Source organism: Streptomyces sp. DSM 40868, from assembly GCF_011820545.1.
GTDB classification, from domain to species: Bacteria; Actinomycetota; Actinomycetes; order Streptomycetales; family Streptomycetaceae; genus Streptomyces; species Streptomyces eurythermus.
Window position 1 is genome coordinate 2,438,796 of record NZ_CP050504.1, and the last position, 57,009, is coordinate 2,495,804.

Genomic DNA, 57,009 nt, shown 5'->3' on the forward strand with positions numbered 1-57,009 from the left:
GGACGAGTCGGCGGCGCGGGTCGCCGCCGCCCGCGGGGCCGGTACGGCCGGTCCGCCCGACGGCACGGTGGACCTCGCCGTGATCGCCGTACCGCCCGGCCTGGTCGCCCAGGTGCTGGAACAGCAGCAGCGCCGCGGGCTGGCCCGGGCCTACACCGATGTGGCGAGTGTCAAGTCCCCCACGGCGCTGGGCATCGGGTGCGGTCTGCCGCACCCGGACGTCTTCGTCGGCGGCCATCCCATGGCCGGCAGCGAGCGCTCCGGCCCGCTGGCCGCCCGCGCCGACCTCTTCGAGGGCCGTCCGTGGATCCTGACGCCCGGACCGGAGACCTCACCGGCCGCGCTCAACGGCGTGCTGGCCGCCGTGGCGCTGTGCGGTGCCGTTCCCCGGGTGATGGAACCGCACGCGCACGACCGTGCCGTCGCCCTGGTCTCGCACACGCCCCATCTGCTGGCGTCGCTGATGGCGGCGCGGCTGGCGGACGCGTCCGGGGACGCGCTGCGGCTCGCGGGCCGCGGGGTGCGGGACGTGATCCGGGTGGCGGGCGGCGACCCCGGACTGTGGACGGACATCATCCGTTCGAACGCGCCGGCGATCGCGGAGATCCTCGAAGCCCTGGCGAAGGACTTGGCGCAGCTCACCCGGGCCCTGCACGCGCTGGAGGTGGCCGGTTCCGGCGAGGACGCCGCCGAGGACGCCGTGGCCGTGCTCCGGGAGCTGCTGGTCCGGGGCCGGGACGGCTGGGCGGCCGTGCACGAGCCGGGCGGTGCCGCTTCCGCCGGGGAGGTGACGCTGACGGTCCCGCTGGCCGGCCGGCCCGGCGAGGTGGACCGGCTGCTGCACGCGGCGCAGGAATCCGGCATCGGCGAGCAGGACATCCGGCTGTCGTGGTCCCGTGCGGCCACGGGACTGTCGGCGAGTCTGGCCGCGTCACGGCTGTCCGCCGAGTCCGTCCGCCGCCGGCTCGCCGACGACGGCTGGCGGGTGTCGGTGGCCGCCGTTCCCTGAGGTGTGCCCGGCCCGCCCGGGGCGGCACCACACGTTCGTACGAAGGCCCTGGTCCGTGGGGACCAGGGCCTTCGGTGTGCCGTCAGCCGGTGGCCGGGGAGCCGTTCGGCAGCCCGTAGGCGTCGGATATCAGTTCGTAGGAGCGCACGCGGAAGTCCAGGCTGTGCGAGTTCATGGCCAGCATCAGCTCGTCCGCGCCGGTCCTCTTCTGCAGTTCGTCCAGGCCCGCGGCGACCTCGTCCGCCGTCCCGTACAGCGCGTTGTCCAGCCAGCCGCCGAGGGCGGCCGTCTCCCGCTCGGTGAAGACGTGGGCCTCGGCCTCCTCCGGGGTCGGGATGAGTCCGGGCCGCCCGCTGCGCAGCCGTACGGTGGCCAGGGCACCGGTGAGCGCCTGCCGCCGCGCCTCCCGGGCGTCGTCTCCCGCGAACGCGAAGACACCGAGGACGACGTACGGCTCGGCGAGGACGGCGGAGGGGCGGAAGCTGCTGCGGTACAGCTCCAGCGCGGGCAGGGTGTTCTGCGCGGCGAAGTGGTGGGCGAAAGCGAAGGGCAGCCCCAGCTGCCCGGCGAGGCGGGCGGAGAAGCCGGAGGACCCGAGCAGCCACACCTGCGGATGCCCGGTGTGTCCCTGGACCGGGCCGGGGACGGCGTGCACGGCGCGGTAGGGGTGCCGGTCGGGGAAGTCGCCCCGCAGGAAGCCGATGAGTTCCGTCACCTCGGCGGGGAAGTCGTCACCGGCGCCCGGCCCCCCGCCGGTGCGGCGCAGCGCCGCCGCCGTGGCACCGTCGGTGCCGGGCGCGCGGCCGAGACCGAGGTCGATACGCCCCGGGGCCAGGGCCTCGAGGGTGCCGAACTGCTCGGCGATGACCAGCGGGGCGTGGTTGGGCAGCATCACGCCGCCCGAACCGAGCCGGAGCCGTCGGGTATGGGCCGCCAGATGGGCGAGGATGACCGCGGGGCTGCTGCTGGAGATGCCGGGCATGGAGTGGTGCTCCGCCACCCAGTACCGCAGGAATCCGCGGGACTCGACCAGGCGGGCCAGACGCTGTGACGCCTGGAGCGCCTGGTGGGCGGTGTTGCCCTCGCCGAGGGCCACCAGGTCCAGGACGGACAACGGGACGGGGGCGGTTCCGTATGCACTGCCCCGGACGGGGTCACTGGTTGACTCAGTCATGTTGCGAAGGAACCGGGTGCGAACCGCGCCCTATTCCCGCCTGTCTCCGCCAAGTGGCTTGATTTGAGCGGCCGTTGCTCGGTCCGACGTTGATCGGTCCACCGAACGGGGGCCATGCGCCGGTGCGCAGGATGGCCGAAGATCGCCCCCGTCGGCCCGGCCCGCCGCCCCCTGGACGACGCGGGCGGCGGGCCGGGCCGGCGCGTTCCGGTTCAGCTCCGGCCGCGCAGCTCCCGGTACTGGGCGACCAGCGCCTTCGTGGACGCGTCCAGGCCGGGGACGTCGGCGCCCTCGGTGAGGGCGGGTTCGACGCGCTTGGCGAGAACCTTGCCGAGCTCCACGCCCCACTGGTCGAAGGAGTCGATGTTCCACACCGCGCCCTGGACGAACACCTTGTGCTCGTAGAGCGCGATGAGCTGGCCGAGCACGGACGGGGTCAGCGCACGGGCGAGGATCGTCGTGGTGGGCCGGTCGCCCTGGAAGGTCTTGTGCGGGACCAGTTCCTCGGGCACGCCCTCCGCGCGGACCTCCTCGGCGGTCTTGCCGAACGCGAGCGCCTGGGTCTGGGCGAAGAAGTTGGCCATCAACAGGTCGTGCTGGGCCTTGAGTTCACCGCTGAGTTCGGCGACCGGCTCGGCGAAGCCGATGAAGTCCGCCGGGATCAGCTTGGTGCCCTGGTGGATCAACTGGTAGTACGCGTGCTGCCCGTTGGTGCCGGGCGTGCCCCAGACCACCGGCCCGGTCTGCCAGTCGACCCGCTTGCCGTCGCGGGCGACGTACTTGCCGTTGGACTCCATGTCCAGCTGCTGGAGGTAGGCGGTGAACTTGGACAGGTAGTGCGAGTACGGCAGCACCGCGTGCGACTGGGCGTCGTGGAAGTTGCCGTACCAGATGCCCAGCAGGCCCAGCAGCAGCGGCGCGTTGGCCTCGGCGGGCGCCGTGCGGAAGTGCTCGTCCATCAGACGGAAGCCGTCGAGCATCTCCCGGAACCGCTCCGGGCCGATCGCGATCATCAGGGACAGGCCGATCGCGGAGTCGTACGAGTAGCGCCCGCCGACCCAGTCCCAGAACTCGAACATGTTGTCCGTGTCGATGCCGAACTCGGCGACCTTCCCGGCGTTCGTCGACAGCGCCACGAAGTGCTTGGCCACCGCGGCCTCGTCGCCCAGCGCGGCCAGCAGCCACTGGCGCGCGGAGGTGGCGTTGGTGATGGTCTCGATGGTGGTGAAGGTCTTGGAGGCGATGATGAACAGCGTCTCCGCCGGGTCCAGGTCCCGGGTGGCCTCGTGCAGGTCGGCGCCGTCCACATTGGAGACGAAGCGGACCGTGAGGTCGCGGTCGGTGAAGCCGCGCAGCACCTCGTAGGCCATCGCGGGGCCGAGGTCGGAGCCGCCGATACCGACGTTGATCACATTGCGGATGCGCTTGCCGGTGTACCCGGTCCACTCGCCGGAGCGGACCCGGTCGGCGAAGCCGGCCATCCTGTCCAGCACCGCGTGCACCTGGGGCACGACGTTCTCGCCGTCGACCTCGATCACGGCGTCCCGCGGGGCGCGCAGCGCGGTGTGCAGCACCGCCCGGTCCTCGGTGACGTTGATCTTCTCGCCGCGGAACATGGCGTCCCGCAGTCCGAAGACGTCCGTCGCCGCGGCCAGCTCGCGCAGCAGCCGCAGGGTGTCGTCGGTGACCAGGTGCTTCGAGTAGTCGATGTACAGGTCGCCGACCTTGAGCGTGTACCCGGTGCCGCGCCCGGGGTCGGCGGCGAACAGTTCCCTCAGCCGGGTGTCCGCCAGCTCCTCCCGGTGCTTGGCGAGGGCGGTCCACTCGGGCGTCTGGTGGAGCCTGGTACGGCCGTCTGCGTTCATGTCCGTCTTCAGCCTTCTTTCCTGCTGCCTGTCCCGCTGCCGGCTCCAACCTAATTGATCAGCGCCCGGTGCGAGTCGTCGTCCGGCGTCACCCCGCGTATGTCCTGCTTGCGCAGCGGTATCAGCGCGGCGACGGCCGCGGCGAACAGCACGGCCGCGAGCAGGGCGGGTCCGTTGAGGCCGTACAGCCCGGCCACGGCGCCGCCGAGGAAGGCGCCGAGCGGGGCGCCGGAGACGGAGGCGGTGCGGAAGGCGGCGGCGATGCGGCCCACCATCGCCCCGGGGCTGCGTTGCTGCATCAGCGTGACCTGGTTGACGTTCCACACCATGTTCATCGCGCCGAGCAGGACCATTCCGGCGACCAGCGCGGCCACGTGCCGGACGGAGCCGATGAGCAGCAGCGAGCCCGTCTGGATCGCGCAGCCGTACAGCAGGGCCCGCACCCGACCCGTACGGCCGGCGATCCGCTGGGCGGCCAATCCGCCGGCCAGGCTGCCGGCCGAGTACGCCGTCATGGCGGCGACATAGCCGCTGTCGCCCGCGTCCAGCCAGCGGGTGACGTGCAGCGCCAGCGTGGCGATCAGGGCGCCCATGCCGATGTTGCACAGCAGGGTCGCCAGGCACACCGCGCGCAGCACCCGGTCCCGGCCCAGGGCGCGCAGGCCCGCGCCGACCTCCGAGCGCAGGGTGCTGCCGGCCGCGCGCGGCTCCCGCTCCGGCGGCCGTACCCGCAGGGACGCCACGAGCGCGGCGGCCACCAGATAGGTGCCGGCGTCCGTCGCGAACGGCGTGAAGGCGCCGGCCGACAGCAGCAGGGGCACGAACGGGGCCGCCAGCAGCCCGCCGGCGAGTTGCTGACCGGTCATCAGCCGGGCGTTGGCGCTGCCCAGTGCCCCGCGCGCCACCAGGGAGGGCAGCAGGGCCGTGGCGGCGTTGTCGAAGAGCGTCTGGAGCGCGGTGAGCGAGAAGGCGAGGGCGATCAGCAGCGGGACGGAGGCGTGCCCCAGGGCCACGGCGAGGGCGAATCCGGCGACCAGCACGCCCCGCGCGGTGTCCACGAGCCACATCGCCCGCCGCTGGTCGACCCGGTCCGCCACGGCGCCGCCGAACAGCCCGAAGAGCAGCCAGGGCAGATAGCCGCAGGCGGTGACGGAGGCGACGACGAGGGGCTCGTCGGTGAGGCGCACGGCGAGCAACGGCAGCGCGGAGTTGCGCAGCGCGTCACCGAACCGGGACACCACGGCGGCCGTCCACAACCGCCCGAATCCCCCGCGCCAGGCGGGGCCGCCCCCGCTCTCCGTGCCGGCTCCGGCCACGCTCTCCCCCTCACGATGTCCGATGCACACACCGTAGGGGGCACCACTGACAATCGGTCGGCGCCGAGAGGGCGTCAGACGGCTCCGGCCGGGCGCCCTCGGGCACCCGGCCGGTGTGAAGTGCTAGATCTCGCCCCGCAGTTTGGCGAGCGCCTCGGCGAGGATCGCCTCGCCGTCCGCGTCGCTGCGCCGCTCGCGTACATACGCGAGGTGCGTCTTGTAGGGCTCGGTGCGCGGCGGGGCCGGCGGGTTGTCCCGGTCCTGGCCGGCCGGAAAGCCGCAGCGGGGGCAGTCCCAGGTCTCGGGAACCTGCGCGTCGCTGGCGAAGCTGGGCTGCGTCTCGTGCCCGTTGGAGCACCAGAAGGAGATGCGCAGACGCGGCGCGGACTCGCCGCGCTCGGCCTCGCCCATCGGCCCCGCCCCGACCCGGCTTCCTCGGATCGCGTTGCCACTTGCCACGGTCGTAACTCCCTGCGTGATGGTGCCGCGAAGCGAGTCGGCGTTTCGCTTCGCCGCGAGCGCCTCAGTCTACGTAAGGCCCAACGCGCGTCCAGTGATTGGAGTTACCGGCCCCCACACCAAGACGCAAGCCCCATGATAGGCCGCGCTCACAGGCGCGTACCCAACATGGGGCTTTGCGTGGGAAATCCGTGGCGCGCTCCGGAAGTACGGCCGGTTCGCGCTGGTCGGGCGTCAGCTGTTCGACTTCATCACGAGGCCGAGGACGATGATGCACGCGAACCACAGCAGGCCGATCACGATGGTGATCCGGTCGAGGTTGCGCTCGGCGACCGAGGAACCGCCGACGGAGGACTGCATGCCGCCGCCGAACATGTCGGACAGGCCGCCGCCCTTCCCCTTGTGCATCAGCACCAGCAGCATCAGCAGCAGGCTGAAGACGATCAGGGCGATCGAGAACCCCAAAACCACGGCTGGACCAACTTCCTCGGATTCGGATGGACGACGGGGGCACAGCGCTCGGCTGTGCCCCCGCAAGAGTACGACGTATCGCCGCTACCGCCTACTCACGGTCCGGCGTCACTGATCGCGGAAGCGCACGATCTTGACGAACTCGTCGGCGTCCAGCGAGGCACCGCCGACCAGGGCGCCGTCGATGTCGGGCTGGGCCATGATCTCGGCGCAGTTGCCCGACTTCACGGAGCCGCCGTACTGGATGCGGACCTTGTCGGCCACGTCCTGGGAGTACAGCTCGGCGACCTTGGCGCGGATGGCGGCGCAGACCTCCTGGGCGTCCTCGGCGCCGCAGACCTTGCCGGTGCCGATGGCCCACACGGGCTCGTAGGCGATCACGACGGTCTCGGCCTGCTCGGCCGGGAGGTCCTTCAGGCCGCCCTCGACCTGGGCGAGGGTGTGGGCGACGTGGTTGCCCGCCTCGCGGACGTCCAGTTCCTCGCCGACGCACAGGATCGGGGTGAGGCCGTGCTTGTAGGCGGCCTTGACCTTGGCGTTGACCACTTCGTCGGTCTCGTTGTGGTACTGGCGGCGCTCGGAGTGGCCGATCACCACGTAGGTGCACTTCAGCTTGGCCAGCATCGGCCCGGAGATCTCGCCGGTGTAGGCGCCGGAGTCGTGCCGGGAGATGTCCTGGGCACCGTACTTGATCTTGAGCTTGTCGCCGTCGACCAGGGTCTGCACGGAGCGCAGGTCGGTGAAGGGCGGCAGGACGGCGACCTCTACGGCCTCGTAGTCCTTGTCGGCCAGGGCGAAGGCGAGCTTCTGGACGTGCGCGATGGCCTCGAGGTGGTTGAGGTTCATCTTCCAGTTGCCCGCCATCAGCGGCGTGCGCGTGCTCATCGAGGTCAGTCCTCCAGTGCGGCGAGGCCGGGGAGCGTCTTGCCCTCGAGGTATTCGAGGGAGGCGCCGCCACCGGTCGAGATGTGGCCGAATGCCTTCTCGTCGAAGCCGAGCGTGCGCACGGCCGCGGCGGAGTCACCGCCGCCGACGACGGTGAAGCCGTCGGAGTCGACGAGGGCCTGGGCGACCGCCTTGGTGCCCTCGGCGTAGTCGGGGTGCTCGAAGACGCCCATGGGACCGTTCCAGAAGACGGTCGCGGCGTCGGCGAGCTTCGAAGCGTACAGCGTACGGGTCTCAGGGCCGATGTCCAGGCCCTCCTGGTCGGCCGGGATGGCGGTCGCGGCGACCGTGGTGGGGTTGGCCGGGGCCTTGGTCTTCAGGTCCGGGAAGTCGGGCGAGACGAGGACGTCGACGGGGAGGACGAACTCCACCCCGCGCTCCTCGGCGCGCTTCATGTACTCCTTGACCGCCGGGATCTGGTCCTCCTGGAGCAGGGAGATGCCGACCTCGTGCCCCTGGGCCTTGAGGAAGGTGTAGGCCATGCCGCCGCCGATGAGGATGCGGTCGGCCTTCTCCAGCAGGTGGTCGATGACGCCCAGCTTGTCGGACACCTTGGCGCCGCCGAGGACGACCGCGTACGGCCGCTTGACGTCGTCGGTGAGCTGCTTCAGCACACCGACCTCGGTGGCGATCAGGTGGCCGGCGTAGTGCGGCAGCCGGGCCGGGAGGTCGAAGACGGAGGCGTGCTTGCGGTGGACGGCGCCGAAGCCGTCGCCCACGTAGACGTCCGCGAGGGCGGCGAGCCGGTCGGCGAACTCCCCCCGCTCGGTGTCGTCCTTGGACGTCTCGCCGGGGTTGAAGCGCAGGTTCTCGATGACCGCGACCTGGCCCGGCTGGAGGCCGTCGACGGCGTCGTGGGCGGCGGGGCCGACGGTGTCCTCGGCGAAGGCGACCGGGGCGCCGAGCAGATCACCGAGGCGCTCGGCCGCGGGCAGCAGCGAGAAGGCGGGGTCCGGGGCACCCTTGGGGCGGCCCAGGTGCGAGGCGACGACCACCTTGGCGCCCGCGTCCGCGAGGGCCTTGACGGTGGGCAGGACGGCGCGGATGCGGCCGTCGTCGGTGATCGTGCCGTCGGCGAGCGGCACGTTGAGGTCGGCGCGGACGAAGACCCGCTTGCCGCTCACGCCGTCGGCGAGAAGTTCGTCGATCGTCTTCATGGGGTGGACTCCTGAGGAGGGCTCGTGTGCACCTGATCGTAAAAGGGCGTGGTCGCTACGTGGGACAGGGCCCGGTCAGCGCGACGGTGCGCTGCCCGAGCCCTGCTCTCACTTCGTGGTCCTGCTGTTTGCGATCAGAGCTGGTTGCCGACGAAGACCGTGAGGTCCACGAGGCGGTTGGAGTAGCCCCACTCGTTGTCGTACCAACCGATGACCTTCACGTTCTTGCCCTCCTGGACCATGGTCAGGGAGGAGTCGAAGGTGCAGGACGCCGGGGCGTTGACGATGTCGGAGGAGACGATCGGGTCCTCGGTGTAGTCGAGGAGGCCCTTCAGCTCGCCCTCGGCGGCCTTCTGGAAGGCGGCGTTGACCTCTTCCTTGGTGACCTCGCGGCTCAGCTCCACGACCAGGTCGGTGACCGAACCGGTCGGGACCGGGACGCGCATGGCCATGCCGTCCAGCTTGCCCTTGAGGTGCGGCAGGACCAGGGCGGTGGCCTTGGCGGCGCCGGTGGTGGTCGGGATGATGTTCTCGGCGGCGGCACGGGCGCGGCGCAGGTCCTTGTGCGGGAAGTCCAGGATGCGCTGGTCGTTCGTGTACGCGTGCACCGTCGTCATCAGGCCCTTGACGATGCCGAAGTTCTCGTCGAGGACCTTGGCCATCGGCGCCACACAGTTGGTGGTGCAGGAGGCGTTGGAGATGACGTTGTGGTTCGCCGGGTCGTACTTGTCCTGGTTGACGCCCATGACGATGGTGATGTCCTCGTCCTTGGCCGGAGCCGAGATGAGGACCTTCTTGGCGCCGCCGGCGAGGTGCTTGGCGGCGTCCTCGCGCTTGGTGAAGATGCCGGTGGACTCGATGACGATGTCGACGCCCAGCTCGCCCCACGGGATGTCCGCCGGGTTGCGCTCGGAGAGCACCTTGATGGTGTGACCGTCGACGGTGATCGTGTCGGCGGTGTGGGAGACCTCCTGCTTGAGGCGACCCAGGATCGTGTCGTACTTGAGCAGGTGGGCGGTGGTCGCGGTGTCACCCAGGTCGTTGACAGCCACAACCTCGATGTCCGCCCCCTGCTCCAGCAGGGCGCGGAAGTAGTTACGACCGATGCGGCCGAAGCCGTTGATGCCTACGCGGATCGTCACGAACCGATCTCCTCGTTGGTACGCCGGCTATGCGGTGCCGGCGAGCTCTGTTTGGGATGTCCCCGACCACCCCCGACCCTACCTCTCTGAGGCCCCCTGGGTGACATCGAGATGACCCATACACGGGCAGGCGGTCCGTACCCGCCAGTAGAGGTACGGACCGCCCCGGATCGACAGTGGATTCACCCGTATTTGTTACGGAATTCCGGGCGCCCACGACGTCATTTTCACTCGTTCGTGAGCGGGTCGGCTCACTTGATGAACTGCTCGTCCGCGCACCGTTGAGAGGGGTCTCCGCTCACCTGTCGAGCGCGGCGAACGCCTTCCTCAGCAGGGCCGTCCGGTCGGCCGCCGAGACCACCTGTTCCAGACCGAACCCGAGCAGCACGGTGTCGTCCGTGGTGACCGCCGCGTAGGTCCGGAACAGGGCCCCGGTGCGGGTCCAGTCCTTCTGGACCGGGGCGCTGCCCGCGGGCGGTCCGGCCGCCCGCCAGGCGCCCAGGGACGACTCGAAGCCCTCCGTCTGGCGCGCCGCGCCGCCGACGACCAGCGATGCCTCGTCGGCCAGGACGCCGTACCCGCCGGTGCCGGTGTCGGTGACGTACCCGATCGAGACCTCGACGGACTTCCCGGCGTACGCGCTCAGGTCGAAGCTCACCTGCTGCCAGCCGGCGGAGGTGCCGTTGAGGCTGTTCCAGGAACCGGTGGTCCCGGTCGCTGCGCAGCCGTTGCCGGCCGGCGTCAGATAGTGCCCGAGCCAGGGGTGCTCACCGACCAGGGAGCCGCACTCCGCCGGCACGGCCGTCCGCGTGGCACCCGAGGCCTCCGGCAGCGTGGTCCAGTCGTCGGCGCCCACGGTGCGCGCCTCGAGCACCACGTGGTCGTAGCCGGGTTCGGTGTCCCACAGCAGCCGGGCCTTCAGGGCCGGCTGGTCGGCGGCGGTGACACCGGTGAGGTCGATGGTGCGGGTGAGGCGCTTGTAGGCGTTGTCGGTGTGCGCGGCGGCGGCCATGAAGGCGCCCGCGTACGGCCCGTACGGGTTGACGGTCCCGCTGAACGCCCCCGCGCCCGCGCTCTGGAACTGCGGGAACTCGGCGACCGGCAGTTCCTCGGAGGTGACGCCGTAGGTACCCGCCGCGTCCAGCGGGTTGCCGGGCGCGTCGCCGAGGGCGCCGGAGAAGCCGGCGAGGGCGCCGGAGCCGGTGAAGCCGGTGGCTCCCTTGGCCGGCATGTGGCTGTAGGCGCCCAGGTAGTACTGGCTGAAGTCGTCCGACAGGGTGCCGTCGCCGAGGTCGACGCTGCCGCCTGCCCGCTCCCCTGCCTCGATCAGCCTGCCGCCCTCGTTGAGGTAGGCGCGCAGTCGCAGCTGGGTGGCGTTGCCGGGGCCGCTCGCGCCGGAGTAGTGCACGACCGTCCGGAAGTGCTTCAGCACGCCGAGCGCGTCCGGGGCGCCCTGGGTGGCGACGTCCCATACGAGGGCCCGGTGCCCGGCGGCCCGGAGCGCGTCCGTGTAGGCCCGTGCCTGGGTGGCGGTGGTGCCCTCCTCGGCGACCACGAGCGTGTCGGCGGCCGGCCGCCGCGCGACGGTGTAGGTGAAGTGGGGGCTGGAGACCTTCTTGCCGCTCCTGGTCTCGCCGGTGAACCACACCTCCACCCGGTCGCCCGGCTCGCCGTCCCGCACCTTGGCGCGGTACTCGTCGAAGTAGAGGTTGTCCTCGCCGCCGTAGGTCTCGCCGCCCTTCCAGGGCCTGAGCGCCTGGTCGAGGGTACGGCCGCCGTTGACGCGGTACTTGAGCTCCTTGTCCCGGACCGCCTTGCGGGCGACGACCGCGACCTCCTGGTCCGCGCCCCGGGAGTAGGACGTGGTGAACGCGGCCGGGGTGAAGTCGGCGGCGTCCAGGCCGACGGCGGAGGCCGGTCGGTCGGGGTGCGCCGCGGTCTCGGCGACGGAGAGCGCGAACGGGACGTTCTTGGCGAACTCCCGCTGGATCAGTCTCTCGTCGTCGGGGAAGGTGAAGCCCGACCGGCAGTCCCGGCTGTCCCAGGCGTCGTCCGGGTCACTGTCCGACACTGTCTGACAGGTCGACATCTCCGGGGTGAACATGGCCATCCCGTTGACGTTCGACGCGTGGCCGTCCGCCTCGCCGTTGGTGGTGTACAGCTCGGAGGAGACCTGCGGGTGGTACCCGGGGACGGCCGAGTTGTCCGGCGTGCCGGCCAGTGCCCGGTAGAGGACGTCGTCGGGGGTCGCCGTGGCCACCTGCCAGCCCACGCCGTAGAGCAGGAGCTCCGCCGCGGAGTGGTAGTTGATGCCGTAACGGAAGCCGATCCGCTTCTCCAGGGCGTCCAGGGCCCTGGTCTCCGGCTCGGAGGCGGGGCTCGCGCCACGGTAGGTCTGGCTGGTGGGGTTGGGGGACGAACCCTCGTTGTCGTAGCCCCACTTGTAGGGGAAGTTGCGGTTGAGGTCGACGCCGTCGCCGCTGCCGATGACCCCGTCACCGTCGACGTCCCGCAGGTTCTTGCGCCACAGGCGGGTCTCGGGGCCTTTGAAGGTGTAGTCGTAGCCGTCCGGGTTGGCCGAGAGGACGAACCACAGCTCGGTGGAGTCGACGATCCTCTTGACGCGCCGGTCGGTCTTGTAGTGGTCCAGGTAGTAGTGCATCAGCCGGCGGGTCATCTCCGGCGTGATCCACTCGCGCGCGTGCTGGTTGGACATGTAGAGCACGGCGGGCTTGGAGCCGTCCTCGGACTTCCTGGCGTTCCCGGTCAGTTTGAGCGCGAGGATGTCCTGGCCCTTGATGGTCTTCCCGATGGACTCGACCTTGGTGAGGCCGGGGTTGGCCGCGGCGGTGCGGAGGATCTCCTCCTTCAGCCCGCCGCTTCCGCTGTACGGGCGGAACACGCCCTGGGCCGCGCCCTCGACCCGGGCCTCGGCCTTGGCCGAGAGGGTGTGCTCGGTGAGGGCGACGCCCTGCTCGCGCAGTCGCGCGGCCTGCTTGCCGGTGAGGTAGACCTCGACCCGGGTCCTGCCTCCCGCGGCCGTCCGCTCACCGAGTTCGTGACCGTCCTGGCCGGCCTCGAGCAGCAGGGGTACCTGTTGCTCCGTGACCTCCGCGTGGAAGACCCTGACCTCTTCCGGCGCGGGTGCCGGGTCTTCGCTCCGTGCCTGGGCTGTGGGTGCGAGGCTCGCTGCGCCGATCATCAGCGCGCCGACAGCGAGGATCGATCTCGCTCCGTGTCTCATGAACCCCCCTACAGATGGTCCGCACCAGTGGCGAACAAGGCTGCCAGGCTCATGGCACTCGATGATCGAGTCAAGAGCGCCTCATGGACACGCGAACGCCGGTGCCGGCCACCCGAAAGGGGGACGTCGGCACCGGCGAGTTGACGCTCCGTCCGGTTTCAGCCGGCCAGGTTCTCGGCCAGTTCCTCGGTGAGGTTGGCCTCCGTACCCGGGATGCCCAGGTCGGCCGCGCGCTTGTCGGCCATCGCCAGCAGCCGGCGGATACGGCCCGCGACCGCGTCCTTGGTCAGCGGCGGGTCGGCGAGCGCTCCCAGCTCCTCCAGGGATGCCTGCTTGTGCTCCATACGCAGCCGGCCGGCGGCGGCGAGGTGCTCGGGAACCTCGTCGCCGAGGATCTCCAGGGCCCGCTGGACACGGGCGCCCGCGGCCACGGCGGCCCGGGCCGAGCGGCGCAGGTTGGCGTCGTCGAAGTTGGCGAGCCGGTTGGCCGTGGCCCGCACCTCGCGGCGCATCCGGCGCTCCTCCCAGGCCAGCACCGACTCGTGCGCGCCCAGCCGGGTGAGCAGGGCGCCGATCGCGTCGCCGTCGCGGACGACCACCCGGTCCACCCCGCGCACCTCGCGGGCCTTCGCGGCGATGGACAGTCTGCGGGCCGCGCCGACCAGGGCGAGGGCCGCCTCCGGGCCCGGGCAGGTCACCTCCAGGGAGGAGGAGCGGCCGGGTTCGGTCAGCGAGCCGTGCGCCAGGAAGGCTCCGCGCCAGGCCGCCTCGGCGTCACAGGTGGCCCCGGAGACCACCTGCGGGGGCAGCCCGCGGATCGGCCGGCCCCGCCCGTCCACCAGGCCGGTCTGCCGGGCCAGCTGGTCACCGCCCGCGACGACCCGGACGACGTAGCGCGAGCCGCGGCGCAGCCCGCCGGGGGCCATCACGATCAGCTCGGAGCTGTGCCCGAAGATCTCCAGGATGTCCCGCTTGAGCCGGCGCGCCGCCATCGCGGTGTCCAGCTCGGCCTCGATCACGATGCGCCCGCTCACCAGGTGGAGGCCGCCGGCGAACCGCAGGATGGCGGAGACCTCCGCCTTCCTGCAGCAGGTCCGGGTGACGGGGAGCCGGGAGATCTCGTCCTTCACCGCTGCCGTCATCGCCATGGGCCGATCCTTCCATGCATCCGAAAAATACGGTCGTACGCGGCGGCCAACAGCTCCGGGTCGTGCCGGGGAGTTCCGTCGGGCCGGGCCACCGGCGCCAGCTCGACCGCGGCTCCCAGCCGCTTGGCGGCCTCGGTGAGCGAATCGCGGTCGGGCACGGCGGCCTCGTCGGCCAGCACCACGTCCAGGGCGAGTTTAGGGGCGTGTCGCCCCAAAACCTCCAAATGACGCTGCGGGGAGAAGCCCTCGGTTTCTCCCGGCTGCGGCGCCAGGTTCAGGGAGAGCACACGGCGCGCCTTGGTCTCGGTGAGCGCGTCCAGCAACTCGGGCACCAGCAGGTGCGGGATGACCGAGGAGAACCAGGAGCCGGGGCCCAGCACCACCCAGTCCGCGTCCAGCACCGCCGCCACGGCCTCGGGGACCGCGGGCGGGTCGTGGGGCACCAGGTGCACCGACTGCACCTCGCCGGGGGTCAGGGCGACCGTCGCCTGCCCGCGCACCGTGTCCACGTCGTCCGGGCGCTCGGGGTCGTGTCCCTTGACCAGGGCCTGCAACTCCAGCGGCACGGCGGACATGGGCAGCACCCGGCCGTGCGCGCCGAGCAGCTTGCCGACCAGGTCCAGGGCCTGCACATGGTCGCCGAGCTGCTCCCACAGGGCGACGATCAACAGGTTGCCGACCGCGTGCTCGTGCAGATCGCCCTGGGACTGGAAGCGGTGCTGGATGACCCGGGCCCAGGTCTGGCCCCACTCGTCGTCCCCGCACAGCGCGGCCAGCGCCTTGCGCAGATCGCCGGGCGGCAGCACACCCAGCTCGTCCCTGAGCCGGCCGCTGGAGCCGCCGTCGTCGGCCACGGTGACGACGGCGGTGAGATCGCCGGTGATCCGGCGCAGCGCGGCGAGCGACGCGGACAGGCCCATGCCGCCGCCGAGCGCGACCACCTTGGGCTGGGCGCCGCGCCGGCGGGGCCGGCCGCCGCGGGCCTCGGCCGGGCGGCCGGCGCGCGCCTCGGGCACCATCCGGCGCAGCCTGCCCAGCCGCGGTGTACGTTGCGTCATTCCCGTCCCATGTCCCGGTGTACGACCACCGTCTCCACGCCCTCGGCCGCCAGGCGCGCGGCGAGCTTCTCCGACATCGCGACCGAGCGGTGCTTGCCGCCGGTACAGCCGATGGCGATGGTCACATACCGCTTGCCCTCGCGCCGGTAGCCGGCGGCGATGAGCCGCAGGAGTTCGGCGTACCGGTCCAGGAACTCCTTCGCACCGGGCTGGTTGAAGACGTAGGCCGCGACCTCCTCGTTGAGGCCGGTGTAGGGGCGCAGCTCCGGGACCCAGTGCGGGTTGGGCAGGAACCGCATGTCCGCGACCAGGTCGGCGTCGACCGGGAGGCCGTACTTGAAGCCGAAGGACATCACCGTGGCCCGCAGCTCGGGCTCTTCCTCGCCGGCGAACTGGGCGTCCATCTTGGCGCGCAGCTCGTGCACGTTGAGGCTGGATGTGTCGATCACCAGGTCGGCGTCGCCGCGCAGCTCGCGCAGCAGCTCGCGCTCGGCGACGATGCCGTCCACGATGCGTCCGTCGCCCTGGAGCGGATGCGGCCGGCGCACCGATTCGAAGCGGCGGACCAGGGCCTCGTCGGAGGACTCCAGGAAGACGATCCGCCGGGTGACGCCCCGGGTGTCCAGGTCGGCGAGGGACTCGCGCAGGTTGTCGAAGAAGCGCCGGCCGCGCACGTCCACGACGACCGCGATCCGCGCCACGTTGCCCTGTGAGCGGGCGCCCAGTTCCACCATGGTGGGGATGAGGGCGGGCGGCAGGTTGTCCACGACGAACCAGCCGAGGTCCTCCAGACACTTGGCGGCCGTGGACCGGCCGGCTCCGGACATACCGGAAATGATCACCAGCTCGGGGATGGCCGCCTCGGGGACCCCGGCTGTCTCGCTGCCCGTACTCACCTGTGCTCCGTTGTCCTGGCCCGTCTCCCGGCCGGCGTCGGGCCGGGCCGGGCCCTGGCCGGTGTCGTGCCGGACGGCCTCGCCGCCCGTGGCGCCGTGCGTCCGATCTCGCTGTGCCGTGGGCTGTGCCTCGTGCTCCGTCATGTCTCCTGCCCCCGTCGTTCGTCCGGGACGCCCGCGGTCACGGGCTCCCCCGAGGAACCCCCCGTCGTGCCGGGTTCCTCGTCCTCAATGATCTCTCCGGTCGCCGTGTTCACGGCGGGTGCGGCCGGGGCCGCCTGGGCGAGGGCCACGGCGATGGTCTCCGCGGTCTTCCGGCCTATCCCGGGCACTTCCTGGATCTGCTCGATTGTGGCGGACCGCAGCTTCTTCACCGAGCCGAAATGCTTGATGAGGGCCTGTTTGCGGGTCTCCCCGAGGCCGGGGACGTCGTCCAGCGGGCCGGCGCGGAAGCGCTTGGCGCGCTTGGTGCGCTGGTAGGTGATCGCGAAGCGGTGCGCCTCGTCACGCACCCGCTGGAGCAGGTAGAGCCCCTCGCTGGTGCGGGGCAGGACCACCGGGTCGTCCTCGCCGGGCACCCAGACCTCCTCCAGGCGCTTGGCGAGACCGCAGACGGCGATGTCGTCGATGCCCAGTTCGTCCAGGGCGCGCTGGGCCGCGGCGACCTGCGGCTGACCGCCGTCGACGACCACCAGCTGGGGCGGGTAGGCGAACTTCCTGGGCCGGCCGTCGTCGTCCTTGAGGGAGTCCGTGATCACCTCCGGGCCGGCGAGCGTGCCGTCGGTGTCCGCGCCGTCGATGCCGGTGCCGCCGTCGCCGACGGGGCCGGTGCCGGTGCCGTCGGCCCACTCCCCCGTCCGCTCCTTCTCCGCGAGGTAACGCCGGAAGCGGCGGCTGATCACCTCGTGCATGGAGCGGACGTCGTCCTGGCCGGCGAAGCCCTTGATCTGGAAGCGGCGGTACTCGCCCTTGCGCTGGAGCCCGTCCTCGAAGACGACCATGGAGGCCACCACGTCGTCGCCCTGGAGGTGGGAGATGTCGTAGCACTCGATGCGCAGCGGGGCGCTGTCCAGGCCGAGGGCCTCGGCGATCTCCTCCAGCGCGCGCGAGCGGGTGGTCAGGTCGGAGGCGCGCCTGGTCTTGTGCAGCGCGAGGGACTGCTGGGCGTTGCGCTGCACGGTCTCCATGAGCGCCTTCTTGTCGCCGCGCTGCGGGATGCGCAACGACACGTTCGCCCCGCGGCGGCCGGTCAGCCACTCCTGGACCGGCTCGACCGGCTCGGGCAGGGCCGGGACCAGCACCTCCTTGGGGACGGCGTCCCCGCTCTCCTCGCCGTACAGCTGCTGGAGGGCGTGTTCGACCAGGGCGCCGGTGGTGACGTCCTCGACCTTGTCGGTGACCCAGCCGCGCTGACCGCGGACCCGGCCGCCGCGCACGTGGAAGATCTGCACGGCCGCCTCCAGCTCGTCCTCGGCGACGGCGATGAGGTCGGCGTCGGTCGCGTCGGCGAGGACGACCGCGTTCTTCTCCATGGCCTTCTTCAGCGCCCCGATGTCGTCGCGCAGGCGGGCCGCCCGCTCGTACTCCATCTCCTCGGCCGCCTCCATCATCTGCTTCTCCAGACGGCGGAGGTAGGTGCCGGTCCGGCCGGCCATGAAGTCGCAGAACTCCTCGGCCAGCTCCCGGTGGTCCTCGGGGGTGATCCGGCCGACGCAGGGCGCGGAGCACTTGTCGATGTAGCCGAGCAGGCAGGGGCGGCCGGTGCGGGCGGCGTTCTTGAACACGCCGGCCGAGCAGGTGCGCACCGGGAACACCCGCAGCAGCAGGTCGACGGTGTCCCGGATGGCCCACGCGTGCGCGTACGGCCCGAAATACCGAACGCCCTTCTTCTTGTGACCGCGCATCACCTGGACGCGGGGGAACTGCTCGCTCATCGTGACCGCGAGGTACGGGTAGCTCTTGTCGTCGCGGTACTTGACGTTGAACCGGGGGTCGTACTCCTTGATCCAGGAGTACTCCAGCTGCAGCGCCTCGACCTCCGTGGACACCACGGTCCACTCCACGGACGCGGCGGTGGTCACCATCGTCCGGGTGCGCGGGTGCAGGTTCGCCAGGTCCTGGAAGTAGTTCGCCAGGCGCTGGCGCAGGCTCTTCGCCTTTCCGACGTAGATCACCCGGCGGTGCTCGTCGCGGAACCTGTACACCCCCGGAGAGTCCGGGACGTCACCCGGCCTGGGGCGGTAGCTGGAGGGATCGGCCATGTCTCACACCCTACTGGCGAGCACCGACACCGCGTCGGGCCTGTGCCGGGCCTGTGGATAACCCTCGCACTCGTTACCGCGGCCCGCCCGGAGCGACGGTGCGCCACGGGTGGCCGGGGGTGCGTCGTGAGCCGGGGGGTGAGCGGTGGGCCGGGGGTGAGTGGTGAGCCGGGCGCGCACGGTGGGCCGCCCTGCTCCGGGACGGCCGCGCGGGACCGGCATGTCCGACGGCCGGGATCCGGCCATGCCGGGTGCCGGGGACGCGTCGGCCGCCGCCCGCCCGCCGCTCTCCGGTGGGGCCCGGGACGAGGGCCACCGCGACCCGGCCCGGCCCGCTCCGCCGTCCGCACGACGGCGAGGTCCGGCCAGTCGTCCGGAACGACCGAGCCGAGGTGTTGTCGGGTCCTGGTCAACACGCTTCAATGCGGGGGAATCGGCGCCGCGCACCCAGGTGTGCGGGCTCGGCCTGCCCGGCCCCGGGTGTGCGCCGCGCCCGCGGAGGCGGTCCCGCACACCCGCGCAGGCGGTGTGACCGGCCGTAGCGACACTCACAGAAAGGCCCCTCGGCATGCGGCATGCCACAGAGCACGCGGACGTCCCCGCCATGGAACTGGCCACGGCCCTGCGGGGCGGCCCCTTCCACGTGGCGCTGCGCGCCGCGATCGCCGCACGCGGACTGCCGCTCCAGCGGGTGCAGCACCATCTGTCACGCCACGGGGTCAAGGTGGGCGTCACCAGCCTGAGTTACTGGCAACAGGGCGCGCGCCGCCCGCAGCGCCCGGAGTCGCTGCGGGCCGTACGGGCGCTGGAGGAGATCCTGCGGCTGCCCGACGAGTCGCTGATCCGGCTGCTCGCCGCGTCCGACGGACAGGCGCCCGCCGACCACCCGGCGGGCCGCTCCTACCGCTCCCTGGTCGAGGCGTCGGACGTGCTCGACCGGCTCACGGCCGGCCTCGACTGGTCACTGGACGGCGGTTTGCGCACCCTGAGCCACCACGAATGCGTCCGGATCGGCGCCCGGCGGGAGCTGGCGAGCCGTGAGGCCCACCACATCGTGCGCGCCCATCGCGACGGCGTCGACCGCTTCGTCGCCGTCCATCACGGAGACCCCGGCTGCGACCCCCGCCGCGTCACCGTGCACGCCCTGGAGAACTGCCGCACCGGCCGCCTGCGCTGGGACCGGGACACCGGCGTCCTGGTGGCCGAGCTGCTCTTCGGGACACGGCTGCGCTCGGGCGACACCTTTCTCTTCCGGTACGCCGTCGAGGACGGCACGGCCGGGGCGTCCCGTGAGTACGCGCACCGGTGCGGCTTCCCCGGCGGCCAGTACGCGCTCCAGGTGCGCTTCGACGGGGCGGCACTGCCGGTGCGCTGCCATCGCTTCGCCCAGCACTCGGTGGCGGCCCCGCGCACCGGCCGGCAGGAGCTGTCCGTGACCGGTCCCCACCACAGCGCCCATCTGGTCGAGCCACGGCTCCGGCCGGGCATCCTGGGGATCGCCTGGCACTGGGAGTGACCGGCCCCGCGCCGCCCGGCCGTGGGGGCGCTGCCCGGTCCCGCGGCTCCGCGGTCAGTTCGCCGGACCGGCGACGATCCGGCCGTCGTCGGCCTTCACCGCCAGCTCGGTCAGTGGCTCGGTGGCCGGCGCCGCGACCACCTTGCCGGTGACGGCGTCGAACCGGCTGCCATGGCAGGGACAGATCAGCGTCGTCCCCTCCAGCTTGTTGATGGGGCACCCCGCGTGCGTGCAGATCGTGCTGTACGCCTTGAGGCCACCGTCCTGGTCACGGCTGACCACCACGTTGTGATCCCGGTAGAGCTTCGCCCCGCCCTTCGCGACCTCGCTCTCCTTGCCGAGGTCGACGGACTCGAGGGCGGCGGACGAGGACGAGCCGCCTTCGTCCGGGGAGGAACACGCGGCCAGGGCGAGCCCGGCGACCGGGGCGGCGGCGGCCCCTCGAAGGACGGTACGACGGCTCGCGCAGGAGCGGGCGGGCATCTTGGACTCCACTGGTCAAGGGGTGTGCGGAGCGCACGATACCGGGACAGAGGGGCCGCTCCTCGGGCGGGGGGCGGCGGGCGTGATCGCTCACGTGAGCGTTTACGCCGGGCCGGGTCATGGGATAGCGTCCCGGCCGGAAGACGACCGGGGGCCGGGCGGTCGGATCGGTGAGGAACGGTGGGCCCGCGCGGTGAAGGTTCGTCCACCGCGTGTCCTGCGGCCGCCCCGGTGCCGGGTCGAAGCCGCCGGAGGCACCGCACCATCCGCGCTGTCCGAGAAGGGAACCGCCTCGTGATCGTCGTCGCCGGTGAGGCACTGATCGACCTGGTACCGCAGGGCCCGGGTGCCCTCGCGGACCTGAAGCCGGCGCCGGGCGGCGGCCCGTACAACACCGCCGTGGCCCTCGGCAGGCTCGGCTCCCCCACCGCCTTCTGCTCGCGGTTGTCCTCCGACGCCTTCGGTGAGGCCCTGCTCGACGGGCTGCGGCGGGCCGGGGTCGAGGTGTCCCTCGTGCGGCGGGGGCCGGAGCCGACGACCCTCGCCGTGGCCACGCTGGACGCCGGCGGCTCGGCCGCCTACTCCTTCTATGTCGACGGCACCGCCGACCGTCTGTTCACCGCCCCCGCCGCGCTCCCCGCCGGGACGCGCGCGGTCTCCTTCGGCACCTGCTCGCTCGTCCTGGAACCGGGGGCGAGCGCCTACGAGGAGCTGCTGCGGACCGCTGCCGGGCAGGGGCTGTTCACCGCGCTCGACCCCAATATCCGGGCGGGACTGATCCCGGACGCGGACGCCTACCGGGAGCGTTTCCAAAGCTGGCTGCCCTCGGTGACGCTGCTGAAGCTGTCCGCGGAGGACGCGGCATGGCTCGGCGGCACGCCGCGCGCATGGCTGGCCGCGGGACCGGCGGCCGTGGTGATCACGCGGGGCGGCGACGGTCTGACCGTGTTCACCCGGGACGGCGGGGAGCATTCCGTGCCGGGCGAGAAGGTCGATGTCGTGGACACCATCGGGGCCGGCGACACGGTGAACGCGGCCTTGCTGCACGGGCTGGCCGCCCGTGACGCGCTGTCCGCCGAAGCGCTCGCCGCCCTCGGGGCGGAGGGCTGGACACGGCTGCTGCGCTTCGCGGCGCGGGCGGCGGCGATCACCTGCTCGCGGGCGGGGGCCGAGCCGCCGTACGCGGCGGAGCTGGGTGATCCTGCCGCGCTGTGAGCGGCTGTTGTTCCCTGTGCTGTTGACAAGGTACGACCGGGCCGGTGGTGGTGCGGGGGCCTGACGGGCCGCCGGACCGGGCCTGCTGGTGGTGGAACGAGCGGCGCCCCGCGGGAAGTTCCCGCGGGGCGCCGATTTCTTGATGAGACGTCAGGCCGGCTGCACCGAGCCGTCCTCGGGGTCCGTCGTCTCAGGAACTGCGGGTCCGCGTGGTCTTCTTCGCGGGCGTCGCCTTCTTCGTGGCCGTGGCGGCCTTCTTGGTCGCGGTGCTGTTGGCCTTGGCCGTGGTGGTGCTGTTGGCCTTGGACTTGGCGGCGGTGCTGTTGGCCTTGGCCGTCACCGTCTTCCTCGCCGGTGCCTTGGCCGCGGCCGTCTTCCGGGTCGTGGCGCCGCGCTCCGACTTGACCTGCTGGGCGTCGCTGACGCGGTCGGCGCCGAGGATCTCCCGCAGGAACTTGCCCGTGTGGCTGGCCGGGACCCCGGCGACCTCCTCCGGCGTGCCCTCGGCGACGACCAGGCCGCCTCCGGCGCCGCCCTCGGGGCCCATGTCCACGATCCAGTCGGCGGTCTTGATCACGTCGAGGTTGTGCTCGATGACGATGACCGTGTTGCCCTTGTCGACCAGTCCGCCGAGGACCGTGAGCAGCTTGCTGATGTCCTCGAAGTGCAGACCGGTGGTCGGCTCGTCCAGGACGTAGACCGTGCGCCCGGTGGATCGCTTCTGCAGTTCGCTGGCGAGCTTGACGCGCTGCGCCTCACCACCGGAGAGGGTGGTGGCGGACTGGCCGAGGCGGACGTAGCCGAGACCGACGTCGTTCAGCGTCCTCAGGTGGCGGGAGATCGCCGGGACCGCCTCGAAGAAGTGCATGGCCTCCTCGATCGGCATGTTCAGGACCTCGGCGATGGACTTGCCCTTGTAGTGGACCTCCAGGGTCTCCCGGTTGTACCGGGCGCCGTGGCAGACCTCGCACGGGACGTAGACGTCCGGGAGGAAGTTCATCTCGATCTTGATCGTGCCGTCGCCCGCGCAGTTCTCGCAGCGACCGCCCTTGACGTTGAAGGAGAACCGGCCGGGCAGGTAACCCCGGACCTTCGCCTCGGTGGTCTCGGCGAACAGCTTGCGGATGTGGTCGAAGACACCGGTGTACGTCGCCGGGTTGGACCGCGGGGTCCGGCCGATCGGCGACTGGTCGACGTGCACCACCTTGTCCACCAGGTCGTCGCCGTCGACGCGGGTGTGCCGTCCGGGGACGGTCCGGGCGCCGTTCAGCTCGCGGGCCAGGTGGGTGTACAGGATGTCGTTGACCAGGGTCGACTTGCCGGAGCCGGAGACTCCGGTGACGGCCGTGAACACGCCCAGCGGGAAGGACACGTCGATGTCCTGGAGGTTGTTCTCACGGGCGCCGTGCACGGTGAGCTGCCGGGACGGGTCGCGCGGGCGGCGTACGTCCGGGAGCGGGATCGACTTGCGGCCCGAGAGGTACGCGCCGGTCTGCGACTCGGTGTTGGCCAGCAGTTCCTTCACGGAGCCGCTGTGCACCACCTTGCCGCCGTGCTCGCCGGCGCCGGGGCCGATGTCCACGATCCAGTCGGCGACCTTGATCGTGTCCTCGTCGTGCTCCACGACGATGAGCGTGTTGCCCATGTCGCGCAGCCGGACCAGGGTCTCGATCAGCCGGTGGTTGTCCCGCTGGTGCAGACCGATGGACGGCTCGTCCAGGACGTACAGGACGCCGACGAGGCCGGAGCCGATCTGGGTGGCCAGGCGGATGCGCTGGGCCTCGCCGCCGGAAAGGGTGCCGGCCGCGCGGTTGAGCGAGAGATAGTCCAGGCCGACGTCGACCAGGAAGCGCAGCCGTTCGTTGACCTCCTTCAGGACCCGCTCGGCGATCTTCTTGTCACGGGCGCTCAGCTTCAGCTCGCCCAGGAAGTCCGCGCAGTCGCTGATCGACATCGCGGAGACCTCGGCGATCGACTTCCCCATGATCGTGACCGCGAGAACGATGGGCTTCAGGCGCGTGCCCTCGCAGGAGGGGCAGGGCACCTCGCGCATGTAGCCCTCGAAGCGCTCGCGGCTGGCGTCGCTCTCGGCCTCGCTGTGCCGGCGCTTGACGAAGGGCACCGCGCCCTCGAAGGGGGTGGTGTAGACCCGCTCGCGGCCGTACCGGTTGCGGTAGCGCACCTCGATCTGGGTCTTGTGGCCGTAGAGCAGGGCCTTCTTGGCGCGCTGCGGCAGGCCCGCGAAGGGGATGTCCGTGCGGAAGCCGAGGGCGTCCGCGAGGGCGCCGATCAGCCGGCCGAAGTAGTCCTTGGTGTGTCCGTGCGACCAGGGGTGGATGGCGCCCTCGTCCAGGGACTTGTCCTCGTCCGGGACGATCAGCTCCGGGTCGACCTCCATGCGCGTGCCGATGCCGGTGCACTCGGGGCAGGCGCCGAAGGGCGAGTTGAAGGAGAAGGAGCGGGGCTCCAGCTCTTCGAAGGACAGGTCGTCGTACGGGCAGTAGAGGTGCTCCGAGTACATGCGCTCGCGCTCGGGGTCGTCCTCGGGGAGATCCACGAAGTCGAGCACGACCATGCCGCCGGACAGGCCGAGGGCCGTCTCCACGGAGTCGGTCAGGCGCCGCTTGGCGGAGTCCTTCACCGTGAGGCGGTCCACGACCACCTCGATGGTGTGCTTCTCCTGCTTCTTCAGGGCCGGCGGGTCGGACAGCTGGACGGTCTGGCCGTCCACGCGCGCGCGGGAGTAGCCCTTGGTCTGGAGGTCGGCGAAGAGGTCGACGAACTCGCCCTTGCGCTCGCGCACCAGCGGGGAGAGCACCTGGAAGCGGCTGCCCTCGGGCAGCTCCAGGACCTTGTCCACGATGGCCTGCGGCGACTGGCGCGAGATCGGGCGGCCGCACTCGGGGCAGTGCGGCTTGCCGATGCGCGCGAAGAGCAGACGCAGGTAGTCGTAGACCTCGGTGATCGTGCCGACCGTCGAGCGGGGGTTGCGCGAGGTCGACTTCTGGTCGATGGAGACCGCAGGGGAAAGACCCTCGATGAAGTCGACGTCGGGCTTGTCCATCTGGCCGAGGAACTGCCGTGCGTACGAGGAGAGCGACTCCACGTAACGGCGCTGGCCCTCCGCGAAGATCGTGTCGAAGGCCAGGGAGGACTTGCCCGACCCGGACAGGCCCGTGAAGACGATGAGCGAGTCACGAGGCAGGTCGAGCGAGACATTCTTCAGATTGTGCTCGCGCGCGCCACGGACGATGAGACGGTCGGCCACGCCGGTCCGCACCTTTCTTGGGAGAAGTGACAGGGGCGGGGCCCCCGTGCTTCTTCAGACTAGGGGGAGCCACTGACAACGTCGGGCGGATTGCCCGGTTGCATAACAATCCCCGGCCTTCCAGCATGCCCGATGCCGTCACCGACGATATAGCACGTGCATTCGATTTGCGGGCGGGGTTCGTCACCTTCACCCGAAGGAGTGGCCGGGCTAGGGTCGGCGCCATGATGGATCACGCTCATGACCTGGCCTGTGTACGTGAGGCGACCGACCGGCTGCTCACCGCGGTCGCCGCACTGGACAACGCCGCGCTCGCCGGGCCGTCACGGCTCCCGGGCTGGAGCCGCGGGCACGTCCTCGCCCACCTCGCCCGGAACGCGGACGCGCTCGTGAACGTCCTCGAGGGCCGCCCCATGTACGCGAGCGCCGAGGTGCGGAACGCCGACATCGAGGACGGCGCGGCACGTCCCGTGGAGATCCAGGTCGCCGACGTCCGGGACAGCGCGGCCCGCTTCGAGGCGGCCGGGGACGTGCCCGCGGACTGGACGCGCACCGTGGAGCTGCGCAACGGGGTCACCGACTCCGCGTCGCGGGTCCCGTTCCGCCGGTGGGCGGAGGTGGAGCTGCACCACGTGGACCTCGGGATCGGGTACGAGCTGGAGGACCTGCCGGCCGAGTTCGTGGAGCGGGAGACCGGTTTCCTCGCGGAGCGGTTCTCCGGACTCCCCGATGTCCCGGCGGTCCGCCTCACGGACGGCACGCGCGCGTGGGTCACCGGGCGCGGGGCCGACGTGCCCGGGATCACGGTCACCGGCCGGCCGGCGGACCTGCTGGGCTGGCTCGCCGGGCGCCGCGACGGCGCGGCTCTGGAGGTGGCCGGCGGGGACCTGCCGAAGCTGCCCCCGCTCTAGAGACCGCCCGCGGGGGCCACGGCCGTCCCCGGACCCGTCCGAGCGGCCGTGCACCGGGCCTGTACCGCTATAGGCTGCCGACATGACGTACTCCGGAGAGGTCAAGGTCGGCGGACCGGCGGATGTGCACGAGCTGAAAGACCTGATGATCACCAAGATCGCGGTCGGCCCGATGGACAACAACGCCTACCTGCTGCGCTGCCGGGCCACCGACGAGCAGCTCCTGATCGACGCCGCCAACGAGGCGCGGACGCTCCTCGGCACGATCGGTGACGACGGCATCGCGTCCGTCGTCACCACGCACCGGCACGGTGATCACTGGCAGGCGCTCGCCGAGGTCGTCGCGGCCACGGGCGCGCGTACGTACGCCGGCCGCGAGGACGCCGCCGGCATCCCCGTGCCCACGGACGTCCTCGTCGACGACGGCGACGTGATCAGGGTGGGCCGGGTGGAGCTGACCGCGCGCCATCTGGTCGGCCACACGCCCGGCTCGATCGCGCTGGTCTACGACGACCCGCACGGCCACCCGCACGTCTTCACCGGCGACTGCCTCTTCCCCGGCGGTGTCGGCAACACGCACAAGGACCCGAAGGCGTTCGCGAGCCTGATCCACGACGTGGAGACGAAGATCTTCGACGTGCTGCCGGACGAGACATGGGTCTACCCGGGACACGGCAACGACACGACGCTGGGCGCGGAGCGGCCGCATCTGCCGGAGTGGCACGCGCGCGGGTGGTGAGTCCTGGGGTCGGCTGTGCCGGACCCAGGACCCAGCGGAGTGGCACGCGCGGGTGACGAGCGGGGAACGGGCCTGCACGGACGTCCGCACGGTTCCGTCCCCCGGGTGCCGCCCGCGCCCCTCGCCGAGCTCCCGGTGCTGAAACCAGCGGCGCCCGGCGGGCGTTCTGCCGTCCTCGCGCTCCGCGCGGGCACGTCGCACGCGCGCCGGGCGTGAGACGCACACCACACATGCTCCGGGCGCACACCGCCTCGGCACGCGCCCCGTGTGATTCCTTCGCCCGTACGGAGCCCCCGTGCGCACTCGCGGAGAACGGCGCTCCGCAGTCAACTGGTAGCAGCCCGCGCAGGACACCGGTTCCTGAAGCGGTAGGGCCGCCGGTCTCCAACCCACCGCCCTCGGCCGGCGGCCCAGTACACCGCCTGCGCGCGCGTGTGACACGCGGCCGCGTTCACACAGCCGCAACACCCGTTCCCACCATTCGGACAACTACCGCTGTGACCTGGACAGATGCCGCGTTCGCTGCCACTCTCCCGCCATGCATCCTGCCCCTCGCACCCTGCGCCGCGCGGTCGCCGCCGTCACCGTAGCCCTGCTCGCCACCGCTGTCGGCTGTGCGCCGCAGCCCGAGGAGAAGGCCTCCGCCACCTCGTCCGGGCCGGCCGCGAAGAGCTGCGCCAAGGGCAAGCTCGCCACGAAGACGTCCGGGAAGCTGACGATCGCGACGGACGAACCGGCGTACGAGCCCTGGTTCAAGGACGGCAAGCCCGCGAACGGCCAGGGGTTCGAGTCGGCGGTCGCCTATGCCGTGGCGAAGCGGCTCGGTTATGACAAGAGCGCGGTCGTCTGGCAGAGCGTGCCGTTCAACAAGGCGTTCGCGCCGGGGGTGAAGAGCTTCGACTTCGACATCAACCAGGTTTCGATCAGCGACGAGCGCGAAAAGGCCGTCGACTTCTCCTCCGGCTACTACGACGTACGTCAGGCCGTCATCGCACTCAAGGGCGGCAAGGCGGCCAAGGCGACGAGCATCGCCGACCTGCGCGACCTCAAACTGGGCGCCCAGGTGGGCACCACGAGCCTCGAGTACATCACCGGCCTGGTGAAGCCGACCCGGCAGGCGGCCGTCTTCGGCAAGAACGACCAGGCCAAGTCCGCGCTGAAGAACGGTCAGGTCGACGCCGTCGTCACCGATCTGCCGACCGCGTTCTACATCACCGCTGCCGAGGTCACGGACGCGAAGATCGTCGGCCAGTTCGAGAACCAGGGTGGCGCGCCCGAGCAGTTCGGACTCGTGCTGGACAAGGGGAGCGCGCTGACCTCGTGCGTGACCGCCGCCGTCGACGCCCTGCGCGAGGACGGCACGCTGGCCGGCATCGAGAAGCAGTGGCTCTCGGACGCCGTCGACGCCCCGGTGCTCAAGTGACGGTCGTCAAGGGCGACCCGGCCCCGGAAGGGGCGGACGACACCGGTGACATGACCCGTGGCGGCCCCGGCGGCGACGGCTACGTGCCCTCCGAACGGCGGCTGGCCCGCGAACGCCACCGTCGCGCGCGTGCCCGTCGCGCCACGGCGATCGCGGCCGTGTCGACCCTCGTCACCGCGGCACTGCTCTACCTGGTCGTCGTCAACGCCCCCGGCTGGCCGCGCACCAAGGAAACCTTCTTCAGCGCGCACTACGCGCGCGAGGCGTTCCCGAAGGTCCTCGACGGGCTGTGGCTGAACCTCCGGTTGCTGCTGGTCTGCGGGGCCGCCGTCCTGGTCCTCGGCATGCTGATCGCGATCGCGCGGACCCTGCGCGGCCCGGTCTTCTTCCCGCTGCGGGTGCTGGCGGCGGCGTACACCGACTTCTTCCGCGGGCTGCCGCTGATCATCAACCTGATGATCGTCGTCCTGGGCGTGCCTGCGCTGCGGCTGCAGGGGGTGACGGTCGATCCGGTGCTGCTCGGCGGCACGGCGCTGACGCTGACCTACTCGGCCTATGTGGCGGAGGTGTTCCGGGCCGGCATCGAGTCCGTCCATCCCTCGCAGCGCGCGGCGGCCCGCTCGCTGGGCCTGACCAGCCGGCAGACCCTGCGCCACGTCGTGCTGCCGCAGGCGGTGCGCCGTCAGGTGCCGCCGCTCCTCAACGACCTGGTGTCGCTGCAGAAGGACACCGGCCTGGTCTCCATCGGCGGTGCGGTGGACGCCGTGCGCGCGGCCGACATCATCGTGGGCCGCAGTCTGAACTACACGCCGTACATCGTCGCGGGGCTGGTCTTCGTGGCGCTGACCATCCCGATGACCCGGTTCACCGACTGGGTGACGGCCCGGACGGACCGTCAACGGGCGCAGGGAGGGTCCCTGTGAGCACCCGGGGAGGATCGCTGTGAGCACGCTGGAGAACGCGCCCGAGGGCCACGGGCCCGTCCTGCGCATGGAGTCGGTCCGCAAGACCTTCGGCGGCTCGGTCGTCCTGCGGGACGTGCACCTGGAGGTCGCCCCGCACACGGTGACCGCGCTGATCGGCGCCTCCGGTTCGGGCAAGTCCACGCTGCTGCGCTGCGCCAACCTCCTGGAGGAGATCGACGACGGCGCGATCTGGCTGGACGGCGAGGAGATCACCGACCCGCGGGTGGACCAGGACGCGGTACGGCGCCGGATCGGCGTCGTCTTCCAGGCGTACAACCTGTTCCCGCACATGACCGTGCTCGACAACATCACCCTCGCGCCGCGCCGGGTGCACGGGGTGGCCCGCGCGGAGGCCGAGGAACGGGCCAGGGAGCTGCTGGAGCGGCTCGGCCTGGCCGGGAAGGCGGATGCCTACCCCGACCGGCTCAGCGGCGGCCAGCAGCAGCGTGTGGCGATCGTACGGGCCCTCGCGGTGCGGCCCCGGCTGTTGCTGCTGGACGAGATCACGGCCGCCCTCGACCCGGAACTGGTGGGCGAGGTGCTGGAGGTGGTCCGCGGCCTGAAGGAGGAGGGGATGACCATGGTGCTGGCGACGCACGAGATGGGGTTCGCGCGGGACGTCGCCGACCAGGTGTGCTTCCTGGACGGCGGGGTCGTGCTGGAGCGCGGCAGCGCCGAGCAGGTCTTCGGCGAGCCGCGGCACGAGCGCACCCGGCGTTTCCTGCGCCGGATCGTGGAGGCGGGCCGGCTGTAGTCCCGCGCGCGGGGTTACGCGTCCGCCCGCGCCGCGCCGAGCAGCGCCGCGACCCGCTCCACGCCGAACACATAGCCCTGCACTCCGCAGCCGGCGATCACGCCGTCGGCGCGCTGGGAGACGTACGAGTGGTGCCGGAACGGCTCGCGCTGGTGGATGTTGGAGATGTGCACCTCCAGCACGGGCATGCCGTCGCAGGTGTTGAGCGCGTCCAGGATGGCGACCGACGTGTGCGAGTACGCGCCGGGGTTGATGACGATCCCGCAGTGCCCGAGCCGCGCCTCGTGGATCCAGTCGACGAGCTGACCCTCGTGGTTGGACTGCCGCAGGTCCACCGTGCCGCCGTAGGCGGCCGCCGCCTTGGCGCACAGCGCCTCCACGTCGGCCAGCGTGTCCTTGCCGTAGATCTCGGGCTGGCGCTGGCCGAGCAGGTTCAGGTTGGGCCCGTTGAGGATCATGATCGGTGCGTTGGCCAGGGTGCGGGGCACGGTTCCTCCGGTCCGTCGGTGGGCGGCGCGTCAGCGACCGCCGCTCGTCACGGACCGGTCTATCACGCCCTCCCCGGGCGGACAGCCGGTGGTGCACGCCCTCGCCACGGCGCGCACCACCGGTCCCGTGATCACCTCCGCACGCCCCCGTAACTCCTGATCACGCTGGGTAGTTGACCCATCATGCACGACGTACAGGCTGTGAACAGGCCGTCCATGCCCCGGCTCGCCGCCGCCTCGCTCGCCGGGACGGCGATCGAGTTCTACGACTTCTTCGTCTACGGCACCGCGGCGGCCCTGGTGCTCGGGCCGCTGTTCTTCCCGACGTTCTCGCCGGTGGCGGGCACGCTGGCGGCGTTCGCGACGTTCGGGGTGGGGTTCATCGCCAGGCCACTGGGCTCGGTGCTGTTCGGGCATCTCGGGGACCGGCGCGGCCGGCGGCCGGTGCTCGTCGCCTCGCTGCTGCTCACCGGCGCCGCCACGGTCGCGGTCGGCTGTGTGCCGTCCTATGACACCATCGGCGTCGCCGCGCCCCTCCTGCTGCTCGTCCTGCGCTTCCTGCAGGGCCTCGGGCTGGGCGGGGAGTGGGGCGGGGCGGTGCTGCTGACCTCCGAGCACGCCCCCGCCGGACGGCGCGCCCTGTGGTCGAGCTTTCCGCAGATGGGCCCGGCGATCGGCTTCGGGCTGGCCAACGGGGTGGTGCTCGCGCTGTCGGCGGCGCTGTCCGACGCGGAGTTCGCGCGCTGGGGCTGGCGCGTGCCGTTCTGGGCGGCCGGAGCGCTGGCACTGGCCGGTCTGTGGCTGCGCTCGTCCCTCGCGGAAAGTCCCAGCTTCCTGAAGATCGACGACCACGCGCGCGTGCCGTTCTTCGAGGTCGTACGGCATCACGGGCGGCTGGTGCTGCTCACGGCCGGGGCGCTCGCGGTGGGCTACGCGGTGTTCTACGCGGTGACGACCTGGTCACTGGCGTACGCGACGGAGCGGCTCGGCGTGAGCCGTACGGTCATGCTGACGTGTGTCATGGGCGCGGTGCTCGTGCAGGGCGCGCTCGTGCCGCTCGTGGCGCTGTTCGCCGACCGGTTCGGGCGCCGGCCGATGTGTGTGGCGGGCTGTGTGGCGTGCGCCCTGTGGATGCTTCCGATGGTCGCGCTGCTGGCGACCGGAGAGCCGCTGCTGATGTTCCTGGGCATCCTGGGCGCCCTGCTCGCCTTCGTCACCGCGTTCGCGGTGATCGCCGCCTATCTGCCGGAGCTGTACGAGCCACGGGTGCGCTGCACGGGCGCCGCCGTGGGCTACAACCTGGGCGGGGTCCTCGGCGGCGCCCTCACCCCGATCGTGGCCACGGCGCTCGCGGAACGGGGCGGGCGGGTGCCGTGGGGCGTGGGCGCGTATCTGACGGGGATCGCGCTGATCAGCCTGGTGTGCTTCACGCTGCTGCCGGAGACCCGTCCGGTGCCCGTGGCGGCGGTGGAGCCGAAGCCGGTCACGGGCTGACCGGATGTGCCTGCGCCCGGGCCGTCGGCTAGGGATTGACCGCCAGTTCCAGGTAGGCCGCGAACAGCACCAGATGGACGCCGCCCTGGAGTGGTGTGGCCCGGCCGGGGACCACGGTCAGGGAACTGACCACCACGGTCAGCGCGAGCATCAGCATGTGGGTCGGGCCCAGGCCGAGGACGAGCGGCCCGGACAGCCAGACGGAGGCGAGGGCCACGGCGGGGATGGTCAGGCCGATGCTGGCCATCGCGGAGCCGAGGGCGAGGTTGAGGCTGGTCTGCACCCGGTCCCGGCGGGCGGCGCGCAGCGCGGCGATCGTCTCGGGCAGCAGGACGAGCAGGGCGATGATCACACCGACCACCGCGTGCGGCAGCCCGGCCGCCGCCACGCCCGACTCGATCGTGGGCGACACCCCCTTGGCCAGGCCGACCACCCCCACCAGGGCCAGCCCGAGCAGCCCCAGGCTGAGCCATGCCTCGCGCGCCGAGGGGGGTGACGCGTGGTCCTCGCCGCTGATCACCTTGCCCTGCCGGGTGACGGGCAGGAAGTAGTCACGGTGCCGCACGGTCTGGGTGGTCACGAACAGTCCGTAGAGGATGAGCGAGGACAGCGCGGCGAAGGTCAACTGGACGGTGGAGAACTCGGGTCCGGGCTTGCTGGTGGTGAAGGTCGGCAGCACCAGGCTGAGCGTGGCCAGCGTCGCCACGGTCGCCAGGGCGGCGCCGGTGCCCTCCGGGTTGAAGAGCGCCGTACCGTGCCGTAGGGAGGCGACGAGGAGGCTGATCCCGACGATGCCGTTGCAGGCGATCATCACGGCGGCGAAGACGGTGTCCCTGGCCAGCGTGGAACTCTTGTCGCCGCCGTCGGCCATGAGGGTGACGATCAGGGCGACCTCGATGATCGTGACGGCGACGGCGAGCACCAGGGAGCCGAAGGGCTCGCCGACCCGGTGCGCGACCACCTCGGCGTGGTGCACCGCCGCCAGGACCGAACCGGCCAGGACGAGGGTTGCCAGGGCGACCAGGGCGCCGGGCAGGGCCCGGCCCCAGGTGAGGGCCAGCAGGACGACGGCGAGCACCGGCACGAGCGTCGTCCATTGGCGGGTGAGCGACCGTAGCCGAGTGATCATGCGGCGATGGTCGCAGAGGTGTACAGGATTCGCATTCCGTTCTTTTCGGATACCTCTCGTCCTTTCCGGTGCGGGGTCCGGTGCCGGTGGACCGCAAGCGCCTTATGGCGAGACCTCGCCCAGGAGCTGGGCGAGGTCTCGGACTTCCGTGACGGTGCCGGCGGACGGCGGCACCGTCACACGTCGACGCGCTCCTTCGGGGCGTCCTCGCCCTCGGCCTGCGCCGCCTGCTTCCTGGTGGCGAGCAGGCTGGTGACGGTGGTGACGGCGAGGACCGCGCAGATCACGCCGAGCGAGACGGGGATGCTGATCTCGGGGACGTGGACACCGGACTCGTGCAGGGCGTGCAGTACGAGCTTGACGCCGATGAAGCCGAGGATGACCGACAGCCCGTACGACAGGTGGACCAGCTTCTTGAGCAGTCCGCCGATGAGGAAGTACAGCTGGCGCAGCCCCATCAGCGCGAAGGCGTTGGCGGTGAAGACGATGTACGGGTCCTGGGTCAGGCCGAAGATCGCGGGTATGGAGTCCAGCGCGAACAGCACGTCGGTGGTGCCGATGGCGAGCATCACGACCAGCATCGGGGTCATGACGCGCTTGCCGTTCTGCTGGATCCACAGCTTGGTGCCGTGGTAGCGGTCGGCCACGCCGAACTTGCGCTCGACGGCTTTCAGGAGCTTGTTCTCCTCGTACTCGTCGTCCTCCTCATCCGCGCGGGCCTCCTGGATGAGCTTCCAGGCGGTCCAGATGAGGAAGGCGCCGAAGAGGTAGAACACCCAGGCGAAGCTGGCGAGGATCGCGGCCCCGGCGGCGATGAAGACGGCCCGCAGGACCAGCGCTATGAGGACGCCGACGAGCAGGACCCGCTGCTGGTACTGGGTGGGCACCGCGAACTTCGCCATGATGAGGACGAAGACGAAGAGGTTGTCGACGCTCAGGGACTTCTCGGTGATGAAGCCCGCGAAGAACTCGCCGGCCGGCTGTCCGCCGCCGAAGACGAGGAGGCCGAGACCGAAGAGACCGGCCAGGGTGATCCAGACGACCGTCCAGACACCCGCTTCCTTGAGCGACACCTCATGCGGCTTGCGGCCGATGAAGAAGTCGACCGCGATCAGCGCGGCGAGACCCGCGATGGTGAGGACCCACAGGCCCATGGAGACTTCCACTGCACCTCCGGCATTGCGTGACGGCAAACACATCAGCGTTGTCGCTGCCGGAGGTCTCTTCCGCCCGTGACGGGCCGACGCCCCGGGACCGGAACCGGTCCGTATTGACGGGTGCGCCGCAGCAAGGAGTACTCCCCTCCGTACGGAAGACAGTACCCCAAGCACCAAGGAAAGGTAAAGAGCTTGGTAAAGCAAAAACCAAGTCAGCAGGTCAGAGGCGCTTTACCAATGCTTGGTGCGGGGCCCGCACTCAGAGGTGCCGGCGGATCGCCGGCATGAGGTCCTGGAAGGTGCGGCCGTTGGCCGGGGCGCCGAGGGCGGTCATCGTCCAGCCGGAGCCCGCCCGGTGCACCTTGGCCATGATCTGGGCGGTGTAGTCGCCCCCTCCGGCCAGGGTGTAGCGGGCGAGTTCCTGGCCGTTGCTCTCGTCCACGAGCCGGCAGAACGCGTTCTGCACCTCCTGGAACGTCTGGCCGGTGAACGAGTTCACCGTGAAGACGATCTGGTCGATACGGGCCGGGACGCGCTGGAGGTCCACCAGGATCGCCTCGTCGTCGCCCTGGCCGACGCCGCCCACGAGGTTGTCACCGGTGTGGCGCACCGAACCGTCGTCGCTCACCAGGTGGCGGAAGAAGACGACGTCCTGCGGTTCCTGGCCGGCGAAGAGGACCGCCGAGGCGTCCAGGTCCACCTCACGGGTGCGGGAGCCGAACAGGCCGCGCCGCTTGGCGGCCTGCCAGCCGAGCCCCATGCGGACCGCGGTCAGGGTGGCCCCGTCGTTCTTCTCCAGGCTGATGGCCTGACCCTTGGACAAGTTGACGGACACGGCTGAATCCCCTCTCGACAGTCCCCTGCTGCCGCGCCGGGCCGTCGCACGGCGCGGTGGTTCCGACCCTACGCAGGGCGACCGCCGCTACCGGCCCCGGCCCGCGCTTTGTGTCGGTGTTGCAACACTTGGCACACAAATGCCGAGGTCGGCGGGGCGAGCGGTCAGGCGAGGCCGGCCTCTCGCATCTGACGCAGCTCCTTCTTCATCTCGGAGACCTCGTCGCGCAGCCGGGCCGCGATCTCGAACTGCAGCTCCGCGGCGGCGGCCCGCATCCGCGCGGTCATCTCCTCGATCTGCTCGGCCAGCTCGGCCGCCGGACGGTCCGTGGGCACCGTCTTGCCCTTGACGGCCTTGCCGGCCTTCGCGCCCTTGGCCGCCTTGTCGCCGAGCGACGGAACGGGCGCCTTCGCCCCCTTGCCGTCCTTCGTCTTGCGGTAACCGGACCCGAGGAGCTGTTCGGTGTCGACCTCCTCGCGGGCGATCTGCGCCACGATGTCGTTGATCTTCTTGCGCAGCGGCTGCGGATCGATGCCGTTGGCCTTGTTGTAGGCGATCTGCTTCTCCCGGCGGCGGTTGGTCTCCTCGATGGCCCTCTCCATCGCCGGGGTGATCTTGTCGGCGTACATGTGGACCTCGCCGGAGACGTTGCGCGCCGCGCGGCCGATGGTCTGGATCAGCGAGGTGCCGGAACGCAGGAAGCCCTCCTTGTCGGCGTCCAGGATCGCCACCAGCGACACCTCGGGCAGGTCCAGGCCCTCACGGAGGAGGTTGATGCCGACCAGGACGTCGTACTCACCGGCGCGCAGCTCGCGCAGCAGCTCGACACGGCGCAGGGTGTCGACGTCGCTGTGCAGATAGCGCACCTGGATGCCGAGCTCCAGGAAGTAGTCCGTGAGGTCCTCGGCCATCTTCTTGGTCAGCGTGGTGACGAGGACCCGCTCGTCCTTCTCGGTGCGCTTGCGGATCTCGTGCACCAGGTCGTCGATCTGGCCCTCGGTGGGCTTGACGACGACCTGCGGGTCGACCAGGCCGGTGGGGCGGATGATCTGCTCCACGACGCCGTCCGAGCGGGACAGCTCATAGGCGCCCGGGGTGGCCGACAGGTAGACGGTCTGCCCGATGCGCTCCTGGAACTCCTCCCACTTCAGGGGGCGGTTGTCCAGGGCGGAGGGCAGGCGGAAACCGTGGTCGACCAGGGTGCGCTTGCGGGAGGCGTCGCCCTCGTACATCGCGCCGATCTGCGGGACGGTGACGTGCGACTCGTCGATGACGAGCAGGAAGTCGTCCGGGAAGTAGTCCAGCAGGGTGTTGGGCGGGGAGCCGGGGGAACGGCCGTCGAAGTGCATCGAGTAGTTCTCCACGCCGGAGCAGGTGCCGATCTGGCGGAGCATCTCGATGTCGTACGTGGTGCGCATCCGCAGTCGCTGGGCCTCCAGGAGCTTGCCCTGCTTCTCCAGCTCGGCCAGGCGCTCCCCCAGCTCCTTCTCGATGTCGTTGACGGCCCGCTCCATGCGCTCGGGGCCGGCGACGTAGTGGGAGGCGGGGAAGACGTAGAGCTGCTGGTCGTCGCTGATGATCTCGCCCGTGAGCGGGTGGAGCGTGGACAGCGCCTCGATCTCGTCGCCGAACATCTCGATGCGGACGGCCAGCTCCTCGTAGACCGGGAAGATCTCGATGGTGTCGCCGCGGACTCGGAAGGTGCCGCGGGTGAACGCCAGGTCGTTGCGCGTGTACTGGATGTCCACGAAGCGGCGCAGCAGCTCGTCCCGGTCGATCTCGTCGCCGACCCTGAGGGGGACCATGCGGTCCACGTACTCCTGCGGCGTACCGAGGCCGTAGATGCAGGACACCGAGGCGACCACGACGACGTCGCGGCGGGTGAGCAGCGAGTTGGTGGCGGAGTGGCGCAGGCGCTCGACCTCCTCGTTGATCGAGGAGTCCTTCTCGATGTAGGTGTCCGACTGGGGGACGTACGCCTCGGGCTGGTAGTAGTCGTAGTACGACACGAAGTACTCGACCGCGTTGTTCGGCAGCAGCTCGCGGAACTCGTTGGCCAGCTGGGCGGCCAGTGTCTTGTTCGGCGCCATCACGAGTGTGGGGCGCTGGAGCTTCTCGATCATCCACGCCGTGGTGGCGGACTTGCCGGTGCCGGTCGCGCCCAGGAGGACGACGTCCTTCTCACCGGCCTGGATGCGCCGGGCCAGGTCGGCGATGGCCGCCGGCTGGTCGCCGCTGGGCTGGTAGGGGCTGACGACCTCGAAGGGCGCCACCGTGCGTTCGATGTGGGAAACGGGCCGCATGCCATCCACCGTACGACCCCGCACTGACAACCGGTTCCGATCAGCGGTTCTGCGGGGTGCGGGGGCGGTGGTGCCCGGCCCGGCGGACCGGTCCGTGCTCCTGGTGGACGGCGGGACCGTGGGCCGCGTGGGAGGCGACGGCGGCGGCCGGGACGCCCGGCTTGTGCTCGACGGGCGTCCAGTCGGGCCCGCCCACGACCATCAGCGGATCGAAGACCACGACCACACCCGCGATGAGCAGGAAGGCGAGCGGGCCGATCAGCATCGGTGCGAGCGAGGCCGCCGCCGGCCCGCTCCCGGCGGGGTGGGTCGCGCCGTCGAGGTGGACGCCCAGGGCCGCCATCCCGGTGTAGTGCATGCCACTGACCGCGAGTCCCATGACGAGGCTGGCGCCCACGCTCCACGCGAAGCCCCGCACCTGTCCGGCGGCCCACAGGGCGGCGGTGGCGGCCACGACCGCTATGACGACGGAGGCCGCGACGGTGTAGGTGTTGTAGGTGAACTGCCCGTGGAAGCGGACGCCCGCCATGCCGAGGTAGTGCATCGAGGCGACGCCGAGGCCGGTGATCGTGCCGCCGGTGAACAGCGGGGTGCCGGTGGCGCCCCGGTAGCCGACGATGAAGACGCCGATGCCGACCATGACGATGGCGAGCCCGAGGCTCGCGTAGGTGAGCGTCTTGTCGTAGTGGATCGGCGTCTCCTTGATGGTGAATCCCATCATGGCGACGAAGTGCATGGTCCATATGCCGGAGCCGATCGCCGCCGAGCCGAGGGCCAGCCAGGCTGGGCGCCGGGAGTGCGTGACCAACAGCGACCGTGTGGTGCAGCGCAGGCCGAGGGCGCCACCGAGGCAGGCCATCAGATAGGCCACCAACGGGGTGACGGCCCCGTAGCTGAATCCGTCGACCGTGCCTTGCATCCGCGGCTGCCCTTCCGCCTTCTTGCGTCCCGGAATACCTGAATGTGCCCCCGTCCCAGGACGGCGCGGGCGGTCAGGGTTGTCGCAGAGAGTATGACTCCCCCCGGAATGGTCGAACGACTTTCCGGCAAAGAAACACGCCCTTGCCGCAGATGTGCGTCACCGGTGAGCGGGCTCGGGACGCCTCCTTCGGTATGTGGCCATCCTGCGCCGGGTGCCGTTGACGCTTTGCTGTCAGTCTGGTGCTGTCGGTATCCCTCGACGGGAGGAGTACGCATGTACGCGCGCGCAGTCGCCGGGACGGTCATCGCGGCCCTGGGAGCGGCGGCGGTCCTGCTGAGCACCGGTCCCGACGCCCGGGCGGGCGACGGGGTCGTGCCCACCGTGATCGCCCACCGGGGCGCCTCCGCCTACGCCCCCGAGAACACCCTGGCCGCCATCGACAAGGCGGCCCAGCTGGGCTTCTCCTGGGTGGAGAACGATGTCCAGCGCACCAAGGACGGTCAGCTGGTGGTCCTCCACGACAACACCCTGGCGCGCACCACGAACGTCGAGGAGGTCTTCCCCGGCCGGGCTCCGTGGAAGGTGGGGGACTTCACCGCCGCGGAGATCGCCCGGCTGGACGCGGGCAGCTGGTTCTCCTCCACGTACGCGGGCGCGCGCGTGCCGACGCTGAAGCAGTACATGCGCCGGGTCGAACGCAACCACGAGAAACTGCTCCTGGAGATCAAGAGCCCGGAGCTGTACCCGGGCATCGAGAAGCAGACGCTCAAGCTCCTCCGCAACGAGGGCTGGCTGGACGGCAGGCACCGGAACCGGCTGATCGTCCAGAGCTTCAGCGCCGACAGCGTACGGACCGTCCACAGACTGAGGCCCGCGCTCACCACCGCGTACCTGGGGACGCCCGCCGTGACGGAGCTGAAGGACTTCGCACGCTTCACGGATATGGTCAACCCCCAGAACGGGTCACTCACCCAGGAGTACGTGGCGGCGGTGCACGGCCTGCGCGGGCCGCACGGCCGGCCGCTGAAAGTGTTCACCTGGACGGTGGACACCGCGGCCGGCGCCCGCCGGGTCGCCGGCTACGGAGTCGACGGGATCATCACCAACAAGCCGGACGTGGTGCGGGACGCCCTGAACACGCACTGACCGGGCGAGCGTTGTCAGTGCCGGGTCGTACCGTGGCCGCATGGACAGCCTTGGGCAGGATGAGCAGCGGGTCGTCTGGGCCGTGGTCGGCACGGACATCGGCCCGCTGATGCTGGCGGCGACCCGGAACGGCCTGGTCAACGTGGTTTTCCACGCTTCGGACGCGGTGCGCGACCGGGCTCTGGAGCGGCTGGCCGCCCGACTGGGCGGCCGGCTCGTGGAGGATCCGGACTCCCCGCTGCCGGCGGAGGCGATACGCCAGCTGCGGGCGTACTTCGCGGGCGAGCGGCACGGCTTCGACCTGCCGCTGGACTGGTCGCTTTGCTCCGGGTTCAACCGGCAGGTGCTGCGCGAGCTGGCGTCCGGTGTGCCGTACGGCAGCGTGGTCGGGTACGGCGATCTGGCGCGGCGGGTCGGGCAGCCCGGCGGGGCGCAGGCGGTGGGAATGGCGATGGGCTCCAATCCGCTGCCGGTCGTGGTGCCGTGCCACCGGGTGGTGGAGAGCGACGGCGGCATCGGCGGTTTCGGGGGCGGGCTGGAGACCAAGCGGAAGCTGCTCGCCCTGGAGGGTGTGCTGCCGGAGCCCCTCTTCTGACCGGCTCCGGGCGCAGCCGGTCGTAGTACGCGTCTTGAAGACCTAGCCGCATGGCTGGTCGTGCTGCCGGGCCTCGAAGACCTTGCCGCATGGCTGGTCGTAGTGCCGGGGCTCGAAGAGCCGGCCGGCGATGCGGCTAGGCGTAGTGCCGGGCCTCGACGACGTTGCCGTCGGGGTCGCGGAAGTAGAAGCTGCGCGTGGCGGCGCCGCGGGCGCCCGACAGGCCGGAGTCGATGCCGGACACCGGGACGCCGTGCTCCTCCAGGCGGGCCCGCAGGGCGTCGAAGGCGTCGGCCGGCAGGGCCAGGCAGACGTGGTTGACCGGGTGGCCCGCGCTGTCGGCCGAGCCGGGCAGCATCTTCATCCGTGCGGCCAAGCCGTGCGGGGCGAGGTCGAGAATGGTCTCCTCGTTGACACGTACGGACGGGAAGGGCACCGTCCCCTCCGTGTACTCGGCGACCCCGATCGGTTCCAGGCCGACGGCCGTTTCGTAGAAGGCGGCCGCGGCGACCGGGTCGGCCACCCACAGGACGACGTGGTCGAGACGCAGGCTGTTCTTCGTCATACGCACCAGGCTGGTGGCCTCTCGGGCGGCTCACAAGCGTTTGGCCGGGTCCGGGTCCCGCCAGAGATGAAGTGGACCGACGGACAGGAGGCGGGCACATGGTACTGGTGGTGTCGGAAGAAGTCCGGAAGGCGATCGGCGCGCGGCGGCCGGTGGTGGCCCTGGAGTCCACGATCATCGCGCACGGCCTGCCCCGCCCGCGCAACCTGGAGGTGGCACTCGAACTGGAGGAAGCGGTACGGCGGGAGGGTGCCGTGCCGGCGACCGTCGCCGTGCTCGACGGGCGGCCCCGGGTCGGTCTGGACCAGGAAGAGGTGGAACGGATCGCGAACGAGGACATACGCAAGCTGGGCCACCGTGATCTGCCGCTCGCCGTGGCGGCGGGGGTGAGCGGGGCCACCACCGTCTCGGCGACGGCGCGGCTGGCCGCGCTGGCGGGCATCCGGGTGTTCGCCACCGGCGGGCTGGGCGGTGTGCACCGGGAGTGGACGGTCACCCAGGACGAGTCGGCGGACCTGGGGCTGCTGGCGCGGACCCGGATCACGGTGGTGTGCGCGGGCGTGAAATCGATCCTGGACGTGCCGGCGACGCTGCAACGCCTGGAGACGCTGGGCGTGGCCGTCGCCGGATACGGCACGAACCGGTTCCCGGGCTTCTATCTGGCGGACTCGGGGCATCCGGTCGACTGGAGGCTGGACACTCCGGAGCAGGTGGCCGCCGTCATGCGCGCGCAGGACGCGCTGGACGCGCCGGAGTCGGCGCTGGTCGTCGCCAATCCGGTCCCGGAGGCGGAGCAGCTCGATCCCGCTCTGCACGCGCGCGTGCTCGCCGACGCGCTGCGCGCCTGCGCGGAGCAGGGCGTCACCGGGCAGGCGGTGACACCGTTCCTGCTGGACCACCTGGTACGGCACACCGATGGTGCCTCGCTGCAGGCCAACCTGGCCGCGGTGCGGGGCAACGTACGGCTGGCGGCGCGGATCGCCACGGAGTGGGCCAGGGGGTGAGCGCGGGCCGGCGCGGAAGTCTGCTGGTCGTCGGGGACGTGGTCACCGACGTGGTGGCCCGGCACCGGGGGCCGCTCGCGGCCGGCACCGACACGGCCGCCGCGATCCGGACGCTGCCGGGCGGCGCGGGCGCCAACGTGGCCTGCTGGGCGGCGTACGCGGGCGCTGCGGACGTACGGCTGCTGGGGCGGGTGGGCGCGGACGCCGTGGCCTGGCACGAGCGGGAGCTGGTCGCGGCCGGGGTGCGGCCCCGGCTGGTGGTGGATCCGCAGGCGGCGACCGGGACGGTGATCTGCCTCGTCGACACGGGTGCGGCGGCCGAGCGGACGTTCCTGACGGACAGCGGGGCGTCCTTGCGTCTGGGCCCCGCCGACTGGTCGGACGCGCTGCTCGACGGGGTGGACCGGCTGCATTTGTCGGGCTATCTGCTGTTCACGGAGTCGAGCCGGGCGCTTGCCGGGACGGCGCTCGCGGCGGCACGCGCGCGAGGGGTGCCGGTCAGTCTGGATCCGGCGTCGGCCGGCTTCCTGGCGGAGCTGGGGGTGGACCGTTTTCTGGCGTTCGCCCAGGGACTGGACGTTCTGCTGCCCAGCCGGGACGAGGCGTGCCTGCTGACCGGGCTGCCGGATCCGGCGGACGCGGCGGCCGAGCTGAGCCGTCTGGTGCCGTTGGTGGTGGTCAAGGCCGGGGCGGACGGGGCACTGGTGGCCCGGCGCGGTGCCGTGCCCACCCGGGTTCCGGCCCTGCCGGTGGCGCCCCGCGACACCACGGGTGCGGGTGACGCTTTCACCGGCGCGTTCCTCGCCGCGCTGCTGGCGGGCGCGGGCCCGGAGGAAGCGGCGGCGCGGGGCTGCCGGGCGGGCGCGGAGGCGGTCCGCCGGGTCGGTGGCAGACCGCCGCATCGGGACGGCGGGAGCTGAGCCCTGCCGGGGCCGGGTTCGTCGCGCCGGTCGTGCCGGGAGCGCGGCGGCGGCCTGCGGGATATCCGAACCCTTGGAGGGGTGGGCCGGAAGCAGGGCATCCGCACGCGGTGGAGGGGAGCCCGCGACCGGTTGCCGTCGCTCTTCTGCCGTCGTTCTCCTGGTCCCGGGCGGCCTGCCGGTGACGGGGGTCAGCCTGGGGGGTGCCTGCCGGTCCCGGGCGGCCTGCCGTGGCGGGGGCCTGCCGGTGGGGGGCCGCTTCCCGGTCCCGGGCGGGCTGTCTTCCGGCCGGGGGCACCCTGTGATCGCGGATGGCCTGCCGGGTCCCGGTCCGCCTGCCGGTTGCAGGCGAAACGGTCCGGCGCCCCGGCACAACACGGCACGGCCGCTCTGCCTTCGAGGGGCCGGAGGGCCGGGTCGGGGTCCTCGATCAGCAGCCGCCCGTCGGGCCGCAAGGACTTGATCACCGCCCGCAAGGCCCTTTCCCGGCCGGGTGCATGGACGAAGACGAGCCGGGCGTGGACCAGGTCGTAGTCCTCCCCCGGCGGCTCCTCGGCGCCCACGTCGTGGACGCGCACCTGTACCGGCGTGCGGGCTGCGGGGGCGAGCCGCGAGGTGTCGATGTCGGTGGTGACGGGAGCGTGGTGAAGGCGTCGAGGCGCCGGCCCGCCTCGTTCTGCCGGTTGTCCAAAAGGTACCCGTCGGATGGCGTCTTGCCCTCGATCGTCCCTGCCGGTCCCCCGGAATCCCGGTTCGGCCGTCGTTTGTCCACAGGCGGGAACAAAGCGGAACTCCCTGTTCCCACAGGCTTCCCCGCACTTTTCCCAGGACTGGCAGACTTGCGGGGCAAGGCGCGGAAGCGTCGCACTCGGAGATCCACACGAGGAGATCCAGATGTCCATGGCAGGGAATCTGCGGAAGGTCACGGGGCTGGGCAGCGTCGGCGGCCTGCGCAAGGTGGCACGGCTGGCCCGGCGTCGGCCGCGCGTGGACCTGAGCCATCCCGCCAGATCGCCCCTGGGATCCTCGGTGGTCAACTGCGTGACATATCAGGACGGCGTGCGCGTCCCGGGGTGTTCCGACCTGGTGGATGCCGTGCGGCTGATACGCAAGACCGGCGAGGGCTTCGTCTGGCTCGGGCTGCACGAGCCGACGGAGCGTGAGTTCGCCGGGGTGGCCGAGTTGTTCGACCTGCACCCACTGGCGGTGGAGGACGCGGTCGAGGCCCATCAGCGACCCAAGCTGGAGCACTACGGGGACACGCTCTTCGCGGTGTTCAAGACGGTCTGTTACGTGGAGCACGAACGGCTGACGGCGACCAGCGAGGTGGTGGACACCGGCGAGATCATGGTGTTCGTCGGCGAGGACTTCGTGATCACGGTGCGGCACGGGCGCCATGGCTCGCTCGGCCCGCTGCGCGAGGAGCTGGAGACGGACCCGCAGCAGCTCGCCAAGGGGCCGGCGGCGGTGCTGCACGCGATCGCCGACCTTGTGGTCGACGACTATCTGAACGTCACGGACGCGGTGCAGGGCGACATCGACCAGGTCGAGACGGAGGTGTTCTCGGAGAACGGCGCGCGGCTCGATCCCGGTCGCATCTACCAGATGAAGCGTGAACTGCTGGAGCTGAAACGGGCGGTGGTGCCGCTGGGCCGCCCGGTGGAGGATCTGGCGACCCGGCCCATGCGGGTCGTCGACCCGGAGATACAGGCGTACTTCCGGGATGTGCTCGACCATCTGATCCGGGCCAAGGAACAGATCGCCGCGTTCGACGAACTGCTCAACTCCATTCTGCAGGCGCATCTGGCACAGGTGACCGTCGCGCAGAACGAGGACATGCGGAGGATCACGGCGTGGGCCGCGGTGATCGCCGTGCCGACGATGGTGTGCGGGGTGTACGGCATGAACTTCGACCACATGCCGGAGCTGCACTGGCGGTTCGGCTACCCGCTGGTCATGGTCGTGATGGCGGCGGCGTGTCTGGCGCTGTACCGGGGCTTCCGGCGCAACGGCTGGCTCTGAGCGCGGGCGCACCGGGTCGCGCGGCAGCGGTACGACCGTGAGGCCCCGGGACGCCGGCTCCCACGGCCGCCGGGCCGGCCCGGCGGCCTGCCCGCCCACCGGGTCAGCCGCTCCAGGCGGGGTGGCGCGGGTCGTCGGCGCGGACCAGCACGTCCGCCGTGCCGACCGGGTCGGCTTCGGCCGCGTAGCGCTCGAAGGCGGGGAGGGTCCAGTGGTCGGCCTCGGGGGTGCGGCGGCGCAGAGCGCCCGGGGAAAGGAGGAGATGCACGGACAGATCGAAGGGGAACCAGTGACGCAGCAGGAGGGGACCGTGGAGGAGGAGAATCCCGCCGGGCGGGAGTTGGACGTAGGGGCTGCGGGTGGCCCGGTCCGTGACCGGGTCCCACAGGTCGGGCAGGATCCGCCCGCTGCCTCCGGGATCGAGCGGGCCGAACACCTCCCGCCACAGGGCGCCCGTGTCGAACCACCCGCTGTAGTACGACTCCGCGTCGCGCCGCCCGTGCTCCAGGCGCAGCGAGGCCGGGCGCAGGAAGCCCTCCGCGCCGATGACCAGGGAGGGACGGCCGCGGACACGCAGCGCCTCGCCGACACGCGCGGCCAGGTCTCCCGGCTGAGCGGCCGGTGCGCCGTCGAAGCCGACGCGCGGCCAGGCCCCTCCGTCGGCCGGCACCGTGTCGGCCAGCCGGTCGGCGAGCCGCTCGGCCAACCGGTCCCAGGTGATCGCTTCGAGTCGCACGAGGCCATGATGCCGGGTGACCCGGTGGAGCGACGAGGACGGTCGGGCACCGACGCCGACCATGCCGTGGGCCGTGGGCATGGCGGGCGGGGCGGCTGGGTGTCCCTCGTGACGCGGGGTTGGGGGTACGGGTGCGGGGTGCGGCGCCCAAAGACACGAGGACACGGTGACACAAGGTCTCGCGTGAACCCCGGCAGAAAGCGCTGTCCGCCGCTCTGCGCCGGGGCCCGTGGGGACGTATCGTGGCGGGAAGAGTGCTGCCCGATGTCGGACGGACCTTCGTACACCCGGCGCCTGTGGTGCCCCGTACGCGAGGAAGACGCCATGGCCGATCCCAAGGGGTTCATGACCACGCCGCGCCAGGAGTGGTCGCGGCGGCCCGTCGAGGAGCGGGTGCGGGACTGGGACGAGGTGTACGTCCCGGGAGCGCTGCTGCCCATCATCAGCGAGCAGGCCGACCGCTGTATGGACTGCGGCGTCCCGTTCTGCCACCAGGCCTGTCCGCTGGGCAATCTCATCCCCGAGTGGAACGACCTGGTCTCGCGGGAGGACTGGCGGGCCGCCTCCGACCGGCTGCACGCGACCAACAACTTCCCGGAGTTCACCGGGCGCTTGTGTCCGGCCCCGTGCGAGGCGGGGTGTGTGCTGGCGATCAACCAGCCGGCCGTCACCATCAAGAACGTCGAGTGCGCGATCGCCGACCGGGCGTGGGAGGAGGGCTTCACGCCGGCCCGGCCGCCCGAGCGGCTGTCCGGTAAGACGGTCGCCGTCATCGGTTCCGGGCCCACCGGGCTGGCCGCGGCGCAGCAGCTGACCCGGGCCGGGCACACGGTCGCGGTGTACGAGAAGGACGACCGGATCGGCGGGCTGATGCGGTACGGCATCCCCGAGTTCAAGATGGAGAAGCGGCATCTGGAGCGGCGGATCGGGCAGATGCTGGCCGAGGGGACGAAGTTCCGCACCTCGACGGCGGTCGGCCGGGACGTTCCGGCGGCCGGGCTGCGGGACCGGTACGACGCGGTGGTGATCGCGACCGGTGCCACGGCGTGGCGGGAACTTCCGGTGCCGGGCCGGGAGTTGAGCGGGATATACCAGGCGATGGAGTATCTGCCGCTGTCGAACCGGGTGTGCGAAGGGGATCTGGAGGTCTCGCCGCTGTCGGCCGCCGGCAAGCACGTGGTGATCGTCGGCGGCGGGGACACCGGGGCGGACTGTCTGGGCACGGCGGTGCGCGAGGGGGCCGCGTCCGTCACCCAACTGGACATCTACGCGCAGCCGGGTGCTGAGCGCGACGAGGACAGCGACCCCTGGCCGACGTACCCGAAGATCTACCGGCTGTCGGCCGCGCACGAGGAGGCGCGGGAGCTGCGGACGGCGCCGGCGGCGGACGCGGACGCCCGGCTGTTCGCGGCGTCCACGCTTCGCTTCACGGGAGACGAGAGGGGGAATGTGCGGTCACTGCATCTGGTCGAGGTCGACGAGCGGCGGCTTCCGGTGCCGGGCACCGGGCGGGCGCTCCCGGCCGATCTGGTGCTGCTCGCCCTGGGATTCTCCGGGCCGGACCGGGAGGACGGTCTGATCGAGCAGCTGGGGCTGGCGCTGGGGCCGCGCGGCACGATCGCGCGGGACGACGGGTTCGCGACCAACGTCCCCGGGGTGTTCGCCGCGGGCGACGCGGCGCGCGGGCAGTCGCTCATAGTGTGGGCGATAGCGGAGGGCCGGGCGGTCGCGGCGGCCGTCGACCGCTATCTGACGGGGAGTTCCCGGCTCCCGGCCCCGATCTCCCCCACCGACCGGCCGATGACCGTCTGAGCGCGGCACCGCCGACCGCCTCCGCCTCCCGGGGCGCCGCCCGGGCAACGCGTACCACCCGACCGCCCCTTCCCCTTGCCGCCTGGGCGACCCGCACCACCGGCTCCGTCCTCCAGTGCCTGGGCAACCCGCACCACCTGGCCCCTTCCGCCGTCGGCCGGACGACCGGGCGCCACCGGTTTCGCCGCCCCACGGACCGACCGCCTCCACCGGCCCACGGACCGGCATCCCACCGTCGGCCCCTCCTCAGCCGGTGCGTTCGTCCGTGCCCGCCACCTTCGCCGTGGCGAGGGCCACCCGGTTCCAGGTGTTGATGGTGAGGATCAGGGACAGGACCTGGGCCAGTTCCCGTTCCTCGAAGTGGGCGGCGGCCTCGGCGTAGACGGGGTCGGGGACGCCTCCGTCGGCGATCAGGGTGACCGCCTCGGTCAGGGCCAGCGCGGCCTGTTCCTTGGGGGTGAAGAAGTGCCGGGCCTCCCGCCAGACGGCGACCAGGTGGAGCCGGTCCTCGCTTTCCCCGGCCTTGCGGGCGTCGTTGGTGTGCATGTGCAGGCAGTAGGCGCAGTGGTTGAGATGGGAGGCGCGGATCTGGATCAGTTCGACCAGGGCCGGGTCCAGGCCCGCGCGGGCGGCGGTGTCGAAGCGGATGATCGCGCGGTAGACCTCCGGCGCGGCCTTCGCGAAGTCCAGGCGGGTGCGGGCGGCCTCGGCGGCGGCGATCCCCGCGGTGGGATCGAAGACGCTGCCAGAGGTGCTGCCGGGGGTGCTGATGGTGTGCGTGTCCGTCGTCATGTGCTCCACGGTAGGAGCCGGAAAGACCGATAGTAGGGTGCATTTCCATGACAGAATCGTGGGTCAATTACGCGGAGCGGATCGGCGTCGACCTGCATCTGGAGCTGTCCGGGCCGGGTGGCCGGCGGGCCGCGCTGACCCGGGCGCTGCGGGAGGCCGTGCGCGGTGGCCGGCTGGCCCCGGGCACCCGGCTGCCGCCGTACCGGTCGCTCGCCGCGGACCTGGGCGTGGCCCGCAACACGGTGGCCGACGCCTACGCGGAACTGGTCGCGGAGGGCTGGCTGACCGCCCGGCAGGGTTCGGGGACCCGGGTCGCCGAGCGGGCGCGCCCGTTGCGCCGGGCCGTGGATGTGCCGGCCCAGGCGCCGGCGCGCACGGGTGGCCCGCGGCACGATCTGCGGCAGGGCAGGCCGGACGCCTCGGCCTTTCCGCGGGCTGCGTGGGCGGCCTCGTACCGCCGGGCGCTCCAGGCGGCGCCCAGCGAGGCGTTCGGGCCGGGCGACCCGGCCGGGCGCCGGGAGTTGCGGGAGACGCTGGCGGAATACCTGGCACGCGCGCGTGGGGTGCGTGCCGAGCCGGACCGGATCGTGATCTGCTCGGGCTTCGCGCACGCGCTGCGACTGCTCTTCGGCCGGGACGCGCCGGGCTCGACAGGCGGGGCAGGCGGGCCGGCCGGGGGCGGGGTGCTGCGCGGTCCGCTGGGGGTGGAGGCGTACGGGCTCGGTTTCCACCGGGACCTGCTCGCGGCGGCCGGTGTGCGCACGGTGCCGCTGCCGCTGGACGAGCACGGCGCGCGGGTGGCGGCGCTCGGGCGCGAGCGGGCCGTGCTGCTGACGCCCGCGCACCAGTTCCCGACCGGCGGACCGCTGCGTCCGGAGCGCCGGGCGGCGGTGATCGACTGGGCACGGGCACGGGGGGCGGTGGTGCTGGAGGACGACTACGACGGCGAGTTCCGCTACGACCGCCGGCCCGTCGGCGCACTTCAGGGACTCGACCCGGAGCGGGTGATCCACATCGGGTCGGTCAGCAAGAGTCTGTCACCGGCGCTGCGGCTGGGCTGGATGGTCCTGCCGGAGCGGTACGTGGAGCCGGTGCTGGCGGCGAAGGGCGAGCGGGAGGGGTGGGCGAGCGTGCCGGACCAGTTGGCGCTCGCGGACTTCGTGGCCTGTGGGTCGTACGACCGGCATGTGCGGCGGATGCGGCAGCGGTACCGGGGCCGGCGTGACCGGCTGGTCGCCGCGCTGGCCGAACGGGCGCCCCACATCGAGGTGACGGGCATCGCGGCGGGGCTGCACGCGGTGCTGCGGCTGCCGCCCGGCACGGAACGGACGGTGGTGGAGGCCGCCGCGCGGCGGGGCGTCGCCCTCGACGGTCTCGCCGCGTTCCGGCACCCGGACGGCCCGGCGTCGGCCGGTGACGGCCTGGTGGTGGGGTACGCGGCCCCGGCCGACCACGCCTACGGGGCGGCGCTGGAGGCGCTGTGCGAGGTGCTTACGGCGGCGTGACGTCCCGTACGACCGGGCGGCACGTCCGCGGTGGAGGAGGCCCATGACGACCAGGGCGATTCCCTTGTGGCCTGCGGGCCACCGCGTCGTGCCCCCGGGGTCACGCCGTCGTCCTGGCCCGGCATCGGTTCGCCCGGCCCGGGGTCCTGGCGGTGCACGAACCCCACGCCGGGTCCACCAGGTCCAGGGCGGTGACGAAGCGGGGGAATTCCTCGCGTGCGGGGAGGCGCGGTCGGCCCGCGCCGTCACCGGCACCCGGCGGTCCGGGGCCGACGGTCCGGGGCCGGCGGTTGCCGGCCCATCGCCTCGTCCAGGGGGTGGTTGTCCTTGCCGCCGGGACACCGGTCGTACATCCGCGCGGGGCGCGGCCTGCCGGTGTCGGTCTCGATGACCGCCGGGTCCGGCCCTGTCCTGCCGCGCTCCGTGAGCGTCGGCGCGGGGACCAATCAAATCTGGGTCACGGGAGGGAGGTTGAGCGCAATGATCAAAAGCCTCGACGGGGCGCCGGGCCGGGCCGCCGGCGAGTTCAGGACAGCAGGAAGTCGGCCACCCCCGCCTTGGCACCCTCTATGAACGCGGACATCTCGTCCATGGTGTAGATCAGCGCCGGACCGTCCGGGTCGGTCGACTGGCGCACGGCGATCCGGCCGTCGGCGAGCTTCATCGCCTCCAGGCAGTTGCCGCCGTTGCCGCCGCTCCAGGGCTTGTGCCACCCCTCGCTGCCCAACTCCCGCGCGGGCATGCCGTTGTAGACGCGTCCGCGCGGCGTGATGCGATCCATTCACAGCTCCTTGCGGAGATCCCGGAGGATCTCCTTCGTGCGTTGTGCCGTAGCGGCCTGTGCCGCCATGCGGTCCATGACCTCCAGGTGGGTCGCCACCTCGGCGCGCGCGTCCAGATAGACGGCGCCGGTCAGGTACTCGCTGTAGACCATGTCCGGCAGTTCGGACATGGCGAATCGGAACAGCACGAAGGGCCCGTACGTCCCCGGGTGCGGCCCGTTGGCGAACGGGGCGACCTGGAGCGTCACATGGGCCAACTCCGTGGCCTCAAGCAACTTGTCGATCTGTGCGCGCATGACCTCCGGGCCGCCGACCGGACGGCGCAGCGCGGTCTCGTCCATCACCGCCCAGAAGCGGGGGGCGTCGGGGCGGGTGAGCAGGGCCTGGCGCCGCATGCGCAGGTCGACATGGCGCTCGATGTCGTCCGGGCTGGTCTGGCCGATGGCGCCGGACTTCAGCACGCCACGCGCGTAGTCCTCGGTCTGCAGCAGCCCGGGGACGAAGTGCGGCTCGTAGGAGCGGATGAGGCTGGCCGCGCCCTCCAGGCTGACGTACATCGAGAACCAGCCCGGCAGGATGTCGTGGAACCGCTGCCACCAGCCGGGCCGGTTCGCCTCCTCGGCCAGCTGGACGAAGACCTCGGCCTCGTCGTCGGGGACGCCGTAGGCCTTCAGCAGCAGTTGCAGGTACGGGATTTTGAGGGCGACCTCCGCCGTCTCCATGCGTCGGACGGTGGCGGGGGCGACATGGAGGACCCGGGCGGCCTCCTCGCGCTTCAGCCCGGCGCGCTCCCGCAGGTCCTGCAGGCGCCGGCCGAGGACCACCTGGCCCACCGTCGGCGCGGACCGCGGTTCGCTCACGCTCCCACCTCCACCGAAAGCCTCCGAAAGTTTCCCGACAGCCCTGCGGCGCCATTCGAAGACTCATTCGAAGACCGGGCCCGATCTCCGACGACTCCAATTGGCGCCGCGCGAGGAACTGTTGCGAGCAGTGTGCCACGCTCCCTGACAGAGTCCACAACACTCTGCATTTTTCAGAGTGACTCTTGCCAAGTGTCCGCGACGGGGCGATAGTGGCAGGCGTGATTCCGTCCGCGCCTTTAGGAACAGACGCCGCCGCCGGCCGTACCGGTCTCGGCGCCGAGGGGGGCATCCCCGCGCGAGCCGGTTCGGGCCTGATGGAGGGGGCACCCCTCCAGGGAGGCGCCGCCGGACGCAGGTTCCGTTTCGAGCTGGCCGCACATCCGGGTTCCGTCGCCCAGGCGAGACGTCTGACCCAGGCCCGGCTGTCCGGCTGGGCGGTCTGCGCGGACACCTGTGACAGCGCGGCCCTGGTCATATCCGAGCTGGTCACCAACGCCATCGTGCACACCGCGAGCAGCCGGGTCGTGTGCGAGCTGCACGACCACGACGACATGGTGCGCATAGCCGTCCGAGACGAGGGCTGTGCTCCTGGCGAACCCCACCCGTCCCCGCAGCGGCCCGACGAGGAGCACGGGAGGGGGTTGCTTCTCGTCGACGCGCTGTGCCGGGCCTGGGGCGCCCAGGAGCACGGCCCCGGCCTGCTGGTCTGGGCCGAACTGCCGCGCGGCACCGACTCCGCCCAGGAGGCGGACACCGCCCAGGACGCGCCCGAGCCGCGCGCCGACCTGGGCTGGGGCGCCCGCCCCAAGCCGGGCCGCACCGAGGACTCCGGGGAGGACCAGCAGTCCGCGGCGGAGCGGTACCTGCGGGAGTCGGGGCGGTACGACGGCGACGCCCTCCACGCCGAGCGACACCCGCACACGGCGTCGGCGGAACAGCCGGCGGAACGCCCGTGCCGCACGCCCGAGCAGCGTCGTCACCGGGAGTGGCCGTGACGGGCGCCGTCGGCGCCGGGCGGACCGGCGACGCCGCGACCGGGGACGCCGGAACCGGTGCCGGGGCCGACTCCCATGCCTGTACGGGGTCCCATGCCGGTGCCAGTTCCCACGCCGGTGCCGGACCCCGCTCCCGTACCGCTGCCGGTGCGGGTGCCGGTGCCGGTCCGCAGGGCGCCTTCGGCTTGGACACGCTCGTCCGGATGCAACGCCGGCGGTCGGCCCCGGACCAGGACGCGGGTCAGCCGCTGTCGCTGCCGGACGGCATGACCGCGCCGCTCGGCTGGGACGCCGTGGCCGTGCCCGACCGGCTGGGCCCGCTCGTCGTACCCAGGCTGCCGCGGGTCGGCTGCGTGTACACCGACGGCTCCCAGTGGTGGTGGATCGTGCCGTCGGACTCCGACTACGCCCTGCCCTGGCCGTCACCGGCCCGCTACACCACGGGTGCCCTGGTCACCGGCACCGCCCGGCTGATCCACCGCCCGGCGGGCACGGTCCCGTACACCCCGCCGATCCCGCTCTACCTGGCCCTGTGCCGGGTGACGGGTACGGCTCCGGACTGGTCACGGGCCTCGTCGGCGTAACCTCCCGCACGCCCGACCGCCTCACTCGAACGGCTCGGCGCCGCGGACGATCACCAGGAACGCGTCCGTCGCGAGGTCCATGACGACCTCGGCGGGCATGCCTTCCAGCCGTCGCGCGTGCGCGAACTCCTCCGCGGGCCAGGAGCCGCGCGGACCACCGGCGGGAAAGCGTTCGAGCACCCTTCGCCCGTTCACCATCTCGACCTCCAGAAGCGTCGTACGTGCAAGGAGTCAACGCTCTGGAGAACGCCCTGGAGAGGAGAACGCCTCGCCCGGTGACGGTACTGAGACCTAGCCGACACCGGTTGGGCGCGGACCGTGAGGATCCGTTCACCTGCTGACACGAACCGCACGTTCCGTGTCAGCACCGGCGGTACCTCCCGTGTCAGTAGTCGTACTCGTCGTGCAGCCGCAGCCGGTCGCTGCCGGCGGGGTTGCGGCCGAGCGCGGTCAGGTCGAGCAGGGCCGCGGTGGTGCCCAGCACGTCCAGCCCGTCGTCGTACAGCGAGTAGGTGTGGAAGACCCGGTCGTGGTCGCGCAGGAAGCAGCTGACGCCCGCGCGTTCGACCAGTTCGCCGTCCGCCTCGACGGTGGCCTCGAAGTCGCGGTTGAAGTCGCTGTGCGCCGAGGAGTACCAGGGCACCGCCCAGCCCATCCGCGCCTTGAACGGCAGGATCCGGGTGAACGGTGCCCGGGAGACGGCCGCGAAGGAGGTGTTGCGGGCGCGCAGGTGGGCGAGGTGGCCGACCTGGTCCAGGAAGGCCGCGCAGCACGGGCAGCCGGTCTCCCACTCCGGCGCGAACATGAAGTGGTGGACGACGAGCTGGGCCCGGCCCTCGAAGAGGTCCAGGAGGGTGGCCTTGCCGTCGCCGCCCTCGAAGACGTACTCCGGGTCGACCTCGACCATGGGCAGCCCCCGGCGCTCGGCGTCCAGGGCCTCGCGCGCCTGCCTGACGGCCTCCTCCTTGCGCCGCAACTCCTCGCGCGCCGCGCGCCACCGCTCACGCGAGACGATCTCCGGAAACGACATGAGCCCTCCTGTCCGACGGTCGGTCCGAGGGTGGTGACCGTCGGCGCGCGCGGAACTCATCGCCGCGAAGGGGAAGTTTTTCGGCCAGTCTCACCGGGCTCCGATGCCACCGGCGTTCCACCGGGCGGCGGGCTCGGGCGGGGCTCAGGTGTCGTACTCCTGGACGCGCCGTCCATGGCCGCGCGCGGTCAGCCCGGGCAGCCGCCGCGTCAACTCCCGTACGACGTCTTCCACGTCGAGGGTGAGCAGTACGCGGTCCCGCATCAGGACGCGGCCGTCCACGATCGTCGTACGGACGTCGGCCGCGCGGGCGCTGTGCACCAGGGTGGCGGCGAGGTCGTGGACCGGCTGGGTGTGCGGGCCGGTGAGGTCGACGAGGACGATGTCGGCGCGCCGGCCGGGCGCGAGGGAACCGATCCGGTCCCCGAGACCGACCGCGCGGGCGCTCTGCGAGGTGGCGTGGTGCAGGGCCTGCCGGGCGGTCAGCCAGCGCGGGTCGCCCTCGGCGTACTTCTGGACCAGGGACGTCAGCGCCATCGCCTCCCACACGTCGAGGGAGTTGTTGGAGGCGGCGCCGTCCGTGGCGAGGCCGACGGGGACGCCGGCCGCGCGCAGGGCCCGCACCGGAGTGGTCGTCGGCCAGGCGAACTTCAGGTAGCCGCGGGGCGCGGTGGCCACCGCCGTACGGCCGCCGGTGCGTTCCAGCAGCGGCAGGTCCCGCTCCAGGATGCCGGTGCCGTGGGCGATGAGCAGGTCGGTGCCCAGCAGGCCGGTGCGGTCCAGGATCTCGATGGGGGTGCGGCCGTGCCGGGCCAGGCTGGTCTCGGTCTGGCCGCGGTTCTCGGCGGCGTGGATGTGGACGGGCAGGCCGTGCGCGCGGGCGAGTTCAGCGGTGGCGGTGAGGTCGGTGTCGGTCACGGTGTAGGGGGCGTGCGGGGCGAGGGCGGTGGTGACGCGGCCGCCGGCGGCGCCGCGCCGGCGGAGCGCGAACTCCAGCGACGCCTCCCGGCCCCGGGGCCCCTGGCCGGAGAAGTAGACCTGCCCGAGGTGGGCGCGCAGGCCGCACTCGGCGACGACATCGGCGACCGTGTCCATGTGGAAGTAGTGGTCGGCGAAGCAGGTCACCCCGCCCCGGATCATCTCGGCGCAGGCCAGCCGCGCCCCCAGGGCCACGTCCCGTTCGGTGAGGTTGGTCTCGACGGGCCAGACGACGTCGTTGAACCACTCATCCGTCGGCAGGTCCTCGGCGAGCCCGCGCAGGGCCACCATCGGGGCGTGTGTATGGCAGTTGATCAGGCCGGGCAGCGCGACCTGCCCGCGCGCCTCGATCCGTGTCACGGCCGGCAGGTCCCGGGCGGCGGCGGCCGTGGTGACCGCGTCGATCACCCCGTCACGGAGGACGATCGCGGCGTCCTCGCGGAATCCGATCCGTTCCGCGTCGTCGTGCACCAGGACGGCACAGCCGGTGACGACGAGGTCGGCGCGGGAGTCGCCCGGGGTCCCAACGGCACTCATGCGGCCAACGTACGCCCGGTACGGCCACGTCGGCTCGGTCACGTCGGTTCGGTACGGCCACGTCGGCTCAGTCCCGTCGGTTCGGTACGGCTCGACGGCTCGGTACGGCTACGCCGCGACGGGCAGCGGTACCCGTAGGCCCCCTCGCTCCAGCCGCTCCAGCTCCGCCAGTGCCTCGCGCAGCCGCCGGAGGTGCCGAGGGGTGAGCCGCCCGGTGTCGTCGAGGTGCACGGCGCAGGCCGTGGTGGTGTCCACGAGCCGTTCCAGCGCCTCGGCGACGGCGTCCGTGCCCTCCGTGTGCCGGGCCAGCGCGGGCAGTTCGGCGGCGGCGTGCGAGATGGCGGTCCGGGCCTCGGCGAGGGTCCGGTACGCCTCCCGGCGCAACGCCCACCGCTCGGCGCGGTCGCCGGACTCACCGAACGACGCCCGCCGCTCGGCGCGACCACCGGGCTCGCCGGACAGCAGCCGCCCCTCCGCCCGGTCACCGTGCCCGGGCGGGCCGAGGACGTGCAGCAGGTAGGCGTGTGCCGCGCCGCCGGCCGCCGCGAGCCGGTCGCGTACCCCGCCGCCCCGCTCCCCCGGCATCGGCAGGTGTCCCACGACCAGCACGAGCGCACAGGCCAGCAGGGTCTCGCCGATCCGGCCGGCCGAGGCCTGCGGTTCGCCACCGGCCATGATCAGGGCGAGGACGAGGACGGTCACGACGGCGGTGAGTGCCGCGAAGTGCCGGGTGGCGACCGGGATGAGCGCGCCGCACACCGCCACCAGCGCGATCAGTCCGGCCGGGCGGGGCAGCAGCGCGGCGAGCCCGGCGAAGACCAGGGCGCCGAGGACGGTGCCGGCGGCCCGGCACAGCACCCGGGAGGCGAGCGGGCCGAGGTCGGGCTTGACGAGGAAGACGGCGGTGGCGGGCAGCCAGTACCAGTGCGTGTGCGGCCCGTACCAGCGGGCGTGGTGCAGGGCCTGGGCGATGGCCGCGCTGGCGCCGAAGCAGAGGGCGACGCGCAGACCGTACTCCCGCCCGCCGGCGCCGAACGCGGCCCGCAGCGCCCGGCGCGGGCCCCGGCGCCGGACCGTCAGTCCGCGGTGGGCGCCCTCGCCCCGGTCGAAGGCCTCGGCGGCGCGCAGCAGGGCGTCGTCCAGGGCGCGCAGGGCGGGGAGCACGGGCGGTGCCCCGGGGGCGCGGAGCCGGCCGGAGGGCAGGTGCGGGGCGGGCAGCGGGCCGGGGCCGGCGTCGGCGCGGACGGCCGCGGCGAGCCGCCGGGGCCCCTGTGCCGCCCGCGCCGGCACCGGCTCCCCCGCCCAGCACAGGGCGGTGGCGGCCTCGGCGAGGGGCAGCGCCGCGGCGAACCGCGCGTGCAGCCGGCGTTCGGCGGCGCAGGCGGGGCGGCCGCGCAGCCGGGGTCCGGCGAGGGCGTCCTGGGCGTGGTCGAGCGCGGCGGTCAGCGCGGCCCGCCGGGCGGTGGCGTGCGCGCCGCCCGCGGCTTCGACGAGCGCGGCGATCGCGTCGTACACGCCGGCGACCGCGGCCCGCTCCCCGTCGAACCGGAAGTCCCCGGCGAGCGAGCCCGGGGTGGGCAGGACGAGCCGCAGCACGAGCAGCCAGCCGGCCCCGGCGAGGAAGGCGAGGGCGCGCTGCCAGCCGGGGTCGGCCGCGGGCATGCCGGCGCCGATCGCCGCGGCGACGAGCAGCTGGGTGCCGGCGGCGGAGGCGACGGGCCCGACGGCGCTGATGCCGCCGGCGGCCAGGCCCAGCGCGGTGAGCACCAGGGTCAGCGGTACGGCGGTCAGCCCCTGCCCCGCGTACGTTCCCGCGAGCAGCCCGGCCGCCCCGGCCGACGCGGGTACGCCGAGGCGACGCACGGAGGCCCGCCGGCCGCCCGGCCGGTCGTTGATGCCCGCGAGCATGGCGCCGATGGCCGCGAGCACCCCGAGGGCCGTCCGGCCGAGGAGCATCCCGGCGAGCAGCGACGGCCCGGCGGCCAGGGCGCCCCGGCACACCGCGTTCCAGGGGACGGGTTCGCGCTGGGCGCGGAAGGCGTGGGCGAGCCAGGGGGGTACGGCGGGCAGGGCGGGCCGGGACACGGGGCTCCTGTTCATTCGAGGGCGGGGGTGGGCCTTCGGACGACGGTGGCCGGTGGAGGTGGCTCCACGGTAGATCGCGTTCCCCACGCGAACGGAACGCTCACGTTTCGCCCGTGTGAAACCTGCCGGGACGGCCGTTTTCTTTATGAACGCAATGCCCGGAGGCCTCCTCGCCTTCAGAAGCACGCCTTTCGTGCCGCGACACCCCGACGGCTCCTTGGCGTCGTCGATACGGCCTCCTGGGCGTCGTCAATTCGGATGCGGGCGAGGCCGGGCGGGCCGGATGATCGGGCCTCTGTCCGCCGCCCCCT

At 72.1% G+C, this 57,009-nt stretch carries 48 protein-coding genes and 2 pseudogenes (1 of these 50 cut by a window edge); 18 read left to right on the top strand and 32 right to left on the bottom strand.

What is annotated here, in order from left to right:
* Positions 1-1,009: the 3' portion of a prephenate dehydrogenase gene (locus HB370_RS11000; protein ID WP_030792312.1), read on the top strand. Its footprint begins 98 nt before the window's first position; 1,009 of the gene's 1,107 nt are visible here — the last part of the coding sequence; the start codon falls outside the window, past its left edge; the stop codon is at positions 1,007-1,009.
* Between the two features lie 82 nt (positions 1,010-1,091).
* On the opposite strand, the gene HB370_RS11005 is transcribed toward HB370_RS11000, so the two are convergent.
* The 13 genes from HB370_RS11005 to uvrC all read right to left on the bottom strand — a co-directional run bounded on the left by HB370_RS11005 (position 1,092) and on the right by uvrC (position 18,145).
* Positions 1,092-2,183 (bottom strand): LLM class flavin-dependent oxidoreductase, encoded by a 1,092-nt coding sequence (locus HB370_RS11005; protein ID WP_030792315.1) that lies wholly within the window; start codon positions 2,181-2,183, stop codon positions 1,092-1,094.
* A gap of 212 nt (positions 2,184-2,395) precedes the next feature.
* Entirely contained in the window at positions 2,396-4,048 is a 1,653-nt protein-coding gene (gene pgi, locus HB370_RS11010; RefSeq protein ID WP_167512963.1) for a glucose-6-phosphate isomerase, read from the bottom strand.
* A 50-nt stretch (positions 4,049-4,098) separates the two neighbouring features.
* Positions 4,099-5,289 carry an MFS transporter gene (locus HB370_RS11015; protein WP_037703060.1) on the bottom strand — a complete coding sequence of 397 codons (1,191 nt, stop codon included), beginning with the start codon at positions 5,287-5,289 and terminating at the stop codon, positions 4,099-4,101.
* A gap of 198 nt (positions 5,290-5,487) precedes the next feature.
* On the bottom strand, positions 5,488-5,823 hold the full coding sequence (locus HB370_RS11020) for an RNA polymerase-binding protein RbpA (protein ID WP_078637775.1): 336 nt from the start codon (positions 5,821-5,823) through the stop codon (positions 5,488-5,490).
* A 234-nt stretch (positions 5,824-6,057) separates the two neighbouring features.
* Positions 6,058-6,294 (bottom strand): preprotein translocase subunit SecG, encoded by a 237-nt coding sequence (gene secG / locus HB370_RS11025; protein ID WP_078637776.1) that lies wholly within the window; start codon positions 6,292-6,294, stop codon positions 6,058-6,060.
* 108 nt (positions 6,295-6,402) lie between these two features.
* A complete protein-coding gene (gene tpiA / locus HB370_RS11030; RefSeq protein WP_030792325.1) occupies positions 6,403-7,179 on the bottom strand; it encodes a triose-phosphate isomerase in 777 nt (258 codons plus the stop codon).
* 5 nt (positions 7,180-7,184) lie between these two features.
* Entirely contained in the window at positions 7,185-8,396 is a 1,212-nt protein-coding gene (locus tag HB370_RS11035; protein WP_030792329.1) for a phosphoglycerate kinase, read from the bottom strand.
* Between the two features lie 134 nt (positions 8,397-8,530).
* The gene (gene gap, locus HB370_RS11040) at positions 8,531-9,538 is read right to left on the bottom strand and encodes a type I glyceraldehyde-3-phosphate dehydrogenase (RefSeq protein WP_030792332.1); all 1,008 of its coding nucleotides are present in this window, start codon (positions 9,536-9,538) and stop codon (positions 8,531-8,533) included.
* 298 nt (positions 9,539-9,836) lie between these two features.
* Positions 9,837-12,782, bottom strand: coding sequence for a M14 family metallopeptidase (locus HB370_RS11045; protein ID WP_030792334.1), 2,946 nt, complete (start codon positions 12,780-12,782; stop codon positions 9,837-9,839).
* Positions 12,783-12,940: 158 nt separating this feature from the next.
* Positions 12,941-13,930: a DNA-binding protein WhiA gene (whiA, locus tag HB370_RS11050; RefSeq protein WP_030605113.1), complete on the bottom strand. Its 990-nt coding sequence runs from the start codon at positions 13,928-13,930 to the stop codon at positions 12,941-12,943.
* Positions 13,921-14,988, bottom strand: a complete 1,068-nt coding sequence (yvcK, locus tag HB370_RS11055; protein ID WP_030792337.1) for a uridine diphosphate-N-acetylglucosamine-binding protein YvcK — start codon at positions 14,986-14,988, stop codon at positions 13,921-13,923. Before yvcK ends, whiA begins: the two co-directional genes overlap by 10 nt.
* Entirely contained in the window at positions 14,985-16,028 is a 1,044-nt protein-coding gene (rapZ, locus tag HB370_RS11060) for an RNase adapter RapZ (RefSeq protein ID WP_030792339.1), read from the bottom strand. Before rapZ ends, yvcK begins: the two co-directional genes overlap by 4 nt.
* Complete coding sequence (uvrC, locus tag HB370_RS11065) at positions 16,025-18,145, bottom strand: excinuclease ABC subunit UvrC (protein WP_030792341.1); 2,121 nt, start codon at positions 18,143-18,145, stop codon at positions 16,025-16,027. Before uvrC ends, rapZ begins: the two co-directional genes overlap by 4 nt.
* 568 nt (positions 18,146-18,713) lie before the next feature.
* Between uvrC and HB370_RS11070 the strand changes: the two genes are divergently transcribed.
* Complete coding sequence (locus HB370_RS11070; protein ID WP_030792344.1) at positions 18,714-19,661, top strand: hypothetical protein; 948 nt, start codon at positions 18,714-18,716, stop codon at positions 19,659-19,661.
* A 54-nt stretch (positions 19,662-19,715) separates the two neighbouring features.
* Here the strand turns inward: HB370_RS11070 and HB370_RS11075 are convergent, their stop codons facing one another.
* A complete protein-coding gene (locus HB370_RS11075; protein WP_030792346.1) occupies positions 19,716-20,144 on the bottom strand; it encodes a Rieske (2Fe-2S) protein in 429 nt (142 codons plus the stop codon).
* A 294-nt stretch (positions 20,145-20,438) separates the two neighbouring features.
* Between HB370_RS11075 and HB370_RS11080 the strand changes: the two genes are divergently transcribed.
* A complete protein-coding gene (locus HB370_RS11080; RefSeq protein ID WP_030792348.1) occupies positions 20,439-21,359 on the top strand; it encodes a carbohydrate kinase in 921 nt (306 codons plus the stop codon).
* Between the two features lie 190 nt (positions 21,360-21,549).
* Here the strand turns inward: HB370_RS11080 and uvrA are convergent, their stop codons facing one another.
* On the bottom strand, positions 21,550-24,627 hold the full coding sequence (gene uvrA, locus HB370_RS11085) for an excinuclease ABC subunit UvrA (protein WP_030792351.1): 3,078 nt from the start codon (positions 24,625-24,627) through the stop codon (positions 21,550-21,552).
* Positions 24,628-24,851: 224 nt separating this feature from the next.
* Between uvrA and HB370_RS11090 the strand changes: the two genes are divergently transcribed.
* From HB370_RS11090 to HB370_RS11110, 5 genes are all read left to right on the top strand, one after another.
* Positions 24,852-25,538, top strand: a complete 687-nt coding sequence (locus HB370_RS11090) for a maleylpyruvate isomerase family mycothiol-dependent enzyme (RefSeq protein ID WP_030792354.1) — start codon at positions 24,852-24,854, stop codon at positions 25,536-25,538.
* Between the two features lie 82 nt (positions 25,539-25,620).
* Positions 25,621-26,277 (top strand): MBL fold metallo-hydrolase, encoded by a 657-nt coding sequence (locus HB370_RS11095; RefSeq protein WP_030792357.1) that lies wholly within the window; start codon positions 25,621-25,623, stop codon positions 26,275-26,277.
* A gap of 538 nt (positions 26,278-26,815) precedes the next feature.
* A complete protein-coding gene (locus tag HB370_RS11100) occupies positions 26,816-27,700 on the top strand; it encodes an ABC transporter substrate-binding protein (protein ID WP_030792360.1) in 885 nt (294 codons plus the stop codon).
* On the top strand, positions 27,697-28,623 hold the full coding sequence (locus HB370_RS11105; protein WP_030792363.1) for an amino acid ABC transporter permease: 927 nt from the start codon (positions 27,697-27,699) through the stop codon (positions 28,621-28,623). The genes HB370_RS11100 and HB370_RS11105 overlap by 4 nt, the downstream gene beginning before the upstream one ends.
* A 67-nt stretch (positions 28,624-28,690) precedes the next feature.
* Positions 28,691-29,419 carry an amino acid ABC transporter ATP-binding protein gene (locus HB370_RS11110; protein WP_051816136.1) on the top strand — a complete coding sequence of 243 codons (729 nt, stop codon included), beginning with the start codon at positions 28,691-28,693 and terminating at the stop codon, positions 29,417-29,419.
* Positions 29,420-29,433: 14 nt separating this feature from the next.
* On the opposite strand, the gene aroQ is transcribed toward HB370_RS11110, so the two are convergent.
* Positions 29,434-29,907 (bottom strand): type II 3-dehydroquinate dehydratase, encoded by a 474-nt coding sequence (aroQ, locus tag HB370_RS11115; RefSeq protein WP_030605150.1) that lies wholly within the window; start codon positions 29,905-29,907, stop codon positions 29,434-29,436.
* Positions 29,908-30,090: 183 nt separating this feature from the next.
* On the opposite strand from aroQ, the gene HB370_RS11120 reads away from it, so the two are divergent.
* Positions 30,091-31,401, top strand: coding sequence for an MFS transporter (locus tag HB370_RS11120; protein ID WP_244405492.1), 1,311 nt, complete (start codon positions 30,091-30,093; stop codon positions 31,399-31,401).
* 28 nt (positions 31,402-31,429) lie between these two features.
* Here HB370_RS11120 and HB370_RS11125 read toward each other — a convergent pair whose 3' ends face one another.
* The 5 genes from HB370_RS11125 to HB370_RS11145 all read right to left on the bottom strand — a co-directional run bounded on the left by HB370_RS11125 (position 31,430) and on the right by HB370_RS11145 (position 37,744).
* Positions 31,430-32,530: an ionic transporter y4hA gene (locus HB370_RS11125; protein WP_030792372.1), complete on the bottom strand. Its 1,101-nt coding sequence runs from the start codon at positions 32,528-32,530 to the stop codon at positions 31,430-31,432.
* A gap of 176 nt (positions 32,531-32,706) precedes the next feature.
* Positions 32,707-33,696 (bottom strand): TerC family protein, encoded by a 990-nt coding sequence (locus tag HB370_RS11130; RefSeq protein WP_030792375.1) that lies wholly within the window; start codon positions 33,694-33,696, stop codon positions 32,707-32,709.
* Positions 33,697-33,946: 250 nt separating this feature from the next.
* Positions 33,947-34,522, bottom strand: a complete 576-nt coding sequence (locus tag HB370_RS11135) for a TerD family protein (RefSeq protein ID WP_030792377.1) — start codon at positions 34,520-34,522, stop codon at positions 33,947-33,949.
* Between the two features lie 164 nt (positions 34,523-34,686).
* Complete coding sequence (uvrB, locus tag HB370_RS11140) at positions 34,687-36,825, bottom strand: excinuclease ABC subunit UvrB (RefSeq protein WP_030792380.1); 2,139 nt, start codon at positions 36,823-36,825, stop codon at positions 34,687-34,689.
* Positions 36,826-36,865: 40 nt separating this feature from the next.
* Positions 36,866-37,744, bottom strand: coding sequence for an MHYT domain-containing protein (locus tag HB370_RS11145; protein WP_030792383.1), 879 nt, complete (start codon positions 37,742-37,744; stop codon positions 36,866-36,868).
* 276 nt (positions 37,745-38,020) lie between these two features.
* Between HB370_RS11145 and HB370_RS11150 the strand changes: the two genes are divergently transcribed.
* Entirely contained in the window at positions 38,021-38,893 is an 873-nt protein-coding gene (locus tag HB370_RS11150) for a glycerophosphodiester phosphodiesterase family protein (RefSeq protein ID WP_030792386.1), read from the top strand.
* Positions 38,894-38,933: 40 nt separating this feature from the next.
* Complete coding sequence (locus tag HB370_RS11155) at positions 38,934-39,488, top strand: methylated-DNA--[protein]-cysteine S-methyltransferase (protein WP_030792389.1); 555 nt, start codon at positions 38,934-38,936, stop codon at positions 39,486-39,488.
* 136 nt (positions 39,489-39,624) lie between these two features.
* Here HB370_RS11155 and HB370_RS11160 read toward each other — a convergent pair whose 3' ends face one another.
* Positions 39,625-40,053, bottom strand: a complete 429-nt coding sequence (locus HB370_RS11160; protein ID WP_030792392.1) for a VOC family protein — start codon at positions 40,051-40,053, stop codon at positions 39,625-39,627.
* Between the two features lie 98 nt (positions 40,054-40,151).
* On the opposite strand from HB370_RS11160, the gene HB370_RS11165 reads away from it, so the two are divergent.
* Both HB370_RS11165 and HB370_RS11170 read left to right on the top strand, forming a co-directional pair.
* Positions 40,152-41,057: a pseudouridine-5'-phosphate glycosidase gene (locus HB370_RS11165; RefSeq protein WP_030792395.1), complete on the top strand. Its 906-nt coding sequence runs from the start codon at positions 40,152-40,154 to the stop codon at positions 41,055-41,057.
* Positions 41,054-41,977 carry a PfkB family carbohydrate kinase gene (locus HB370_RS11170; RefSeq protein ID WP_244405494.1) on the top strand — a complete coding sequence of 308 codons (924 nt, stop codon included), beginning with the start codon at positions 41,054-41,056 and terminating at the stop codon, positions 41,975-41,977. Before HB370_RS11165 ends, HB370_RS11170 begins: the two co-directional genes overlap by 4 nt.
* A 398-nt stretch (positions 41,978-42,375) precedes the next feature.
* Here HB370_RS11170 and HB370_RS41840 read toward each other — a convergent pair.
* Positions 42,376-42,701 (bottom strand): annotated as a pseudogene (locus HB370_RS41840) (class I SAM-dependent methyltransferase); the annotation flags it as partial.
* Between the two features lie 170 nt (positions 42,702-42,871).
* On the opposite strand from HB370_RS41840, the gene corA reads away from it, so the two are divergent.
* The gene (corA, locus tag HB370_RS11180) at positions 42,872-43,999 is read left to right on the top strand and encodes a magnesium/cobalt transporter CorA (protein WP_030792398.1); all 1,128 of its coding nucleotides are present in this window, start codon (positions 42,872-42,874) and stop codon (positions 43,997-43,999) included.
* 103 nt (positions 44,000-44,102) lie between these two features.
* Here the strand turns inward: corA and HB370_RS11185 are convergent, their stop codons facing one another.
* Positions 44,103-44,735, bottom strand: coding sequence for a uridine kinase (locus tag HB370_RS11185; RefSeq protein WP_030792400.1), 633 nt, complete (start codon positions 44,733-44,735; stop codon positions 44,103-44,105).
* Positions 44,736-45,059: 324 nt separating this feature from the next.
* On the opposite strand from HB370_RS11185, the gene HB370_RS11190 reads away from it, so the two are divergent.
* Positions 45,060-46,547: a glutamate synthase subunit beta gene (locus tag HB370_RS11190; protein ID WP_030792403.1), complete on the top strand. Its 1,488-nt coding sequence runs from the start codon at positions 45,060-45,062 to the stop codon at positions 46,545-46,547.
* Positions 46,548-46,793: 246 nt separating this feature from the next.
* Here HB370_RS11190 and HB370_RS11195 read toward each other — a convergent pair whose 3' ends face one another.
* The gene (locus HB370_RS11195) at positions 46,794-47,339 is read right to left on the bottom strand and encodes a carboxymuconolactone decarboxylase family protein (RefSeq protein ID WP_037703064.1); all 546 of its coding nucleotides are present in this window, start codon (positions 47,337-47,339) and stop codon (positions 46,794-46,796) included.
* 47 nt (positions 47,340-47,386) lie between these two features.
* On the opposite strand from HB370_RS11195, the gene HB370_RS11200 reads away from it, so the two are divergent.
* Positions 47,387-48,844: a PLP-dependent aminotransferase family protein gene (locus HB370_RS11200; RefSeq protein ID WP_030792407.1), complete on the top strand. Its 1,458-nt coding sequence runs from the start codon at positions 47,387-47,389 to the stop codon at positions 48,842-48,844.
* 290 nt (positions 48,845-49,134) lie between these two features.
* Here the strand turns inward: HB370_RS11200 and HB370_RS42670 are convergent.
* The 3 genes and pseudogenes from HB370_RS42670 to HB370_RS11215 all read right to left on the bottom strand — a co-directional run.
* Positions 49,135-49,197, bottom strand: a pseudogene (locus tag HB370_RS42670) (hypothetical protein); the annotation flags it as partial.
* A gap of 173 nt (positions 49,198-49,370) precedes the next feature.
* Positions 49,371-49,625: a DUF397 domain-containing protein gene (locus HB370_RS11210; RefSeq protein ID WP_030792411.1), complete on the bottom strand. Its 255-nt coding sequence runs from the start codon at positions 49,623-49,625 to the stop codon at positions 49,371-49,373.
* Positions 49,626-50,486, bottom strand: a complete 861-nt coding sequence (locus tag HB370_RS11215) for a helix-turn-helix transcriptional regulator (RefSeq protein WP_030792413.1) — start codon at positions 50,484-50,486, stop codon at positions 49,626-49,628. It lies immediately after the preceding gene.
* 212 nt (positions 50,487-50,698) lie between these two features.
* On the opposite strand from HB370_RS11215, the gene HB370_RS11220 reads away from it, so the two are divergent.
* Positions 50,699-51,484 carry an ATP-binding protein gene (locus HB370_RS11220; RefSeq protein ID WP_078637777.1) on the top strand — a complete coding sequence of 262 codons (786 nt, stop codon included), beginning with the start codon at positions 50,699-50,701 and terminating at the stop codon, positions 51,482-51,484.
* A 203-nt stretch (positions 51,485-51,687) separates the two neighbouring features.
* On the top strand, positions 51,688-52,068 hold the full coding sequence (locus tag HB370_RS11225) for a hypothetical protein (protein WP_208974385.1): 381 nt from the start codon (positions 51,688-51,690) through the stop codon (positions 52,066-52,068).
* 21 nt (positions 52,069-52,089) lie between these two features.
* Here HB370_RS11225 and HB370_RS11230 read toward each other — a convergent pair whose 3' ends face one another.
* The 4 genes from HB370_RS11230 to HB370_RS11245 all read right to left on the bottom strand — a co-directional run bounded on the left by HB370_RS11230 (position 52,090) and on the right by HB370_RS11245 (position 56,713).
* Complete coding sequence (locus HB370_RS11230; protein WP_167345771.1) at positions 52,090-52,266, bottom strand: hypothetical protein; 177 nt, start codon at positions 52,264-52,266, stop codon at positions 52,090-52,092.
* Positions 52,267-52,453: 187 nt separating this feature from the next.
* A complete protein-coding gene (locus HB370_RS11235; protein WP_030792421.1) occupies positions 52,454-53,098 on the bottom strand; it encodes a DUF899 domain-containing protein in 645 nt (214 codons plus the stop codon).
* Between the two features lie 144 nt (positions 53,099-53,242).
* Positions 53,243-54,613 (bottom strand): amidohydrolase, encoded by a 1,371-nt coding sequence (locus HB370_RS11240; protein WP_030792424.1) that lies wholly within the window; start codon positions 54,611-54,613, stop codon positions 53,243-53,245.
* Between the two features lie 108 nt (positions 54,614-54,721).
* Positions 54,722-56,713, bottom strand: coding sequence for an FUSC family protein (locus tag HB370_RS11245; protein WP_030792427.1), 1,992 nt, complete (start codon positions 56,711-56,713; stop codon positions 54,722-54,724).
* Positions 56,714-57,009: the final 296 nt, after the last annotated feature.

Excerpts from the sequence above, each read along its gene's own strand:
- HB370_RS11005 (WP_030792315.1), bottom strand. The coding sequence starts at position 2,183 with ATGACTGAGTCAACCAGTGACCCCGTCCGGGGCAGTGCATACGGAACC.
- pgi (WP_167512963.1), bottom strand. The coding sequence starts at position 4,048 with ATGAACGCAGACGGCCGTACCAGGCTCCACCAGACGCCCGAGTGGACC.
- tpiA (WP_030792325.1), bottom strand. The coding sequence starts at position 7,179 with ATGAGCACGCGCACGCCGCTGATGGCGGGCAACTGGAAGATGAACCTC.
- HB370_RS11035 (WP_030792329.1), bottom strand. The coding sequence starts at position 8,396 with ATGAAGACGATCGACGAACTTCTCGCCGACGGCGTGAGCGGCAAGCGG.
- HB370_RS11045 (WP_030792334.1), bottom strand. The coding sequence starts at position 12,782 with ATGAGACACGGAGCGAGATCGATCCTCGCTGTCGGCGCGCTGATGATC.
- whiA (WP_030605113.1), bottom strand. The coding sequence starts at position 13,930 with ATGGCGATGACGGCAGCGGTGAAGGACGAGATCTCCCGGCTCCCCGTC.
- yvcK (WP_030792337.1), bottom strand. The coding sequence starts at position 14,988 with ATGACGCAACGTACACCGCGGCTGGGCAGGCTGCGCCGGATGGTGCCC.
- rapZ (WP_030792339.1), bottom strand. The coding sequence starts at position 16,028 with ATGACGGAGCACGAGGCACAGCCCACGGCACAGCGAGATCGGACGCAC.
- uvrC (WP_030792341.1), bottom strand. The coding sequence starts at position 18,145 with ATGGCCGATCCCTCCAGCTACCGCCCCAGGCCGGGTGACGTCCCGGAC.
- HB370_RS11070 (WP_030792344.1), top strand. The coding sequence starts at position 18,714 with ATGCGGCATGCCACAGAGCACGCGGACGTCCCCGCCATGGAACTGGCC.
- HB370_RS11075 (WP_030792346.1), bottom strand. The coding sequence starts at position 20,144 with ATGCCCGCCCGCTCCTGCGCGAGCCGTCGTACCGTCCTTCGAGGGGCC.
- HB370_RS11090 (WP_030792354.1), top strand. The coding sequence starts at position 24,852 with ATGATGGATCACGCTCATGACCTGGCCTGTGTACGTGAGGCGACCGAC.
- HB370_RS11095 (WP_030792357.1), top strand. The coding sequence starts at position 25,621 with ATGACGTACTCCGGAGAGGTCAAGGTCGGCGGACCGGCGGATGTGCAC.
- HB370_RS11100 (WP_030792360.1), top strand. The coding sequence starts at position 26,816 with ATGCATCCTGCCCCTCGCACCCTGCGCCGCGCGGTCGCCGCCGTCACC.
- HB370_RS11110 (WP_051816136.1), top strand. The coding sequence starts at position 28,691 with ATGGAGTCGGTCCGCAAGACCTTCGGCGGCTCGGTCGTCCTGCGGGAC.
- HB370_RS11120 (WP_244405492.1), top strand. The coding sequence starts at position 30,091 with ATGCACGACGTACAGGCTGTGAACAGGCCGTCCATGCCCCGGCTCGCC.
- HB370_RS11125 (WP_030792372.1), bottom strand. The coding sequence starts at position 32,530 with ATGATCACTCGGCTACGGTCGCTCACCCGCCAATGGACGACGCTCGTG.
- uvrB (WP_030792380.1), bottom strand. The coding sequence starts at position 36,825 with ATGCGGCCCGTTTCCCACATCGAACGCACGGTGGCGCCCTTCGAGGTC.
- HB370_RS11145 (WP_030792383.1), bottom strand. The coding sequence starts at position 37,744 with ATGCAAGGCACGGTCGACGGATTCAGCTACGGGGCCGTCACCCCGTTG.
- HB370_RS11150 (WP_030792386.1), top strand. The coding sequence starts at position 38,021 with ATGTACGCGCGCGCAGTCGCCGGGACGGTCATCGCGGCCCTGGGAGCG.
- HB370_RS11155 (WP_030792389.1), top strand. The coding sequence starts at position 38,934 with ATGGACAGCCTTGGGCAGGATGAGCAGCGGGTCGTCTGGGCCGTGGTC.
- HB370_RS11160 (WP_030792392.1), bottom strand. The coding sequence starts at position 40,053 with ATGACGAAGAACAGCCTGCGTCTCGACCACGTCGTCCTGTGGGTGGCC.
- HB370_RS11165 (WP_030792395.1), top strand. The coding sequence starts at position 40,152 with ATGGTACTGGTGGTGTCGGAAGAAGTCCGGAAGGCGATCGGCGCGCGG.
- corA (WP_030792398.1), top strand. The coding sequence starts at position 42,872 with ATGTCCATGGCAGGGAATCTGCGGAAGGTCACGGGGCTGGGCAGCGTC.
- HB370_RS11190 (WP_030792403.1), top strand. The coding sequence starts at position 45,060 with ATGGCCGATCCCAAGGGGTTCATGACCACGCCGCGCCAGGAGTGGTCG.
- HB370_RS11195 (WP_037703064.1), bottom strand. The coding sequence starts at position 47,339 with ATGACGACGGACACGCACACCATCAGCACCCCCGGCAGCACCTCTGGC.
- HB370_RS11200 (WP_030792407.1), top strand. The coding sequence starts at position 47,387 with ATGACAGAATCGTGGGTCAATTACGCGGAGCGGATCGGCGTCGACCTG.
- HB370_RS11210 (WP_030792411.1), bottom strand. The coding sequence starts at position 49,625 with ATGGATCGCATCACGCCGCGCGGACGCGTCTACAACGGCATGCCCGCG.
- HB370_RS11225 (WP_208974385.1), top strand. The coding sequence starts at position 51,688 with ATGCAACGCCGGCGGTCGGCCCCGGACCAGGACGCGGGTCAGCCGCTG.
- HB370_RS11230 (WP_167345771.1), bottom strand. The coding sequence starts at position 52,266 with ATGGTGAACGGGCGAAGGGTGCTCGAACGCTTTCCCGCCGGTGGTCCG.
- HB370_RS11235 (WP_030792421.1), bottom strand. The coding sequence starts at position 53,098 with ATGTCGTTTCCGGAGATCGTCTCGCGTGAGCGGTGGCGCGCGGCGCGC.
- HB370_RS11240 (WP_030792424.1), bottom strand. The coding sequence starts at position 54,613 with ATGAGTGCCGTTGGGACCCCGGGCGACTCCCGCGCCGACCTCGTCGTC.
- HB370_RS11245 (WP_030792427.1), bottom strand. The coding sequence starts at position 56,713 with ATGAACAGGAGCCCCGTGTCCCGGCCCGCCCTGCCCGCCGTACCCCCC.